Raw genomic sequence first — 55,819 nt, forward strand, 5'->3', positions numbered from 1 at the left:
CCAGCTAGACTACTGGGTTGATAGGCCAGATGTGGAAGCGCAGCAATGCGTGAAGCTGACTGGTACTAATAAGCCGATCACTTACACCACACTTATCAGTGTGCTCGGTGAGTTTCATTGGAACACTGCGTGTTCGCGTCCACTAGGCGGTTCTCTGCCAACAACCCCACAACACCTGTGGCGTCCTCTCTTTTTGGGAGGGGCTGGTGGTGGTGTGGGTCAGGTCAGACCCCCCAGTTTGCTGGTTCCTCGAGTGAGGGGGGCTGGTGTGGGGGGATAAGTGAAGAGTGTTGTTGTGAGTTTAGGTTTACAACACCGGTGAGTACCCCACCACAAGGGCCCCTGTTCTGGGGTGCGTGTGGTGGTGTGGGAAAACAGTGACGGTGTTGTTCTAGAGTTACGGCGGTCATAGCGTGGGGGAAACGCCCGGTCCCATCCCGAACCCGGAAGCTAAGGCCCACTGCGCCGATGGTACTGCACACTGGAGTGTGTGGGAGAGTAGGTCGCCGCCGGACACTATTTAGTAGAGAGGGTTCAAGCCCGGTCCCCTGCGGGGGTCCGGGCTTGACCTGTACCCGGGGTGGTATTCGCCGTTTTGCTCAGCGGATGCCTTCCTGGATAGGATGACAGTCTGCGCCCTTGGACCATGAGGTCCTCGGAGCGTAGAATCACGGGGTGTGGCGCAGCTTGGTAGCGCGCGTCGTTCGGGACGACGAGGTCGCAGGTTCAAATCCTGTCACCCCGACCACTGATGAGATGGGCCGTGGATCTGCCGCCAGGCAGGACCCCGGCCCATCTTTGGGTTAACCATCCGATGCGTTCTCCGGGCCAGGTCCGCCGCTGCTCTACCAGCCAGGGTTCTTGACCGCCCAGAGTCGGTGATCGCCCAGGGTCGGTGATCGCCCAGGGTCGGTGATCGCCCAGGGTCGGTGATCGCCCAGGGTCGGTGATCGCCCAGGGTCGGTGACCTCCCAGAGCCGGGCAAGCCTGGCTCGCACAGGCCCTCATCCGGACCCTGGTGCCTGCCGCCAGGTCCGCCTCATGCCTCGTCCAGAGTCTGTCCATCGGCGGGCTATATCCTTGAGTGATACCCAGCAGCAGTGAGCAGGAGGTTCCCATCGGCTCTGAACTCTCGCGCGGCGAACCGCAGGGCACCGAAGCCCAGCGCCGCACGCACATCGCCCTGCCTCTCCTGGCGTTCCTGCTCGGCTTCGGGCTGATGCTGCTGGTCATGCTGCCCAATCTCTGGGCGATCCTCGCCGGCGCCATGGTCGGAGGAGCCGCCGCCGCGGGGACCTACGGGATCGTCGTCGGCAGTGCGCAGAGTCGACTGCGGCGCACCGAACAGATCAACGACGACCAGCAGCGACTGCACTCGCAGCTCACGCAGATCAGCGACACTGTGCGAAACCGGTCCGCGCAGCTGCCCCCCTCGACCAAGGGTCAGCTCCGGATGATGCTGGTGGGACTCGAGGAGATCGTGGATCGCTGGGACACTCTCTCGCGTTACCCCGAACACCAGGATGCGGTGAATCGCACGATCCAACGTCACCTGCCACGCACACTGGAGCTCTTTCTGGCTCTGCCCGACAGCGAGAAGCCGCAGCACGCCGCGGAGTTCAAGGCGCAGATCGCGCTGTTGGCTGAAGGTGTGGCCAAGACCCGAGACACCCTGGTTTCCAAGAACCTCCAGGCGCTGCAGACCAACCGCTGGCTGATCGAGGAGTCCCTGACGGACCCGGACGAGAAGCTCTTCCGCGACAACGGCCTGTAGCTGCTCACTGCGCTGCGTGGCCCTGGGGGCGTCGCCTGTGTGCGGCTCCCGGCGCCGGCTGTTATGCACGGCGGGAGCCCGCCGCCCCAGCGTTTCACCCTCTGTCCCTGATCACGTGAGGAACCGACCCTCTTGGCACTCTCCCTGGAGCTGATCACCGCCACGGCGCGATCGTTGCTGAGCCAATACGGTCTCCAGGACGTCTCCATGCGTCGACTGGCCAGGGAGCTCGACGTCGCCCCCGGTGCGCTCTACTACCACGTGCCCAGCAAACAGGAGCTGCTGCGCACGGTGGCCCAGGAGATCCTGGACCCTCTCCTGGATGAGCCCGGGGACGCACTGGCGCTCATGCTTCGGTTCCGCCTGCTGGTGCTTCCGCTGCGCGATGCTGGTGATCTGCTGCTGCTTGCCTATGCGCTCGACACCACGCTGCCACCGGCGCAGCTGCTGCCGCAGCGGCTCAGGGAAGCAGGGTGGGCGCCGGCTGAGGCGGAGCAGACGACCGCAGTGGTGATGCGCTTCGCCCTGGGGGCCCTGGCCACCGAGCAGAATCAGGCGCTGCTGCAGCCGGCCCAGCCTGTGACCGGGCGGGCCCCCGGCGCGCCGCAGGCCATGGCCGCAGAACGTATCTACCGCCATGGCCTGCAGCGTCTGCTGGCACCGCCGCGCTGAGAACCGATTCTCAGTGCCTCCGCGGAGGCGCTGTGCAGCTGGTCAGGGCATGAGCTCGTAGGCCGGCAGGGTGAGGAAATCGATGTAGTCCTCATCCAGGACCAGGGAGCGCACGATCTCGGCGGCCGGCTCGAAGTACTTCGAGAACATCTCGGAGTCCCCGATCTCCGAGCGCAGGCGTTCGATCTCCTCGTCGAGCAGCCCCGAGACCAGCTGATTGGTCACAGGCACGCCGGTGTCGGCGGTCACGGTCCCATTGTGGATCTGCTGCCAGACCTGGGAGCGTGAGATCTCCGCGGTGGCAGCGTCTTCCATCAGGTTATGGATCGCCACGGCGCCGTTGCCGGAGAGCCAGATGGCGGTGTAGTAGACGGCCACGTACAGGTTCATCCGCACGCCGGCCTCGGTGACGTCACCCTCCGCCGCGGCGACGTCGAGCAGCTCTGCCGCGGAGACCGACACGTCTTCGCGCTGCCGGTGCAACTGGTTCGGCTGCTCCTGCAGCACGGCGGTGAACTCCTCGCTGCAGAGCTCGACCAGATCCGGGTGAGCCACCCAGGAGCCGTCGAACCCGTCGGCGGCTTCGCGAGACTTGTCATCCCGGACCTTCTCGATGGCCTTGGCCGTGACCTCGGGTTCGCGCCGGTTCGGGATGAACGCCGCCATCCCGCCCATGGCGAATGCGCCACGCTTGTGACAGGTCTGCACCAGCAGCTCGGTGTAGGCCCGCATAAAGGGCTGGGTCATGGAGACCTGCGCCCGGTCGGGCAGGACGAACTTCTCGCCCGCGGCGCGGAAGTACTTGATCAAGGAGAACAGGTAGTCCCAGCGTCCGGCGTTGAGCCCGGAGGCGTGATCGCGCAGCTCATAGAGGATCTCCTCCATGTGGAACGCCGCGGGCAGCGTCTCGATCAGGACGGTGGCGCGGACCGTGCCGTGAGGGATCCCGAGCTTCTCCTCCGCGAAGCTGAAGACCTCATCCCAGAGCCGCGCCTCCTTATAGTGCTCGAGCTTCGCAAGATAGTAGAAGGGGCCCCGGCCCTGTGCGGTGAGCGTCTTCGCGTTGTGGAAGAAGTGCAGTCCGAAGTCGACCAGAGCACCGATCATCGGAGTTCCGTCCAGCTGAAGGTGCTTCTCCGGCAGGTGCCAGCCGCGCGGGCGCACCACGACGGTGGGCGCCTGGACGTCGTCGCGCAGTCGATACTGCTTGCCCTCATCAGAGGTGAACTCCAAGGTCCCGGAGGCGGCACCGGCAAGATTGCGCTGGGCGTCGATGACGTTGAACCAGTTCGGGGCCAGCGCATCTTCCAAGCAGGCCAGCCAGACCTTCGCGCCGGAGTTCAGCGCGTTGATCGCCATCTTCGCAGGAGCGGCCGGGCCGGTGATCTCGACGCGGCGATCCTGCAGCGCGGCCGGGTGCTCGGCGACCTTCCAGTCGGAGTCTCGCACCTGCGCGGTCTCGGCGGGAAAGTCCACGGTCCCGGTGCTCGCCGCCTGCGCCTGCGCGGCGCGCCGGTCCTCGAGCAGCTCGTTGCGGGTGTCCGCGAACCTGGTGTGCAGCTCCTGCAGGAATGCCAGGGCCTCATCGGTGAGGATCTCCTCGGTGCCGGGAACCTCATAGGGGGCGTGGATGGTGATGCTCATGCGCTGCTCCTTTGCAGAGATGACGACGACGCGGATGCTCTCGCTTGCTCCATTCCTATGGCATAGAGTTCGCATCATGGAAGCCAATGTCCGCAATGCGGACTCACAGCGCGTACAGGTGGTGGAGCGCGCCTTTGCGCTGCTCGAGGTGCTCGCCGGTCTGGGCGGGTCCGCCACGGCCGGGGAGCTCAAGGCCGCCACCGGGCTCGCCGGGCCCACCGTGCACCGGCTGTTGCACACCCTGATGGGTGTGGGGGTGGTGCACCAGCTCAGCGACCGGCGCTATGCGCTCGGTGCGAATCTGGTGCCGCTGGGGGAGTCTGCCACCCGCCAGCTGGGCGGCCCCGCCGTGCCCCAGATGCAGGCCCTGGTGGCCGAACTGGGCGAGAGCGTGAACCTGGCGGCCATGGAGTCCGAGATGATCGTCTACATCGGGCAGGTCCCCTCGCCGCACTCGATGCGGATGTTCACCGAGGTGGGACGACGAGCACACCTGCACTCCACCGGGGTGGGCAAGGCGCTGCTGGCCGGAATGGACCCGGTGCGGGTGCGGGAGATCCTCGGCGCCACCGGGATGCCCTCGTTGACCGAGAAGACGCTGACCCGGCCGCAGGCGCTGCTGGACCAGCTGCCCCGGATCGCTGCCCAGGGCTACGCCCTGGATGACGAGGAGCAGGAGATGGGGGTGCGCTGCCTCGCCGTCGTGGTGCCGCACGGTCCCTCGCCGATGGGGCTCTCGGTCTCTGGCCCCACCGGCCGGATGCATGACGGGTTCGTCCGGCACGCGGTGCCGCTGATGCGCCGCACCGCAGTGGAGATCGGCCGCCGGATGAGCCGGCTCAGCCCTCGCCGCGGTTGAGCCGGTTCATCTGATCGATCACTTCTCCGGGCGGATCGATCATCAGGGTGGCCTCGTCACGCAGGCCCTTGAGCTCCTCGTCGATGAAGGAGGGCAGCGCCTGTTCGAGACTGATGTCCCGGTGCTCGCGCTCGGAGAGCCGCCAGCGGTGGTCGATGAGCTGGTGCATGATCTCCGCAGGTTCCAGCTTATTGCGCAGCTCTTTGGGGATCTGGGCGATCAGCGGCTGGAAGACCTGCTGGGTCCACATATGGGCGGCGACCGCCTCGTCCCCGTGCGGGTCGGACTCAGCCCGGTATGCGTCGATCGCGCCGAGCAGCCGCCGCGCCTGGTTCTCCTGCACGTCGAGTCCGGTGAGATTCATCAGGCGTCGCTGGTGGTGACCCGGGTCGACCACCTTGGGGCGCAGCAGCAGCTTGGAGTCCTCCCGCACGGTGCGGATGTCATATTCCTCCACGTCGAAGCCGAGCTCGTTGAGCCGCCGGATCCGTTCCTCGATGAGCCACCGCTGGTCCGGGTTGAACGCAGTGTCACCGGTGAGCTCCTGCCAGAGACCGCGGTAGGCGTCGATGAACTGGTGCGAGGTCGCGATCGGGTCCACCTCCTCGTCCACCATGCCGCCCTCCATCAGGTCCATCAGCTCCCCGGCGATGTTGACCTGGGCGACGTCGAGGTCATACTCGCGCTGACCGGTGGAGAGCTTCGGATGGATCTCGCCGGTCTCGGCGTCCACGAGGTAGGCGGCGAAGGCGCCGGCGTCGCGCCGGAAGAGCGTATTGGACAGCGAGACGTCGCCCCAGTAGAAGCCGATCAGGTGCAGCTCCACCATCAGCAGCGCCTGGGCGTGGATCAGCCGCAGCAGCGTCTCCTTGCGCATCATCTGGTTGAACACCGCGCGGTAGGGCAGGGAGAAGCGCAGATGCCGGGTGACCAGGGCGGGGGAGAGCTCCTCGCCCTCCGGGGTGGTGCGCCCGGTGACCTCGGCCACCGGCTTCACGCAGGGCGCGCCGAGCTTGCCCAGCTGGCGCAGCATCCGGTATTCATGCCGCGCGGCACGCTCCGAGGTCTCCTTGACCGCGATCACCGAACCGCCCAGATAGGCGAAGCGCACGATGTGCCGAGAGATGCCGCGCGGAAGTGCGGCGATGACCTCTTCGGGCCATTCCTCCAGCGGAAGCTGCCAGGGCAGATCCAGCAGCTCCTGGGGGATGGTTCCTGAGGCGGTGAGTCCGAGGCCGGGCAGCGTGGTCATGGGCGGTCCTTAGCGGGTCGGTCGGGCGTCCGGGTCGGTGCTGCGACGCTGCGCGATCAGGCGCAGCACGCCGGCGAGGTCCTTCGGCTCGGCGATCCGGTGACCGGCGGCGGTCTCACCCTCGCCGACCTTGATGCCGAGGTCCTCTCCCTCGAGGACCGCGAAGCCATGTTCATCGGTGACATCGTCCCCGGCGAAGAGCACCGCGTCCGCGCCGGTGTGCTGGCGCAGCTCGGTGATCCCCTCGCCCTTGGTCGCCAGCACGACCACGGATTCCAGGACCTTCTTGCCGTTCTTCAGGTACGCGCCGTCGACCAGGGACAGCGCGGCCCGTCCGTGTTCGAGGACCTGCTCGCCGAGCTGATCCCCGTTGACGTTGCGCACGTGCAGCGCCGCCCCGGCCGGCTTGTGCTCCACCCAGGCGCCTTCGGCATCTGCGGCGACCTCTTCGAGGGTGGAGATGATCTGTCCACGGGCCAGCGTCTCGTTGGTGCTCAGCTCCAGGCCCGGCGCGTCCTCGCCGAGATCCTTCTCCGCGCCGTGCGAGCCGATCAGCAGCACCCCCTCGGGTGGCTGCGCGAGCTCACGCAGGGACTCCAGGGAGCGCCCGGAGACATAGGCCACGTCCACCCCGTCCAGCTCTGCCAGGGCCGCGATGGCCTCGGCGTTCGCCGGGACCGGGCGGGCATCGGCGGCGTTGGAGACCAGCTCGGCCACACAGCCGTCGAAGTCCAGGGCGATCAGGATCCGGGGGTGATCGGCGAAGCGCTCTACAGCGCTGTGCAGCGTACGGTCGGTGTCCACGGAGGCCTCCATGTTCATCCCTTCACGCTCACGACGCCGGTCAGCTCGCCCAGGCGGTCCAGGAAGTCGGTGGCCCAGCGGCGGACGTCGTGATGGACCACCTGTCGGCGCAGGTTCTCCATCCGAGCGCTGGCGTCCTCACTGTCCATGGTGGTCGCGCGCAGGATCGCGGCCTTGAGCTCGTCGACGTCATGCGGGTTGATCAGCAGCGCCTGGCGCAGCTGATCGGCTGCGCCGGTGAACTCGGAGAGCACCAGGACGCCGTCGTCCCCGCGCCGGGCCGCCACGTACTCCTTGGCGACCAGGTTCATCCCGTCACGCAGCGCCGTGACCAACATGACGTCGGCCGCCATGTAGAGCGCCACCATCTCCTCGATCGGGTAGGAGTGGTGCAGGTACCGGATGGCCGGGTGGGAGAGCGTGTCGAACTCGCCGCTGATCCGGCCCACGGTCTGTTCGATCTCTTCCTTGAGCAGCCGGTAGCTCTCCACGCCTTCACGGGAAGGACTCGCCACCTGGACCATGCAGACCTGGCCCACCGTCAGCGAGCCGTTCTGCAGCAGCTCCTCATAGGCCTTCATCCGGTGACGGATGCCCTTGGTGTAGTCCAGCCGGTCCACCCCGAGGAGCACGGTCTCCGGGTTGCCCAGCTCTTCACGGATCTTCTGGGAGCGGGCGATGATGTCCTCCCGCTTGGCCAGAGCCGTGATGGTCGCGGTGTCGATGGAGATCGGGAACTCCTTGGCCTCCACCAGGCGTGCGGCGCCGGCCGGGGGAGCGCTGTTGACCCGGACCGCGGTGCCGCGGTCGGCGTCGGCGTTGAAGCCCGCCAGCGGGGAGCCGTGATCCGGGGCGTTGGTCTGCAGTGGCACGTGGATCATCTCGTCCTCCACGTAATAGCCCATCCGGTTGTGCACCGCACGGCGGAAGTTCGAGGCGTCAGAGGCGCGCTGGAAGCCGATCAGGTCCGCTCCGAGCAGCCCGCGCAGCACCGAGTGCCGCCAGGGCAGCTGCGAGAAGAGGCCCGGGGGAGGGAACGGGATGTGGTTGAAGAAGCCGATGGTCAGGTCCGGACGCAGGTCCCGCAGCATCGCGGGCACCAGCTGCAGCTGATAGTCCTGGACCCAGACGGTGGCGTTGGGTGCGGCGACCTGCGCGGTGTGCTCAGCGAAGCGCTGGTTCACCCGCCGGTAGGCCTCGAACCAGTGTCGGTGGAAATCCGGCCGGGCGATGACATCGTGATAGAGCGGCCACAGCGTGCCGTTGGAGAATCCCTCGTAATAGTCCTCGATGTCCTCGCTGCTCAGCGGGACCGGGACCAGGTGCATGTCGCCGTGGTCGAAGGGCTCGAGCACGTCGTCGGCGGCGCCGTGCCAGCCGACCCAGGCGCCCTCGGAGCTCTCCATCAGAGGAGCCAGTGCAGTCACCAGGCCGCCGGGGGAACGCTCCCAGCCGATGGTTCCATCCTCGTTCGTGACGTGGTTGACGGCCAGACGGTTGGCCACCACCACGAAGTCATAGCCGTTGCCGTTCTCGTTGCTCTCTGGCACGTGAGACACCTTCCGTGGATAGCTGCAGACACCCCCTGGCGACAGCGATGCCGTCGTCATGAGCCTATACCCTGGCATCCGCCCCGAGGCTGACCCTGTATCTTGAGCACTGCCGGATCCCGATCACGGCATTATCTCGACCCCAGCCACACCCCGATCATCATCCTGGGCACCAGGACAGAGATGATCCAGATAGTCACCGGAGAACATCATGGCTCGCAGTACAGAATCCCCGCGCAGCGGCAACGCGCGCGAACAGGCCCGCAAGCTCCAGCAGGAGCAGGAGCGCAAGCAGAAGCTCGGCTCCGTGCTGCTGCGTGTGGGCGTGGTGGTGGTGGCGCTCGCCGTCGTCGTGGGCCTGACCCTCTTCGTGCTCAACCGTGACGACTCCGGTGCCGCGCCCAGCGAGGGTCCGGCGCCGGCAGCGGCCAACGAGCAGGGCGGCTTCGTGCTGAGCTCCTCCACCGAGCTGGCCGAGGGTGATGACCTGGGCCAGATCGACGCCTCCGAGGTCGCAGACCCCGAGTCCGAGCTGCCGCCCGGGGTGGCCGAGCGCGAGACCGGAGAGGCTCCCCACATCATCATCTACACCGACGCCTACTGCATCCACTGCGCGAACTTCGAGGCCGAGCACTCAGCGCAGATGCAGGAATGGCTCGACGAGGGCCTGGTGACCGCGGAATACCGCTCGGTCTCCTACCTCTCCTCCTCCACGAACTACTCCGCACGTGCGGCCAACGCCTTCGCCTGCATGGCCGAGGAGTCCCCGGAGAACTACAGCGAGTACCTCGGGCAGGTCACCGCGAACCGGGTGAACAACGACGAGATGTCCAACGATCAGCTCACCCAGCTCGCCAGCGAGACCTTCAACGCGGACATCGGCGAGTGCATCGAGGACGGCACCTACCGGGCGTTCGCGAGCTACACCACCCGCCACGCGCAGGCCGCAGGCATCGAGGGCACCCCTAGCGTCTACGTGGACGAGGTCTCCTGGGCCGACTCCGAGCGCCCCTTCAGGGAACTCGTCGAAGAGCACATCGAGGAATACCAGTCGGAGAGCTGACGTTGACGAACTGATACCATCGGTGACTGGCGCCCCGCCTGGCGGGGCGCCTCGCCTCCTTAGCTCAGCTGGTAGAGCAGCTGTCTTGTAAACAGCAGGTCGTCGGTTCGAACCCGGCAGGGGGCTCCGAAAACCCCAGAGTGGTGTCACCCCAGCGGTGAACCGCTCTGGGGTTCTTTAGTGTTCTATGGAGGATCTGTGCCCGCTTCACCCCACACCGTCCGTTCGCAGGTGAACGCGCCCGACGGCGGCCGGTTGCCCTCGGCCGACAAGCTCACCATCGGCGCGCTGCTGGTCTCCACCTTCGTGATGATCCTCAACGAGACCCTGATGAACGTGGCGCTGCAGCCGCTGATGGAGGAGTTCCAGGTCAGCGAGCCGACCATCCAGTGGCTCACCACCGCGTTCATGCTCACCCTGGCCACGGTGATCCCGATCACCGGCTTCCTGATGCAGCGCTACAGCCTGCGCGCGGTCTTCACCGCCGCCATGGGCCTGTTCATCGCCGGCACCGCCCTGGCCGCCGCAGCCCCCGGCTTCGAGGTCCTGCTGGCAGGTCGCGTGGTCCAGGCCAGCGGCACCGCCATCATGCTGCCGCTGATGATGACCACCGTGCTGACCCTGGTGCCGCTGCACCGCCGGGGCGTGGTCATGGGCAACATCTCGATCGTGATCTCGGTGGCTCCGGCCACCGGGCCGGCGCTCTCGGGTCTGATCCTGCACCTGGCCGACTGGCGCTGGCTGTTCCTGATGATCCTGCCGATTGCGGTGATCGCGCTGTTCCTGGGCCGCCCCCGGCTGAACAAGGATCCCGGCACCGCCGGGAAGCGACTCTCCATCCCCTCGCTGCTGCTGGCGGTCCCCGGCTTCGGCGGCGTGGTCTACGGCATCAGCCAGATCGGCGGCGGGCACGGCACCCAGGAGGTCTCCGCGGACGCGGCCCCCGGCGTGGACCCGGTGGCCATCGCCGTCCTCGTGGCAGGTGTGCTGTGCCTGATCGGCTTCGGACTGCTGCAGGTGAAGCTGCAGAAGACCGACTCCGCGCTGCTGAACCTGAAGCCCTTCGCGTACACGATGTACACCCGCGCCCTGGCCATGATGCTGCTGATGATGATCGCGCTCTTCGGAGCGCTGATCCTGCTGCCGCTGTTCCTGCAGACCATCCGAGGCCTGGACACGCTGCAGACCGGGCTGATCCTGCTCCCCGGCGGGCTGCTGATGGCGCTGATGGCACCCTACGTCGGCCGCCTCTACGACCGGGTGGGACCCAAGCCGCTGGTCATCCCAGGCGCCTCGATCCTGATCGTGGCACTGTTCTGCATGAGCCTGCTCTCGCCGACCACCCCGGTGGGCATGGTGCTGGGCCTGCACCTGCTGCTCTCCTCAGGCCTGGCGCTGCTGTTCACCCCGGCCTTCACCACGGCGCTGAACCCGCTGCCCAAGGCGCTGTACTCCCACGGCACCGCGGCGCTGAACACGCTGCAGCAGCTGGCCGCCGCGATCGGCACCGCCGCCCTGGTGGCCGCCGTCGGCCTGGGCACCGCCGCCGCGGTGAACTCCGGGATGAACCCGGACGACGCCGCCGTGGAGGGCTTCCGCGTGGCGTTCCGGCTCGCTGCCGGTCTGAGCGTCGGCACCCTGATCCTGGCCACCACGCTGCGCGCCACCCCCGCGGCCGAGACGGAGAGCACTGAGGCCGCGGAGTCTGAGATTGCAGATCCCGGGGTCGCGGATTCTGAGATTGCAGATCCTGAGGTCGCGGATTCCGTGGTCGCAGATCCCGAGCTCACGGGCGCCGCTGCCGATACCGACATCGAGGACCGCGCACAGGCAGGCCCCAGCCCCCGAGGCTGATGCCTCACCCGGCGCCGGTCACCCGGCCCGGTCCCGCGATCGCCCTCACCCGGGGTCGGTCGCGGGGCCCGGGTCCCACGGCACCAGCTGGGCTGCGCCGTGGGAGATCGGCCCGCCGGAGTGCCCGCAGGAATAGTGCGGGCGCTGTGACGTTGTGGGGAGAGAGCCGTCGGGAACATCCATCCCGGCGGGCCTGCATTCTAGAAGGCACCCTGACCCGAAGGAGCACCCCATGGCTGAATCTCAGCGCGTCGTCATCGTTGGCGGCCACGGCAAGATCGCACTCCTGGCAGCACCGAAGCTCACCGCCGCCGGTTTCAGCGTCGAGTCCCTGATCCGAGATCCCGATCAGGCCCAGGACATCACCGAGGCCGGAGCCACCCCGCGGGTCCTGGACATCGAGTCCGCCGGCACCGCCGAGCTGGCCGAGGCGTTCACCGGCGCGCATGCCGTCGTCTTCGCCGCCGGGGCTGGGGGAGGGAACCCCGCCCGCACCAAGGCTGTGGACCACGAGGCCGCGGTGCGCAGCATGGATGCCGCCGCCGAGGCGGGTGTGTCGCGCTACGTGATGGTCTCCTACGCGCGCAGCGAGACCGACATCAACACGGTGGACCCCAAGAGCTCGTTCTACCCCTACGCGCTGGCCAAGCACCAGGCGGATAACCACCTGCGCAGCACCTCCCTGGACTACACCATCCTGGGCCCGGGCGCGCTGACCCTGGAGCCTGCCAGCGGAAAGATCACCGTGCTCGACCCGGCCACCGCCGGGGAGACCATGTCCAGCGAGGAGACCTCGGCGGACACCTCGCGGGAGAACGTCGCCGAGGTCATCACCGAGACCCTGCGCAGCGGCGCAGCGGTGCGCGCCACCGTGAACTTCCTCGACGGCAAGACCCCGATCCCGGAGGCACTGGCATCGGTTTCGTCTTGAGCCTGAACGGGTGATAACCTTCTGAGGCACGTGAACGCGGGATTCCGCGCTCAGGTGCCTCAGGATCTGTAGCTCAGTTGGTTAGAGCGCTCGCCTCACACGCGAGAGGTCGATGGTTCGAGTCCATTCAGATCCACTTTCTTGGCCTGTGATCCAGGCACCACCACTCACACACCCCGCAAGGCCCCGGCATCTGCCAGGGTCCTTTTGTGGTTCAGTTGCCTGCGAGGAGGGTTCGTGGCATCCGAGTACGTTGACCGGCATCCCACGGGAGGCTACGTCGCCGAAGCGATCGACCCGCTGCGCACCGAGCCCACCGACGATGTCACGCACATCCCCGTGGTGCACTCCACCCAGGAGGTGCTGGAGGAAGCCACACCCACCGGGTTCGTGCAGACGCTGCGCAGCTCCTTCGCCTCATCCTGGCACGCCTCTGCAGAGGCCGAGGCCGCGCTGGAATGGGAGGAGTACGACGCCGAGGCGGTGGCCCGCGCCGCAGAACAGGACGAGAACGACGCGGCCCGCCACGAATACGTCGCGGATCCCAGCTTCGAGCAGTCCTACACCACCGCCCCCGGCGCGAGCGAGCCCACGGACCACTACGCCTTTCCTGCCACCGGGGACTGGCATCAGACCGATCCGCTGGGTCCGCAGATCCCGACCGGACCGCAGGAGACCACGACCTCCTGGACGCAGCGGACCGAGCAGCCCGCCTCACCGACCTCCTCGGGTCTGATCAGCCTGCCGCACAGCGCCCCCGGCGCTCCGCTGCGCCAGTCCCCGCTGAGCCATTCCCCACGCCGGGGAACCGCGCTTCGTCCGACCTGGCTCAAGGCCAAGCTGAGCGGCTCGGCTCGGCGCGACCCCGATTTCGACCCCAGCGTCTTCGATCGCAGGCCGCGCTCGCCCCAGGTGCTGCGCCGGATCATGCAGGCCGAGCGCGCGGCCACCGGCACCGTGCCGATCCTGGACCGGCTCGCCGGGACGCCCTTCGAGAACCCCTACCAGGCTGAGGCGCACGTCGAGACCGATGAGCTGGCCACGATCGCCTTCGTGCTGGACCTCGGGGAGGCGCTCTTCCGCTACGGGGCCGGTGCGCTGGAGGTCGAGACCTCGATCATCGCTGTCACCGCCGCCTTCGGGATGAAGAACACCGACGCAGACATCACCAACCAGTCGATCAGCCTGAACTGGGCCCCGGACGGGAAGATCCCGTACTCCCGGGTGCGGGTGGTGCGGTCCTGGTCGAACAACTTCCGGGCGCTGGCCTCGGTGCATCAGCTGGTCACCGACATCATCGCCGGCCGGCTCACCCGCGGCGATGCGGAGGACCGGCTGCGGGAGATCACTCGCGAGCCCAAGCCGTATCCACGCTGGATGGTCACCATCTGCGGTGCGATCTTCGCAAGCTTCTTCGCCGCATTCCTCGGAGCCCCGCTGCTGGACGCCTCAATGGGCTTCCTCGCCACGATCCTGGTGCTCTGGACCACCCGGCAGCTCGCCACCTGGCGGGTGCCGGAGTACTTCGGGCTGGCCGCCGGAGGGTTCATGGCGACCTCGTTCGCGATGGGGGCCTTCGCGATGGACATGCCGATCCGCCCGTCCATGGTGGTCGCCGGTGGGCTGATGATCCTGCTGCCCTCAGCCCGGATCGTCTCAGCGATCCAGGACGGGATCAACGGGTTCCCGATCACCGCTGCCGGTCGTCTGATGTCCTCGATGATCGCCTTCGCCGGGATGACCTCCGGCATCATGGCCGCGGTGGTGATCGCCAACATGCTCGGCGCCCCGGAGATCGAGGTGGCGGTGGGCCTGACCCGGCTCTACCACCCGGCGGTCCTGGTGGCGCTGGTGTTCCTGGCAGCCGTGGCAGCCGCCGTGGTCGAGCAGGCGAGCTGGCGGATGCTGCTGCCGATCGGTGCTGTCTCGGCGCTGGGCTTCTGCGCCTACTACGCCGCCGAGGTCATCGGCCTGGGCGAACGCATCACCCCGGTCTTCGGAGCCGTGGTGGTGGGGGCGCTGGGACGGGTGCTGGCGCTGCGCATGGGCTCGCCCCAGCTGGTGGTCGCGGTCCCCGCGATGATGTTCATGCTGCCCGGGCTGATGGTGTTCCGCGGGATGTATCAGATCGCCATGGACGCCTCCACCGTGGGCATGATGGGCGGACTGACCGAGCTGTTCAACGCGCTGATCATCATCATGGCGATCGCCGCCGGGATCGTGCTCGGAGATGTGCTGATGCGCCCGTTCACCGCGGGGCTGCAGTCCCACGAACGCTCCCGCACCCGACGTCGCTGAGGGCTTCTCCGAAGCCGCGAGCCTCCCGGTCCGGCCCGCTCGGCCTACCCGGCCTACCCGGCCTGCTCGGCCTGCTCGGCGGGATTCAGCCGCCAGTCCACCGGCTCCGCACCGAGTCGGCTGAGCGCCTCGTTGGCCTGTGAGAACGGGCGCGAGCCGAAGAACCCGCGCCGAGCCGAGAGCGGTGAGGGGTGCGGGCTGGTGAGCACCGCGGTGTGCTCGCCCCGATCCAGCAGCGGCGCCAGCTTCCGGGCGTCGGCTCCCCAGAGGATCGAGACCAGCGGGGTTCCGCGGTGCACCAGGGCGCTCAGCGCGGCCTCGGTGATCTGCTCCCATCCGATGCCCCGGTGCGAGGCCGGTGCGCCGGCGGTGACCGTGAGCACCCGGTTGAGCAGCAGCACGCCCTGCGCGGCCCAGTCGCTGAGATCTCCATGCGGGCTCCGGGGGATCCCCAGATCAGACTCCAGCTCGGTGAAGATGTTGCCCAGGCTGCGCGGCAGCGGGCGCACCTCCGGGTCCACCGCGAAGGACATCCCGATGGCATGGCCCGGTGTCGGGTAGGGGTCCTGCCCGAGGATCAGCACCTTCACCGCCTCAAACGGCTGGCGGAACCCGCGCAGCACCAGCTCCGGGGCGGGCAGCACCTGCTCCCCGGCGTCGCGGCGTCGGGTCAGCTCATCCCGGACATTCTGGAAGTGAGCGGACTCCCCGGCCAGGGCGCGCTGCCAGCCGGATTCCAGCGGAGCGATCAGTTCAGTCTGTGATGTCATCTCCACCACCATAGACAGCGTGCTCCCAGGAACACACCGCCGGGTTCATCTGCACCGATATTCCGGCAATGCTCGTCGGCCCGCCGTAAGATGACGGTGAGATGATCACCGAACCGGAGAAGAAGATGCTCGACCTGGAGCGCCAGTGGTGGAAGTACGCCGGCGCGAAGGACGAGGCCATCAGTGACGCGCTGCAGATGTCAGCCGTGGCGTACTACCAGGCGCTGAATCGACTGATCGACACAGAGGTGGCACTCGCCCACGACCCGATGCTGGTCAAACGCCTGCGCCGACAGCGCGACGCCCGGCACCGGGCCCGCGCGACCCGCCGCTGACCTGGTCGGGCCCCGCAGCGCCGAGCATCGACCACGCACCTTTGAGGACAGGACCTATGAGCCAGCACCCGCACGACGAGTTAGACGACGTCCCGCCCTACCAGGCAGGAGAGGCCGGCAAGCACCGGGCGCCGGGGGCCTCCGGGACCGGGGGCGCCGGTGGCAGCGGGCTGCGCTGGATCGGGCTGCTGGCAGGGTTCGTGCTGCTGGTCGGGGCGTTCGCCTATTTCATCGTGCCGATGCTCTCAGACTCCGACGCCGACACCACGGCGGAGGAGCAGGACGCCGCGGTGACCGAGGAGGACGCGGCGGAAGACGGCGCCGCCGAGGAAGGTGAGACGGCGGAAGCTGAGGAGCCCGCAGGGCCGCAGCCGGCCAGTGACACCGAGACCCCGGTCCAGGTCGCGAACTACCAGGGCGTCGAAGGCGGGGAGACCGCGATGAGCGCCGAGCTCGAGGAGCTCGACTACAACGTGGTCTGGAAGGGCAGCTGGAACTTCGAAGAGCGCGCCGAGACCCCGGCCGTGGTCTACCCCGCCGGTTCAGGTGAGGCCGAGCAGGCGCTCGCCGAGGAGCTCGCCGAGAGCTTCGGGGCGGAGACCGTGGAGTCCCATGACCAGGCCAGCTACATCACCCTGATCATCGGGGACGAATACCAGGGCTGAGTCTGCTCAGCTCTGAACCTGGGACTGCGCCGCCGCAACGCTGACGCCCGCGCCTCCGGGCCTGCGGTGCGGCGCAAAGGCGGAGACTCCGGTGAGTTCCCGGCCGACGATCAGCAGGTTGATGCCCTGGGACCCCTCGTAGGTGTAGATCGCCTCAATGTCTCCGGCGATCTTGGCGGCCTCATGGTCACTCAGGATGCCGTTGCCGCCGAAGATCTCCCGCGCGGCAGCGGCCGAGTCCCGCGCCAGTCGGGTCAGCGTCGCCTTGCCCAGGGATGCGTGCATCATGGTCAGTCCACGCTCGGCCTGCAGCCTGGTCAGTTCGGCCATGAAGGAGGTGGAGACCGCCAGGTTCCCTGCCACCTTGCCCAGCGCAGCCTGGATGAGCTGGAAGGATGCCAGCGGAACTCCGAACTGGTCGCGCCGCGATGCATAGTCTCGCGCGATGTCAAGCAGGGCCTGCTGGGCGCCGACCGCCTGCCATCCCACCCAGGCCCGGGAGCTGCGCAGGCCGGTGTTCGTGGCGGCGAATGAGGTCGCCCCTGGCAGCAGTGCGTCCTGGGGCACGGTGACATCGAGTTCGATGTCCGCGTTGGGCATGATGCGCAGCCCGGTCTTATGGGTGATCTCTCGAGCCTGATACCCGGCACTCGAGGTGGGGACGAGAAATCCCTTGACCTGCCCATCGGCGGTGTCTCGAGCCCAGACCAGGGCGACGTCGGCCGCCGTGCCCATCCCGATCCAGCGTTTGGATCCCTGGATGCGCCACTGCCCGCCGCGCAGCGTCGCCGAGGTGGCCAGTCCTCCGGCCACGTCGGAGCCATGGTCGGGCTCGGTGAGGCAGAACGCGCCGAAGGTGCGCAGCCGGCGCAGATCCGGAAGCCACTCCTCGCGCTGACGCTGGGATCCCAGGGCATGGATCATGCCCACGATGAGCTCGTTGTGGATCCCGATCACCGCCGAGATCGAGACATCGGCGCGCGCCAGTGCGGCGTGGACGAGTCCGCGCAGCAGCGGCGAGGAGCCGTCCAGGTGCAGCTGCCCCAGTCCGATGTCTCCCAGTCCGGAGAGCATGTCGAGCGGAAGGCGAGCCTCATTCCAGGCCTCGAGGGACTGGTGCCGAACGGTGCGCTGGGCGTGATCCTCGATGAAGCGCACCCGCTCACGTTCTTCGGGGCTGAGGTGGCGGGCCAGCTGCATCAGGTCCGGATCCTCGGAGATGGAGGCAGTGGCACCGTGGGTGTCCTGAGTGGTCATCGGAGTCTCCTTCTCAGCCGGTCGTCCCGGGCCTCTCTGGCGAAGACGGCATGTCGATGCACGTGAAACAGCATCTTTACCGACTATATGACTTCCAAGTATATTCGAAAGTGACCTGCATCACGCATTTCGCGAGGGAGACCACCATGACAGTGACCGAAGAGTTCCGCGCGGCCCGGGATCAGCTCGTGAGCGCTCAGCAGGACTGGGCGCGCGCCCGCCGGGACTTCGTCTGGCCCCGATTCAGTCACTTCAACTTCGGCTTCGACTGGTTCGACCAGGTCGCCAAGCGTCCCGAACGCTCCGGTCAGGACGCATTGGTGATCGTGGAGGAGGACGGATCCCGGCTCACCCGCACCTTTGCCCAGCTGCGGGATGACTCCAATCGGGTGGCGAACTGGCTGAGCAGCATCGGGGTCCGTCGGGGTGACCGGATCCTCCTGATCCTGGGCAACCAGGTCGAGCTGTGGGAGACGATGCTCGCGGCGATCAAGCTCGGCGCGGTGCTGGTCCCCACCACGACCCAGATGGGCCCAGGCGATCTGCAGGACCGGGTCGAGCGGGCCGAGGCGAGCTGGGTGGTCGGGGACTCCGCGACGCTGAAGAAGTTCACGCAGGTCCAGGGGGACTACGCGCTGATCCACGTGCCCGGGGTGTATGCCGACCGGGAGGCAGCGGTCGTGCCGCAGGTGTCGGGGCGCACCGTGTACTCCTACTGCGAGGCCTACGCGGCATCAGCGGAGCTCGAGCAGGTCGTGCTGACCTCCGCCGAGGAGACGATGCTGCTCTACTTCACCTCCGGCACGACGTCGAAGCCGAAGCTGGTCGAGCACACCCATACCTCCTATCCGGTGGGCCACCTCTCCACGCTGTACTGGATCGGGCTCGAGCCCGGCGATGTGCATCTGAACGTCTCCTCACCGGGCTGGGCCAAACATGCCTGGTCGAACTTCTTCGCACCGTGGATCGCGGAGGCCACGATCTTCTTGTACAACTTCAGCAGGTTCGACGCCGAAGCCCTGATGCATGCGATGGACGACGCCGGGGTGAGCAGCTTCTGCGCTCCGCCCACGGTCTGGCGGATGCTCATCAAGGCGGACCTCGCACAGCTGCGAACACCGCCGCGGGTCACCGTCTCCGCCGGCGAGCCGCTGAACCCGGAGGTCATCGAACAGGTTCAGCGGGCCTGGGGGAGGACCATCCGGGATGGCTTCGGGCAGACCGAGTCCTCGCTGCAGATCGCGAACACCCCGGGTCGGCCGGTGAAGTTCGGCGCGATGGGCCTCCCGCTGCCGGGGTTCGACGTCGTTTTGATCGACCCGGTCACCGGCGCGCAGGCGGATGAGGGGGAGATCTGCCTGGCTCTGGACCCGCGCCCGGTGGGTCTGATGAAGGGGTACTACGGCGACGCTGAGAAGAACGCGGAGGTCTTCCGTGAGGGGCATTACCACACCGGAGACATCGCCTCACGGGACAGCAGCGGCGTGATCACCTATGTGGGACGCGCCGATGACGTCTTCAAGTCCAGCGACTATAAGGTCTCGCCCTTCGAGCTGGAGTCGGTGCTCATCGAGCATCCGGCGGTGGTGGAGGCAGCGATCGTGCCGGCCCCGGACGAGCTGCGGCTCTCCGTTCCCAAGGCATATGTGACGCTGGCTTCCGGGTGGGAGCCGAATGAGGCGACCGCGGCGGAGATCCTCCAGTTCACGCTGGGCAGGCTGGCGCCCTACCAGCGGATCAGGCGGATCGAGTTCTCCGAGCCGCCCAAGACGATCTCGGGGAAGATCCGGCGGGTCCAGCTGCGCCAGTCCGAGGAGCAGCGAGCCGAGGCAGCTCCGGGCCCGGCAGGATTCGGTGTGGAGTACCGCGATGTCGATCTGGGACTGAAGCGCCCGTGAGACGGTCCGGTTCAGTGAGGAGTCGGTGCGACGGCGCTGCCTCGGCTCTTCCGGCAGGTCCGAGCCTGCGGAGATTCCCCGATAAACTCCGGTGCATCCGCACACTGGTCTGACCGAGCACGGAAGAGGAGACGCCCCACATGCACCCCCCGCTTGCGAAGGACCCCATCGCTGAGATCCAGAAGAACTGGGAGCGGCAGGGATGGACGTCCGCGGCTGCCCCGGCGGCGGCGGTGACCGCCATCATGCGGACCCAGCAGATCCTCCTGGGGCGAGCACGGGACATCCTGAAACCGTTCAAGCTGACCTTCGCCCGTTATGAGGTGCTCGCGCTGCTGGGATTCTCCCGGGAGGAGCGGCTGCCGATGAACAAGGCCAGCCAGCTGCTGCAGGTCCATCCGACATCGATCACCAACGCCGTGGACCGGTTGGAGTCAGCCGACCTGGTGCGCCGGGAGCCGCATGACTCCGACCGGCGCGCGATGCTCCTGGTCCTCACCCCAGAGGGCAAGCAGGTGGCCGAACAGGCGACCCGGGCGCTGAATGAGCAGCTCTTCGAGCACACCGGGTTCGAAGAACAGGAGATCGATCAGCTGAACACCATCCTGGCGAAGTTCCGCCAGCGAGCGGGGGACTTCCCCTCCTGAGCCGTTGCTCAGCGATGCCTCCACTGCGGTTCCCGCTTCTCGCGGAACGCGCGCATGCCCTCGGACTGATCCTCCAGGGAGAACAGCGAATGGAACATCCGCCGCTCGAAGCTGAGGCCCTGATGCAGCGTGGAGTCGAAGGCCGCGCCCACAGCCTCCTTCGCCATCTGCGCCGCGGGTTTGGACTTCGAGGCGATCAGCTCGGCGACCCTGGTCGCCTCGGTGAGCGTGTCGGCATCGGCCACGACTCGTGAGACCAGGCCGATGCGCTCGGCCTCCTCGGCGTGGATGCGTCGCCCGGTGAGGATCATGTCCATCGCCTTGGCCTTGCCCACCGATCGGGTGAGGCGCTGCGAGCCGCCCATCCCGGGAATGACGCCGAGGTTGATCTCGGGCTGACCGAAGCTCGCGCCTTCTCCGGCCACGATCACATCGGCCATCATCGCCAGCTCGCAGCCGCCGCCCAGGGCGTAGCCGTTGACCGCGGCCACGATCGGGGTGCGCAGCCGGGTGAGGTCGTCCCAGCGGCGGAACCAGTCGGCGGCGTACATCCCGGGGTGGTCCTGCTCCGCCATCTCGGTGATATCGGCTCCGGCCGCGAACACCTTCTCCGAGCCGGTGATCAGGATCGCACCGATCTCGGTGCTGGCGTCGAACTCGCCGGCGGCACGCACCACCTCCTCCATCAGCACGGTGTTCAGGGCGTTCAGGGATTCCGGCCGGTTCAGCGTGATCCGGCCCACCCGCGCCTCGGCGGAGACCAGGATCGTGGAATAGTCGGTCATGCCTCAGGCTCCTGGGTGTGTGGAGTTGTCTCGGATGGTGTTGATGATGCCGGAGAAGTCCTGCCGTGCCCCGGGGCCCTGCGCGAACTCGGCGAAGATGGCGGCGGCGAGTCGACCCAGCTGCGCGTCCACGCCGTGATCCTGCAGCGCGTTGTTCGCGAGGGTGAGGTCCTTGGCCATCAGCGCGCCGGCGAAGCCTGGGGTGAAGTCTCGGTTGGCCGGGGAGCTCGGCACGGGTCCAGGGACCGGGCAGTTGGTGGTCAGCGCCCAGCACTGACCCGAGGCGTTGGAGACCACGTCGTAGAGCGCCTGGTGGTCCAGTCCCAGCCGTTCGCCCAGGACGAAGGCCTCTCCCACGGCGATCTGGCTGATGCCCAAGATCATGTTGTTGCACAGCTTGGCTGCCTGGCCCAGGCCGCTGCCGCCACAGTGGACCACGCGGGCGCCCATGATCTCCAGGAGTGGGCGGATCTCTTCGAAGACCTCGACTCGGCCCCCGGCCATGAACGCCAGGCTTCCGGCCTCCGCGCCCACCACGCCCCCGGACACCGGGGCATCGGCGGCCCGGAATCCGGCGCGCTCGGCCAGCTCTGCGGCCTGCTGCGCCTCGGAGATGTTGATCGTCGAACAGTCCAGGAAGATCGTCCCGGGCCTGGCCGCCGAGAGCAGTCCCGGTGCGTCCTGGTAGGCCGAGAGCACGTGCTGGCCAGAGGGGAGCATGGTGAGCACCACTTCGGCGGTGGCGACGGCTTCGAGCGGGTCGGTGACGGTCTCGACGCCCTTGGCCCGGGCGGTCTCCAGGGCCTCGGCGCTGAGGTCGAAGCCGGAGACCGGCACGCCCGCCTGGGCGAGATTGGCAGCCATGGGCCCGCCCATGTTGCCGAGTCCGATGAACGCCACCCTCGGGTGCGAGGGTGTCTGGCTGCTGGTGCTGCTCAAGGACGTTCCTTCTGAATCGACCGCCATGGTTCAGCTCCCTTCGGGCATGGTGAAGCTGGCGCCCTCTTTGGTGCCCGAGGGCCAGCGTGTGCTCACCGTCTTGGTCTTGGAGTAGAACTTCAGCCCGTCGACGCCGTGCTGATTGAGGTCGCCGAATCCTGAGGCCTTCCACCCGCCGAAGGTGTAGTAGGCGATCGGCACCGGGATCGGCACATTCACCCCGACCATCCCCACCTCCACTCGGGAGGCGAAGTCTCGCGCGGTGTCCCCGTCGCGGGTGAAGATCGCGACGCCGTTGCCGAACTGGTGTTCGGTGGGCAGCCGGAGCGCCTCCTCGTAGTCCCGGGCCCGCGCGATGCACAGCACCGGACCGAAGATCTCCTCCTGGTAGATCCGCATCACCGGCGTGACGTGGTCGAAGAGGGTGGCCCCGATCCAGTACCCGTCGGGGTGGCCCTCGACGACGACGCCGCGCCCATCCACCACCAGCTCGGCACCTTCCTCGACGCCGAGCCCGATGTAGCCCTCGATCCGGGACTTGGCGTCCGTGCCGACCACCGGACCGAAATCGCTGGAGGGGTCCAGCGAGGGTCCCACCACCAGCTTCTCGATGCGCTCCAGGAGTTTGGCCCGCAATGCCTCGGCGGTGGCCTCACCCACCGGGACGGCCACGGAGATCGCCATGCACCGCTCACCGGCGGAGCCATAACCGGCGCCGATCAGGGCATCGGCGGCCTGGTCGAGGTCCGCGTCGGGCATGATCACCATGTGGTTCTTCGCCCCGCCGAAGCACTGGGCGCGTTTCCCCGCGGCCGCGGCGGCGGTGTAGATGGCCTGGGCGATCGGAGTCGAACCCACGAAGCCGATGGCCTTGACCCTGGGGTCCTCGATGAGCGCGTCCACCGCTTCCTTGTCCCCGTTGACCACGTTCAGCGTGCCCGGCGGCATGCCGGCCTCAAGCGCGAGCTCGGCCAGGCGCAGCGGCACGGAGGGATTGCGCTCGGAGGGCTTGAGCACGAAGGTGTTGCCCGCGGCCAGGGCGGTCCCGGCCTTCCAGAGCGGAATCATGGCGGGGAAGTTGAAGGGGGTGATGCCGGCGACCACGCCCAAGGGCTGGCGCAGGCTGTGGACATCCATCCCGGCGGCGGCATCGTGGGAGAACTCGCCCTTGAGTAGGTGCGGGGCTCCGGCGCCGAACTCCACCACCTCCACGCCGCGCTGGATGTCACCTTTGGCATCCTCGAAGGTCTTGCCGTGTTCATTGGAGAGCGTCTCCGCGAGCTCATCGCGATGAGTGTTGATCGCCTCCGCCCACTTCAGCAGGATGCGCCCGCGCCGCTGCGGGTTCATGCCCGACCAGGCGCCGAAGGCCTCCTGAGCGGATTCGATGGCGTGAGCCACCTCCGCGGAGTTCGCGAGGGGGACCCGTGCGGTGAGCTCGCCCCGGACCGGGTTGAAGATCTCTCGGCTCCTGCCAGAGGCGCCCTGCACGTGCTCGCCATGGATGAAGTGGCTCAGCTCTGTCATGGACGAACTCCTTCGCGTTGAGATCGGCCGCAGCGCGCCTGTGCCGGAGCTGATCCGCTCGGCGGCACCTGTGATGCAGCTCTCACTGTGTTAGCGTAGGCTCGAGTTATTGGATGTGCAACTATCGCGCGTGCGATCGGTATCTGAACCGTCGCGGCCGGCTCGACTGAAGGAACAGGGAGACCAGCATGGAGCTGTCGGGAGCCAGTGCGGTTGTCAGTGGAGGCGCCTCAGGCCTCGGTCATGCCACCGCCCAGGCCCTGATAGGGGCCGGCGCGCAGGTGGTGGTGGTGGACCTGCCCGACGCCGAGGGCAGCACCGAGCGCGCCGAGGCCGTCGCCTCGCTCGGTGAGCGCGCCGCCTTCTGCGCCGGTGACATCACCGACCCTGCCACCTCCCGCGACGCCGTGGAGATGGCAGTCGTCCGGGGGCCGCTGCGGGTGGCCGTGAGCTGCGCCGGGGTCGCGACCCCGGGAAAGCTGCTCGGTCGGGATGGCCTGCTCTCGGCGGAGCAGTTCATGGGAGTGCTTGGCATCAACGTCGGTGGCACGGTGAATCTGATGAGCCAGGCTGCCGATGCGATGCAGCACAACGATCCCATCGAGGGTGAGCGCGGGGTGCTGATCAACACCGCCTCAGTAGCGGCTTTCGAAGGTCAGATCGGTCAGATCGCCTATGCCGCCTCCAAGGGTGCGGTGGCCTCGCTGACGCTGCCTGCCGCCCGCGAGCTCGCCCGTCACGCCGTCCGGGTGATGACCATCGCCCCGGGACTCTTTGAGACCCCGATGATGGCGGGACTGCCCGAGGAGGCCAGGGAATCGCTGCGGGCCAAGACGCTGCACCCGGCCCGACTTGGTCAGCCGGCGGATTACGCCCGGCTGGTGATGCATATCGTGGGCAACCCGATGCTCAACGGCGAGACCATCCGGCTCGACGGGGCGATCCGACTGGAGCCCAGGTAGCCGAGGCGCTCGCGGTCCCCGACCCGACCGCAGACCGGGCTGGTCCGCAGGCCGGGCTGGGCCGGAGACCTGCCGGACCAGAGGCCTGCCGGACCAGACCCGAGGCCTCAGTCGCTCCACCCGGTGTAGGAATCCGCAAAGTATGCCTGCCCGTACACCGAGCCGGTGATCGCCTCGAACTCGCCTCGGCGGCGCTGATGGGTGAACGGGTTCTCCTCGGGCTGGCGGTGCAGCAGGTTCGTCGCCCAATAGGAGAAGTTCTGCGCCTTCCACACCCGGTCCAGGGCGGTGCGCGAGTAGCGGCGCAGCGCCTCCGGAGTCTCGACGGCTGCTCCAGGCTCCTTTGATTCAGGCCCCTCGGACCCCTTCGCGGGATCTGCGGTGCGGTTCTCACGCAGCTCGGTGATGAACTCCTCCACGCGCGGGATAAGGGCTCGCACATCCGCGAAGGCCAGGTTCAACCCCTTGGCCCCGGTGGGCGGCACGGTGTGCCCGGCGTCGCCGGCGAGGACCAGCCGGCCGTGGCTCAGCGGGTCACAGACGTAGGACCGGAAGGGCAGCACGGTCTTCTCGATGATCGGTCCGCGCTTGAGCTGCACGCCGCCTTCGGTGCCCAGCACCGCTTGGATGTGGTCGAAGATCGCGTCCTCGGACCAGCTCTGGACATCGGTGTCCGGGTCGCACTGGAAGTACATCCGCTGGACGGTCTCATTGCGCTGGGAGATCAGCGCGAAGCCGAGCTCGGAGTTCGCGTAGATCAGCTCCGGCGCGGTGGGTGGGGCCTCGCAGAGGATGCCGAACCAGGCGAAGGGATAGGAGATGAAGTGATCGGTGCGCACCGCCTCGGGAATCAGCTTGCGGCACATGGACCTGGACCCGTCGGTGCCGATGATCAGATCGGCCTCGATGCTGCGCTGCGCAGCGTGCGCGTCGGTGAAGCTGATCCGCGGGGAGGCGGTCTCGACCCCGTGGACCTCGGTGTCCGTGACGGCCCAGTGGATCTCCCCGCCCTCGCGCTCCCAGGCGTTGGCCAGGTCGAAGAACACCTCGTTCTGTGGGTACAGCCAGACCGAGCGGCCGACCAGTGCCTGGAAGTCGATGCGGTGCGCTTCCCCGTCGAAGCTGAGCACGGTGCCCTCGTGCTCATGGCCTGCTGTGAGTACCCGCGATCCGACCTCCGCGTCCACCAGCATGTCCACGGTGGCGGCCTCCAGGATCCCCGCGCGCTGGGTGTGGTGGATGGTGTCCTTCGTGCGGGTCTCGATCACCGCGGCGGAGATGCCCCGGCGCTTCAGCAGCAGCGCGGTCATCAGTCCGGCCGGGCCGCCGCCCACGATGCCCACGTCGAATCGGGTGGTGTGCTCGGTCATGTCTCTCCCTCTCGAAGCAGCCTGCAGCCCGGTCCTCCGAGTGGCCGGCCACGTCTGTCTCTGTGCCTCAGTCTGCGCACCCGGTGTGTGTGGCGCCACAGTCATCTCATTGAATGCGAAGGTGCACGGGTTGGCTTCAGCTTCTGCCGCTGATCTCGCGCTGGATGCCCCGGGCGGCGATCTGGAGCATCTGCACCCAGGGTGCGGGGCGGCGAGCGACGTCGTCGTCGTCGGTGACCACGCCCAGGGCCGCCACCACCGCGCGGCCGCGCTGCCGGATCGGCACCGCGACCCCGGTCACCTCGCGCTCGACTCCAGCCAGCCCAGCTCCGCCATGTCCCGGCAGAGTCGGTGTGCGGTGGCCGGGGGAAGTCCCGTGCGACGAGCGATCTCCGCGGCGCTGAGCAGGCTCTCCGCCGCAGAGAAGGTGGAGAGCACCCGGTCCAGCCGGGTCAGCACCGAGTCACCGGTGGGGGAGTTCGCCATGGCTCACATGCTAGCTTCCGGTGTCGGGCGGGATCCCCGCTGCCGCGTGTTGCCCACGTCTCAGTCCCGGGCCGCGACCGGATTCGCGCGCAGCTCGCTCGCTGTGCGCTGGTGCAGCGAGATCCGCAGCACCACGACCGCGGCCATGGCCACGATGATTCCGGCGCCGATGTAGAGCACCGTGGGGGTGGCCCCGAGGTCCAGCAGTGCACCGACGGCGATCGGGGCGATGATCGCGCCGGTGCGTCCGACGCCGAGGGCGACACCCACCCCGGTGGAGCGCAGTCTGGGTGCGTAGGTCATCGGGGCGATCGTGTAGATCCCGGAGATGCAGCCGTTGATGATCATGCCCAGCAGCACTCCGGCCACCAGCGCCGCGGGCAGCCAGGCGGTGGCGCTGATGAAGACGATGAACATCACGCCAGAGCAGATGGCGAAGACCGCCTGGACCCGGCGGACGTCCCAGCGGGAGGCGAACACGCCGAAGAGCACCGCGCCGATGGTGCCTCCGATCATCAGCATGATCCCGCCCATGATGCCCTCGTCGGTGGAGAAGCCCACCTCGGTAAGCAGCTGCGGGGTCCAGGTGTTGGCGAAGTAGAAGCCGAACATCACGATGAAGAACATCGCCCACAGCAGCAGCGTGCGACTCCGATTCTCCGGGCTGAACAAGGCTGCATAGGAGTTCTTCGAGCGGCCCGGGGTCCCCGTGTCGCTGGGATCCTCGCGCTCCAGCGTCACCGGGCCGGTGATGCCCATCCGCGCGGCGATCTCCTCGGCGCGGCGCTGTTCGGAGCCGTCGCTGCTCGCCTGCGGGCCGCTGGCGCGCGCGCCGAGGAAGTCCAGGGATTCCGGCATCTTGAGCCAGACGAAGATCACGGCCAGTACGGTCACGGCGCCACCGAGCAGGAAGACCGCCTGCCAGCCGAAGTTCCCGATGAGTGGGATCGCGGCCAGTCCGCCCAGGGTGGCGCCCACCGGGTAGCCGGCGGCGTAGATGCTCATGCACAGGCCGCGGTACTTTGCGTTGGAGTACTCCGAGACCAGCACGGTGCCGGAGGTCAGGATCCCACCCACGCCGAGCCCGGTGATGACTCGCCAGGCCATCAGCTCCGGCATCGAGGATGCGGTGGCGGAGAGGAAGAGCCCGGCGGCGTTGATGATCATCGCGATCACCAGCATCCGGCGCCGTCCGAAGCGGTCTGCGAAGGGTCCCACCCAGATCGCGCCCAGGGCCATGCCGATCAGCCCTCCGCTGAGCAGCAGGCCGAGTTCGGTGCCGGTGAGGCCCAGGTCGGCAGAGACCGGGTTGGCGGTGAACGCCATGGCCTGCACGTCATAGCCGTCTAATCCCATCAGGGCAGTGGCCAGCGCCACGACGAACCATTGGTAGCGGCTCATCGGGCGGGAGTCGATCGATTCCCGGAGGCTGGTCTGGGTCATGAGGATCTCCTTGGACGGTGGTGACGTGCCGTGGCTCAGGTCACAGAACTCACCGGACGTTAGCCCTTCGTGACCCGAGACACAATTGCACGGCTCGAAAAGCGTCCACCGGCTCATTCAACGGGCGAAGCCTTGACGCCGCCGGCTTGGCTAGGCTGGAGTCATGGCCAACTCGTCCAGCGGTGACGCGGTGCTCGACCGTGCGATGCGGATCCTCGCCGTCCTTGAGGTTCACCCCAGCCTGCCTGCCGGTGAGCTCATCGACGCCGCGGGGCTGCCTCGAACCACCGGATACCGGCTGTTGCGGACCATGCGCGCTCACGGCCTGCTCGCCGCCTCGGACTCCGGGGAGCTGGTGCTGGGGCAGCGGCTCTGGGAGATCGCCCAGGGCGCCCCGATCAGCCGGACCCTGCGGGCCGCGGCCCTTCCCTTCATGCAGGACGTCAATGCCGTGGTCCGGCAGACCACCCAGCTTGCGGTCCTTGATGACCAGGGGGTGCTGATCGTCGAGCGACTCTCCCGCCATGGGGCCGTGATCAATCCGGCGGAGGTGGCCACCACGATGCCGGCGCATCTGACCTCGATGGGGCATGTGCTGCTCGCCCATTCCCCGGTCCACGTGGTCCAGCGATGGTGGGCTCCCCGGGCAGCGCAGATCCAGGAGGCTCGGCCGCAGCTGCACCGGGAGCTGGCGGAGGCGCGCACCCGGGGGCATGCCCAGCTCAGCGGGGTGATCAACGCGGAGACCACCGGCGTCTCGGTGCCGGTGCTGGGCGGTGGCGGCCACGCCGTCGCAGCGCTGACCGTGGTGGTCCCGCGCGACTCTGCCGAGATCCCACAGTTCCTGATGGCGCTGCAGACCGCGGGGCGCGGCATCACCCGTGCGCTGGAGGGCATGAGCCACTGAGCCCAGCCAGCGCGGCCGGGCCAGCTCAGCCAGCCCATCCAGCCCAGCCGGCCCAGCCAGCAAGCTCAATCGGTCCAGCCAGTTCAGCCAGCTGAGCCATTGAATGGCAATGGTGTGGCGGGTGCGGGCGTCCCCCGAGCAGACTGAGTGAGAACCACGTCACACCCTGGCGACGCACGTCGCCGATCCCCTTCAAGGAGCCTGAACCCCATGGCTGAGACGAACACGAACCCGGATGCCGCCGCGCTCTCTCAGGCGGAGATCGACGCCGAGATCGCCGCCATCCACGGCGAGTATCGCGCTCAGCGCGACGCCGGCGGCCAGGTCGAGACCAACGCCCGGCTGAACTTCCCGCCGTATCGCAGCTCGCTGCTGCGACACCCGACGAAGTCCCTGCATCACGCGGACCCCGAGGACATCGAGCTCTACAGCCCGGCCTTCGGTCACCGCGACGTCTCCCCGCTGGAGGCGGACCTGACGATCCAGCACAACGGCGAGCCGATCGGGGAGCGGATCATCGTGACCGGCCGGGTGATCGACGGGGACGGCCGCGCCGTGGCCGGCCAGCTGGTGGAGATGTGGCAGGCCAACGCCGCCGGACGCTATATGCACAAGCGTGACCAGCACCCCGCGCCGCTGGATCCCAACTTCACCGGGGTGGGGCGCACCCTGACCGGTCCCAACGGTGAGTACAGCTTCACCACCATCAAACCAGCGCCGTATCCATGGAAGAACCACAACAACGCCTGGCGCTCGGCGCACATCCACTTCTCGCTCTTCGGCACCGACTTCACCCAGCGGATCGTGACCCAGATGTATTTCCCCGGGGACCCGATCTTCGCCCTGGACCCGATCTACCAGTCCATCACCGACCAGGCCGCCCGGGATCGCCTGGTCGCCACCTACGACCACTCGGTCTCCCAGCACGAATGGAACACCGGCTACCGTTGGGACATCGTCCTTTCCGGAAGCAACCGCACCTGGGCCGAGCAGGAGGAGGAGCACTGATATGAGACTCACCCCGACCCCCGCCCAGACCGTGGGGCCCTTCTTCGGCTACGCGCTGCCCTACGCCGGAGGCGAGGCCCTGGTGGACCGTTCGCACCCCGGCGCGGTGCGGCTGCACGGCACCGTCTACGACGGCGACGGCGTGCCGGTGCCCGACGCGCTGTTGGAGATCTGGCAGCCCGATGAGCACGGCGTGATCTCCCAGCAGCCGGGATCCCTGCACCGCGACGGCTACACCTTCACCGGATGGGGCCGCGCCGCCGTCGACGGGGTGGGGCACTACTCGTTCACCACCGTGGAACCGGGCAGCACCGGCGACGGCGTGGCACCGTACTTCCTGGTCACGGTCTTCGCCCGCGGGCTCATGGATCGACTCTTCACCCGGGCCTATCTGCCTGCCGACCCGGCCACTCTCGAGCAGGACCCCCTGTTGAGCTCGGTGCCGGCGGATCGCCGCCAGACGCTGATCGCCACCCGGGAGCCCGACGGGAGTCTGGGCTTCGACATCCACTTCCAAGGTGCCCAGGAGACCGTGTTCCTCACCTATCCCAACACCCCGCAGTTCACCGGCCCGGTGGAGTGATCGACAGGAGCGTGCCCCGACCATGACCGGACCCTTCGGAATCCTGAGCCCGGCATGGGCCGGCACCTCGACGGCGCGGCTGATGTCCGAGGAATCCATCCTGCGGGCGATGCTGCGCGTGGAGGCCGCCTGGGCCCAGGCGCTCGCCGATGCCGACCAGGCACCTGCCGAGAGTGCCGCGGCCATCAAGGCGATCAGCGAGGACCCCGCGGGTACCGGGGTCGAGGTCGAGGCGATCGCGGCGCAGGGCCCTGGCGGGGGCAACCCGGTGATCCCGATGCTCGCCGCCGTCCGTCACGCCCTGGCCCAGTCCGGGGAGTCCGACGCCGCGCTGCACCGCGGCGCCACCAGCCAGGACATCTTGGACACCGCGCTGATGCTTCTCTGCCGCGACGCTGCAGCCGAGGTCCTGGACGAGGCGCGCCGGGCAGGGGCGGCGCTGAGCAGCCTGAGCCAGGAGCATCGGGAGACCATCTGCGTGGCCCGGTCCCTGACCCAGCACGCGCTGCCGACCAGCTTCGGACTGCGCTGCGCGGGTTGGCTCGACGGGTTGACCCAGGCGATGAAGCGGCTGGAGCTGGCAGCGGCAGCGCTCCCGCTGCAGTGGGGCGGGGCCGTGGGCACCCAGGCCTCGCTGAGTGACTCGCTCGGCGCCCAGCGCACCGGCGCGCTCACGGCTGACCTCGCGGACCGTCTTGATCTGCGCCCGATGACCCGCCCCTGGCACACCCAGCGCCAGGTGATCCTGGATCTAGGCTCAGGGCTGGCAGGCCTGCTCGCGGCGCTGGGGAAGGCCGCAGGAGACGTGCTCACGCTGCAGCGCCCCGAGATCGCGGAGCTGCGCGAACCTGCTGCGCCGGGTCGCGGCGGATCCTCCGCCATGCCGCAGAAGCAGAACCCGGTGCTCTCCACGCTGATCCGCTCTGCGGCGCTGAGCGCCCCGGGGCAGCTGAGCACGCTCTACCTGGCGGCGGCCACCGCCGAGGATGAGCGGCCGGCGGGAGCCTGGCACGCGGAATGGCCCAGCCTGGTCGAGCTGAGTCGGCTCGCCGGTGGCGCCGCCACTCGTGCCGCTGAGCTGTTCGAGGGCCTGGTGGTGCGCCCCGACGCGATGCGCGCCAACCTGAGACTCAGCGGCGACGCCGTGCTCAGCGAACGACTGATGGCGCGTCTGCGGGGATCCTTTCCCGGCGGAGGCAAGGCGCTGCAGGATCTGGTGCGGTGCAGCGTCGTCGAAGCGGTGCCGCTGCGAGGCCTGATCGAGGACCAGCTCGGGGATCGGATCACTGCGGCGGAGCTCGATGAGCTGCTGGATCCGCTGCAGTATCTGGGCCGGGCGCAGGAGTTCATCGACGCTGCCGTGGAGGAGTTCGCGCAGCACAACGCCACCCAGCACAACGCCACCCAGCACAGCGCCACCCAGCACAGCGCCGCCCAGCCCGACATCCACCCACAGCACCCCGACCAGACCCTCGTGCAGCCGGAAGGATCCACCGATCATGTCTGAATCACACCTGCCCCACCCGGATGCGTCACGGTCAGCGGCCACGCTGACCCTGACCCCGCAGCTGCTCTCCGGGTCTGTCGAGGATCTGCGCACCGGCGCCCGGCCGGTGCTGGTGCTGGGTCCCTCGCTGGGGACCAGCGTCGCCGTCCTGTGGCAGGGTGCCCTGGCGCACCTGCAGGAGAGCTTCACGCTGATCGGCTGGGACCTGCCCGGCCACGGCGATGCGGAGCCCTTCACCGAGTCCTTCGAGATCAGCGACCTCGCCGACGCGCTGGAGGAGCTCGTCGCCGAGCTCGCCGACAACCACGGACTGCCCGCCGATCTTCCGGTCTACGCCGCCGGGGTCTCGATCGCAGGGACCGTCAGTCTGACCCTCGCGCTGCGCGGGAACACGCGGTTCACCCGGTTGGCGGCGCTGTGCACCGCGGCGAAGATCGGTGACCCCCAGATGTGGAACGAACGCGCGGAGCTCGTCGCGCAGGCGGGGACCCCCACCATGATCGAGGGCTCGGCGCAGCGCTGGTTCGCCCCGGGGTTCATGGCCCGTCAGCTAGAGGTGGTCACCGGGCTGCTGCGCTGCCTGCAGCACACCGACCGGTATTCCTACGCCGCCGCCTGCCGGGCACTGGGTCGCTATGACCTCACGGCCGAGCTCGCCGGCGTCGCCCGACCGCTGCTGGTGATCAGCGGGGCGGAGGATCCGGTGTGTCCGCCCTCGGCGGTGCAGGACTTCGCCGCAGCCCCGCACACCCAGACCGCGGTGCTCGACGGCGTCGCCCATCAGGCCCCGGCCGAAGCCCCGGAGGCCACCGCCCGACTGCTCAAGGAGTTCCTCAATGACTGATCCTCACTACCAGGAGGGGATGAAGGTCCGCCGCGAGGTGCTCTCCGATGCCCACGTAGACCGCGCCGAGGCCAAGAAGGACGACTTCACCGAGGACTTCCAGGAACTGATCACCAACTACGCCTGGGGCTCGATCTGGACCCGCCCCGGGCTGGACCGGTCCACCCGTTCGGTGATCACGCTGACCGCCCTGATCGCCGGCGGGTACTGGGAGGAGCTGGAGATGCATATCCGCGCGGCGCTGCGCAACGGGCTCACCGAGGATCAGATCAAAGAGGTCTTCCTGCAATGCGCCATCTACTGCTCGGTCCCCGCGGCGAACACGGCGTTCAGCATCGGGCGTCGGGTGCTGCAGGAGGAGCGCACCAGCCAGGGCTGACCGGTGCGCCGTGAGATCTTGCGGCTCTGCACCTAGGTCGCGGGTGCCTCGATGAGCGGCCAGCCGATCTCCGTGGTGCCGACACCGGACGGGGCGTCGCCGGTATAGGTCTCTCGGATCGGGCCTGCTGCGCTGTCGCCCCGGCCTGCGACATGCGCTCCCAGCGCGGCGTAGGCGCGAGTGATCGTGTGGTCGGATCCCTGGTGGACCGCCACCGCCATCCGGGTGGCGGGGAGGGTCTCGAAGGCCGCCCGTCCGCCGAGCGCCGCGCGGGGTGCGGATTCCACTGGAAGGAAGAGGGTGCAGTCGCCCGCTTCGTGGAGGAACAGCTCGGTGGAGAACAGCCCGCCCAGGGGCCCGACGGCGTCGACCCCGGCCGCCTCGAGCCCAGCGCGCAGGTCCCGCCGGGCTGATGTGAACCAGGCTCCGAGCTGGGGCAGCTCGATGGAGTCTCTGATGATCACCACGTCCAGGGCTGGAACCCGTCGGATCTCCAGGGGTGTCTCTGGCTCCGTGAGCATCTCGCGCAGCGCAGCGATGGCGTCTCGGGTCTCGCTCAGACGCTGCTCCATCCGGTGCAGATGATGCGCGATCGCCTGCGCTCCGGCAGCCGGGTCCGTCGAGCCCAGGATCCGCCGGATCTCGTCGACCGGCATGTCCAGGGAGCGCAGCCGCTGGACCATCCGGGCCTCGGGGATCTGCGCCGATTCGTAGAGGCGATAGTGGTTCACCGGATCGATCACCGCCGGTTCCAGCAGGCCGACCCGATGGTAGAAGCGCAACGCCTTGGCGCTCAGCCTCGTCGCCCGGCTGAAGTCTCCGATGGTCATATAGGCAGCCATGGACACATCCTCACCCCTGACACTCAGCCAGCGCCAATGCCGACTCGCGGATCGAGCGCAGCGCTTGACCTTGCCCCAAGGGGAAGGGGCAGCGTGGCCAGAGCGGGACGTGGGCGCGAGAACTCGCCCAGCGGACTGCGCCGAACCCCACCACAGTCGAACCACCGCATGGACAGGAGCCACCTCATGACAGAGCGCACCACACACCCGACCGCGCTGCCCGCCGTGGTGACGGCCTTTCTCGACGCCGAGGCGTCGAGCTCACCGCGGGCCATCGCCGAGCTGTTCAACGAACACGCGGTCGTCGTCGACGACGGCAGACGGCACCACGGGCGAGAGGAGATCGCCAGGTGGCGCAGCGAGGTCGCGCAGGCCTTCAGCTACACCAAGACCATGGTGTCCGCTGAGCAGGCGCAGGACGTCGTGGAGATCACCGAACGCGTGGAGGGCGACTTCCCCGGCGGCCGGGTCGATCTCCGAAGCAGCTTCGTTATGGACGAGGCCGGCTTGATCGCGTCGTTGACCATCGCGGTCCCGGAGTAGCCGGGCTCAGCGCCGCGACATGTAGAGGTTGAACGCCTTCGCCAGCAGCGGGTTGACCTCGTAGTCCCACTCACCGAGGGTCTGCACCACATCGGCGCCCATCGTGGTCTTGAACCGGGTCAGCCCGGCCAGCGGGTACTCCGGGTCCAGTGACGGGCTGAGCCCACCGAGGTCATAGAACTGGCAGCCCGCGGCGAGGGAGTCCTCGATCTGGCGCAGCTGCAGCGCCCGCGGCGCGTAGCGCTTGCGCTCCTGAGCGGAGGAGGCCCCATAGACGTACCAGGCGAACTCGCCCTGCCGGACATAGATCGCCGCGGCGAGCAGCTGATCCTCGAAGTGCGCCAGGTAGAGCGTGCACTCGCTCAACGGGGAGGCGTTGAGCTCCCGGTACATGTCCTGGAAGTAGCTCAGCGGCCGACCGGTGAAGTCATCCCGCTCGGCGGTCTCCGAGTAGAGCGTGTGCCAGGCCTGAAGGTCAGATTCGGCACCGACGCTCACCGTCAGCTCCGAGCGGGTGGACTTCTTGGTCTGCCGGCGTGAGGACTGATCCATCCGGGCCAGCACCTCATCGATCGGCAGCTGAGCGCCTGAGGGATCGGTGAGCGGGATCCGAGCCTGGAACTGCGGCTGTCCGGCTTCGAAGTCGGTGCTCGGCGCGGGGGCCTTGAATCCCAGGCTGCGCAGCTGCTCCTGCCACTGGCGGGCCTGGGCGGCGCCGGCCGGGTCGACCTCGAGCTCTTCGAGCTCCTCGATGCTGGTGTTCTCCCCGGCGGCGAGTGCCCGGCGGACCTCCTTGGCCTCCCAGCGGCGCAGCACCGAGGGCAGACCCATGCGGATCAGGAACGCACCGGAGGACTTCAGATGATCGATCAGCGGCGGCAGGAGCTGTTCCAGATCTGCGGCCGCCGGGTCCATCACCGGGCCCTCGGCCATATAGGCGAGCTTCCTTCCTCCGAGCAGCGGCACCGCTGCGGGGATGGGGAGTCGCCGGAAGAGCACCAGCGCCGCGGCCACCGGCGAGGCGTCGGAGCCCGATCCGGACTCGAAGACTCCGAGGCTCTGCGCCTGCCACTCCTTCTTCACCGCGGGCCAGCGCGGGTTCTGCAGGAAGGATGCGGTCTTGTGATCAGCGAGGAAGCGGGTGTGCTCCTGGGTGCTAATCGGGCGGACCTGGTACGCGGCGGCGACGCCTGAATCTCTATGCTCCATCACGCCTCAAGGGTACCGTCTGCGTGCCCGGCGACTGGGAGATCAGCTGCGCAGGCCGGTCCCGCACTCGGGGAGCGGACCGCAGTTGCCGGTGGTGGTTCCGGCGGTGGCCTGCGGTCCGCCGGGGGAGGCCGGATCCGCCCTCGGCGCAGAGGTTTGCACTCGATAGGTCAGAGTGCTAAAAATTGGTTTAGCACTCTCGTGTCGAGACTGCTAGAGGAACCTGAGCAGGTGAGGCCATACAGATGTTCCCGGTGACGCGGGAACGGCCGTCCGTCGCGGGCACCTGGAATGGTTCGACCCAGCAGACGCGAACACGTCTGACAGTCACACACCACGGCTTGAGACAAGCCGAGTCCAGGAAGGACACGCGCCACTATGGCAAAGACTATTGCATTCGATGAAGAGGCCCGCCGCGGCCTCGAGCGGGGACTGAACGTCCTCGCCGATGCCGTGAAGGTCACCTTGGGCCCCCGCGGCCGCAACGTCGTGCTGGAGAAGTCCTGGGGTGCCCCCACGATCACCAACGACGGTGTCTCCATCGCCAAGGAGATCACGCTGGAGGACCCCTACGAGAAGATCGGCGCCGAGCTGGTCAAGGAGGTCGCCAAGAAGACCGACGACGTCGCCGGCGACGGCACCACCACTGCCACCGTCCTCGCCCAGGCCCTGGTCAAAGAGGGTCTGCGCAACGTCGCGGCCGGTGCCGATCCGATGGCGCTCAAGCGCGGCATCGACAAGGCCGTGGAGGCCGTCACCGCCGAGCTGTTCAAGTCGGCCAAGGAGATCGAGACCACCGAGCAGATCGCCGCCACCGCCTCCATCTCCGCCGCAGACCCCCAGATCGGCGCACTGATCGCGCAGGCACTGGACAAGGTCGGCAAGGAAGGCGTCATCACCGTCGAGGAGTCCAACACCTTCGGTCTGGAGCTCGAGCTCACCGAGGGCATGCGCTTCGACAAGGGCTACCTCTCCGGGTACTTCGTCACCGACGCCGAGCGCCAGGAAGCCGTCCTGGAGGACCCCTACATCCTGATCGCGAACTCCAAGATCTCCTCGGTCAAGGACGTCATCGGCGTCCTCGAGCAGGTCATGCAGTCCGGCAAGCCGCTGCTGGTCATCGCCGAAGACGTCGAGGGCGAGGCCCTGGCAGCGCTGGTCGTCAACAAGCTCAAGGGCACCTTCAAGTCCGTGGCCGTGAAGGCCCCCGGATTCGGTGACCGCCGCAAGGCCATGCTGGCTGACATCGCCATCCTCACCGGTGGACAGGTCATCGCCGAAGAGGTCGGCCTGAAGCTGGAGAACACCACCCTGGAGCTGCTGGGCACCGCCCGCAAGGTCGTTGTCACCAAGGACGAGACCACCATCGTCGAAGGTGCCGGCGAGGCCGACGAGATCTCCGGTCGCGTGGCCCAGATCAAGGCCGAGATCGAGAACTCCGACTCGGACTACGACCGCGAGAAGCTGCAGGAGCGCCTGGCCAAGCTGGCCGGCGGCGTGGCCGTCATCAAGGCCGGTGCCGCCACCGAGGTCGAGCTCAAGGAGCGCAAGCACCGCATCGAAGATGCCGTACGCAACGCCAAGGCCGCTGTGGATGAGGGAATCGTCGCCGGCGGCGGCGTGGCCCTGATCCAGGCCGGCGCCCGCGCCTTCGCGGCCCTGGAGCTCAGCGGAGACGAGGCGACCGGCGCGAACATCGTGAAGTTCGCCGTGGAGGCCCCGCTGAAGCAGATCGCCATCAACGCCGGCATGGAGGCCGGAGTGGTGGCCGAGAAGGTCCGCGGCCTGCCCGACGGCCACGGCCTCAACGCCGCCACCGGTGTCTACGAGGACCTCCTGGAAGCAGGCGTCAACGATCCGGTGAAGGTGACCCGCTCTGCGCTGCAGAACGCCGCCTCCATCGCCTCGCTGTTCCTGACCACCGAGGCCGTCGTCGCCGACAAGCCGGAGAAGCACGCTGCCGGCGCCGGCGCCGAGGGCATGGACCCGATGGGCGGCATGGGCGGCATGATGTGATCAGCTGAGCAGCTGATCCCTCGCGCACCGTCGCTAGCTGAGAACCCCGCCACAGACCTGGTCTGTGGCGGGGTTCTTCGTCTGCCCCGCCAGGTTGCCCTGACAGGTTGCCCAGCGAGGGTGCCCGGTGACCTTGCCCAGTGACCTTGCCCCGTAACGTTGCTCAGTGGCCGAACATCCGGGTGTTCGCCGATTCGGTCTCCTCGTACTGGCTGGAGGCCGAGGCCATCGCCTGGCGCACGCTGGCCAGGGACTGCTCCACCTGAACCTGGGTGGCGCGCCACTGCGTGAGCACTTCTTGGAAGGCCGTGGACGCCGAGCCCTTCCAGGAGTCCTGCAGCTGACGCAGCTGAGACTCCATCGAGCTGACATCGCTCTGGATGCGGCCCAGCGTGGCCTCCACGGTCTGGCTCTTGGCGAGCAGCTCGGCGGTGTCGATCTGTAGCAGTGCCATAGTTCTCTCCTCGGGTGACCGGTCCAGCCGGTGCGTAGCAGGGATCAGGCGGGACCCGCTGCCCCGCCGATGGCACAGGACGCTACCGAGGGCTGAACACGCATCGGGCGCTGCAGCTTCCGCTGTGGAACCACGGCCTGGGGCGCCAGGCGCAGAACGGGCTGGGGCAGACCGTGATGGAGCAGCACAGCAGACCAGCCGAGGCAGACCGAGCCGGGGCAGACCGGCCGGAGGCGCGCTGGCTCAGTCGGGGGTGTGGTGTTCCCTGGCGGCGGCGCGGAGCTGGTCCAGCTCCTCCTCGTCGATGTCGGTCTCGTGGTCGCTCTGGTCGTCGAGGGCCACCATGGGCAGCCGCAGCGTCATCGTGGCGCCGCCGCCCGGAGTGGGACTGTGCCGGACGGTGCCCTGGTGCTGGGCCGCGATCGCGGCACAGATCGCCAGACCCAGGCCGGTGCCGCCGGTTCCCCGCTGACGTGAGTTGTCTGCCCGGTAGAAGCGCTCGAAGATCTTCGTGGCGTCCTCCTCGGAGATGCCGTCGCCGTGGTCGCGGACCTCCAGGACGGCGTCGATCTGTGAGTCGGTGCGCTCTTGGGTGCCCACTGCGATCTCCAGCTGAGTCCCCGGCGGCGTGTAGCGCAGCGCGTTGGTGACCAGGTTCGTCACGATCTGGCGGATCTTGCCCTCGTCGCCCACGGCCGGGGCCGGGGCCGGGGCGCCGCCGTCGAGCCCGGTGACCCGGGTCTCGCGGTCCGGGGCGTTGACCGCCAGGTCCATGATCGCGTCGTGAGCGATCAGGTTCAGGTCCAGCGGAGCCTTCTGCAGCGGACGCTGCTCATCGAGCCGGGCCAGGGTGAGCATGTCTTCGACCAGCTGTCCCATCCGTTTGGCCTCGGACTCGATCCGGCCCATGGCCATCCCCACCGCCTCGGGGTTGTCACTGACCCCGCCCTGCCGGTAGAGCTCGGAGAAGCCGCGGATGGTGACCAAGGGGGTGCGTAGCTCATGGGAGGCGTCCTGGATGAAGCGCCGCATGTTCTCCTCCGAGGCGCTCTTGGCCTGGAAGGAGGTCTCGATCTGTTCCAGCATCACGTTCAGCGAACGGGAGAGCCTGCCGATCTCGGTGTCCGCGGGTGCGGTGGTCTCGACACGTTTGGAGAAGTCCCCGCCGGCGATCTCCGCGGCGGTCTTCTCCACATGGAACAGCGAGCGGAAGGCTCGGGTGACCAGGGCGTAGGCGATGGTGGAGGCCCCGAGCGTGGCCATCAGCCCGATGGTCGCCACCAGGAAGGTGGCGCGCTCCACCGAGGTCTCCACCTGTTCCAGCGGCAGCGCCACCGCCAGGCTGTTCTCGCCGTTCTCCAGCGGCATCACGTGCACGCGCCAGCCCCGGGAGCCCTCCTGGGTGCCGGCGACGTCGAGGTGCTCACCGTTCTGCCAGAGCTCGAAGACCTCGTCGAAGGTCATGCTGGGGATCTCCGGGATGTCCCCGCCCCAGTCGGCCGGGTGGGTGGAGTTGGACTGCAGCAGCTCGCCGTCGGAATCCATCAGGATCCCGTAGAACCGCAGGATGGACTGAGTGTCCCCGATCTCCGGGTCGCTGCGCCGGGTGAGGAACATCGAGACGTTGTTCGCGTTGGCGTAGATGTCCTCGTCGAGGTTGCGCAGCAGCTCCTGGCGGAACAGCGAGGCCGAGACGAAGGTGGTCACGAACAGGGTCAGCACCAGCAGCCCGGACATGATCAGCACCAGCTGGGTCCGCAGCGACGCCTTGCGCCAGGTCTGGGTGGCGGAGCTCATCGGGCGCATACTCAGACCTTACGCGCAGCGGCGTATCGGGGTGGAGGCCGCGACGGGTCCGGGCAGTCTGTTACAGCCCCTGCGAGCGCTGACGGCGCTCCCAGGTCTGGAGCACATAGCCGACCCCGCGCTTGGTCTGGATCATCGGAGCTCCCTCGGAGCCGGAGTCGATCTTCCGGCGCAGGTAGGAGATATAGGACTCCACGATGGAGGCGTCGCCGTTGAAGTTGTACTCCCAGACATGATCCAGGATCTGCTGCTTGGAGAGCACCCGGTTGGGGTTCATCATCAGGTAGCGCAGCAGCTTGAACTCGGTGGGGGAGAGCTCCACCATCTCGCCTCCGCGACGGACCTCGTGGGCGTCGTCGTCGAGCTCGAGGTTGTCGACCATGATCACGGCGTCCTCGTCCTCGAAGGGAGCGGTCCGGCGCAGCACTGCCCGGATCCGGGCGACGACCTCATCCAGGGAGAAGGGCTTGGTGACGTAGTCGTCTCCGCCCACGGTGAGGCCGGTGATCTTGTCATCGGTGTCGTCGCGAGCGGTGAGGAAGAGCACCGGGAAGTGTTTGCCCGCGGCGCGCAGCCGACGGGTGACGGTGAAGCCGTCCATGTCCGGGAGCATCACGTCCAGGACGGCGAGGTCGGGCTGGAACTCTTCGGCGATCTCCAGCGCCTCTCGACCGTTGCCGGCCGCGGCGACCTCGAATCCGGCGAACCGCAGCGAGGTGGCCAACAGCTCGCGGATGTTGGGCTCGTCGTCGACGACGAGCAGCTTGGCTTCAGGGGTTTTCTCACTCACCCGTCCAGGATGCTCCTCACTCCTGGAAACTCGCTGGACGTTACCTGGCTGCGCGGTGACGTAGTGGTCCATGCCTGCGGTGGGGACGCGCCACGGCTGCCCGGGGTGCTCAGACGATGTCTTCGGCGTCCAGGATGGAGTACCCGTAACCCTGCTCGGAGAGGAACCGTTGGCGCTTGGCCGCGTACTCCATGTCCACGGTGTCGCGGGTGACCACGGAGTAGAAGTGCGCGCGCTTGGGGTCCTCGCCGTCGGCGGACTCACCGGGGCGCAGCAGCCGACCCAGGCGCTGTGCCTCCTCCTGCCGGGACCCGAAGGTTCCCGAGACCTGGATCGCCACTGAGGCCTGGGGCAGGTCGATGGAGAAGTTCGCGATCTTTGAGACCACGAGCACCTCGAGCTCGCCGGCGCGGAAGGCGTCGAACTGCTTCTGGCGTGCGGCGACGGAGGCGGAGCCGGTGAGCACCGGGGCACCGAGCTGTTCTCCCAGGCGTTGCAGCTGGTCCACGAACTGGCCGATCACCAGGACCTGCTCACCGCGGTACCGGTGCCGGGCCACCAGCCGGGCGACGACGGCGTCCTTGACCTCGGCGCCGGCGGCGAGCCGGTGGCGCTCCTTGTCCGCGGCAGAGGCGTACTCCATCCGCAGGCTGCGCGGCATGTCGGTGCGCACCTCGATGCAGGTCGCCGGGGCGATCCAGCCCTGAGCCTCCATCTGCTTCCAGGGCGTGTCATAGCGTTTCGGTCCGATCAGGGAGAACACCTCACGCTCCCGGCCGTCCTCGCGGACCAGGGTCGCGGTCAGTCCGAGCCTGCGGCGGGCCTGCAGGTCTGCGGTCATCCGGAAGATCGGGGCGGGCAGCAGGTGGACCTCGTCGTAGATGATCAGTCCCCAGTCGTGGCCGTTGAGCAGCTCCAGGTGGGTGAACAGCTCATGCCGCCGGGAGGCCAGCACCTGGTAGGTGGCGATGGTCACCGGGCGGACCTGCTTCCTGGCCCCGGAGTACTCGCCGATCTCCTCCTTGGTCAGCGAGGTGCGCCTGAGCAGCTCGTCCTTCCACTGCCGCGCCGAGACCGTGGAGTTCACCAGGATCAAGGTGATGGTCCCCGAGGTGGCCATCGCGGCCGCGCCCACCAGCGTCTTGCCCGCGCCACAGGGCAGCACGACGACGCCGGAGCCCGCCTGCCAGAAGTTGTCCACCGCCTCCTGCTGGTACCCGCGCAGCGCCCAGCCGTCCTGACGCAGCGCGATCGGATGAGCGGTGCCGTCGACGAAACCGGCGAGATCCTCTGCCGGCCAGCCCAGCCGCAGCAGCTGCTGCTTCAGCTCGCCGCGGGCCTGGCCGTGCACCGCCACGGTGGTCTCATCGATCTCGGGACCGAGCAGGGAGGTCAGCGTCTTGGCGTGGAGCACCTCGCTGAGGATCTCCGGCTCCTGGCTGCGCAGCACCAACCCATGCACCGGGTCCTTCTCCAGGCGCAGCCGCCCGTAGCGACTCATGGTCTCTGCGATGTCCACCAGCAGCGAGTGTGGCACCGGGAACCGGGAATGGTTCAGCAGGGTGTCCACCACGTACTCGGCGTCGAAGCCGGCGGCGCGGGCGTTCCAGAGCCCCAGCGGGGTGATCCGGTAGGTGTGGATATGCTCCGGCGCGCGCTCCAGGTCGGCGAAGGCGGCCACCGCCCGGCGAGCAGAGTCGGCCTGCGGGTGATCGACCTCCAGCAGCACGGTCTTGTCCGACTGCACGATCAGCGGTCCATCAGCCATTGCTCTCCTCGCTAGTGCTCCTGTGCTCCGCCGCAGTCGCCGCAGAGGTCTCCTCGACGGCGGCGATCCGGTGCAGCATCACCGTAGCCTCGCCGTCGTCCTCGCGCACCCTGATCCGGACCCTGCCGGCGTTCATCCCGGTGGGAACCCCGGTGAGTCGGTGCGTGCTGCCCTGCGGAGAGACCCTGGTCAGCCGCACCTCGCGCCGCGCGGCCAGCGCCGAGCGCAGGACCCCGATGACGTCCTGGGCGGCGGCTGAGGCGGAGGAGGAGGGCGCGGCGCGTCCGGCCTTGAGCAGCGCGGCGGCGGTGGAGTGCACCAGCGACTCGTCCACCTGGCCGGGTTCTGCACTGCTGCTGTGCACCGGGGAGTGCTCCCAGGGGGAGGCCTCCAGCGACCAGGAGGCGGTGTGCTGCGCAGAGGCCGCGGGGGATCCGCCTCGGGTCGGGCCGGGGTCGGTCGGGGTCTCGCGTGCGGTGTTGAATCCCGCCTCCTGCAGGGCCTTGTGAAGTGCGGCCGGGGAGGCGCGGCAGATCATGGTGTCCTCGCTGATCACGCGCAGTCCGAGGTCGCGCAGCACCGGGTCCTCGAGCAGGGCTTCGCGCTGCGCGGGATCCGAGACGCGCAGCCAGGCGCCGGCCTCACCGATCAGGACCCCGCGCCAGGTGCGGGCGGCGTCCTGGATCTGGGTCCGCAGCGGGGCGGGCACATCGGTGAGGCTGTGCGTCTGAAGCCAGTCAAGGATCTCCGCTTCGGTCCACCCTCTGCCGAGCCCGCGGTGCAGCGAATCGGGGCTGAACCGGAAGGTCGGCACCGAGCCGTGTCCCTCACGTTCACCGAAGTCCGCCAGCGCCGCGGCACTGGCGGGGGAGAGCGCACCGGTGGCGATCGCGGTGAGATCCGATTGCAGCAGGATCGTGTCCACCTGGGCCGGCATGGCAGAGGCCAGCTGCTCGGCGAGGCTGCTCAGCCCCGCTCGCCAGTCTGATCCGGTCATCGGTGGTCGTGGCGCGGGTGCCTCCGGCGCCGCACCCTCTGCAGAGCCATCCGCTGCGGCGCCCTTGAGCAGCGCGGCTCCTGCGAGGCTGAGGGCGCCTACGGCGAAGAGGCCCAGGCGTTCGGCCTCGCGCACCAGCCACGGCATCAAGTGGGCCACGCGCGCGCTCATCAGCGGGCGCTCCCACTGGAGTCGTTGCGGCAGCGCGCCGCTGAGCGCATCGGGCCCGGGGAGATCATCCTCGGGCAGGTTCAGCGCGTAGAGGACCGCCCCCGGATCGGCGGCCTCTGCGCTGAGCGTCCCGGCGGTGCTCAGCAGCGTCCGGCGCAGCCGTTCGGCATCTCCGCGCTGCCGGTCCAACCCCAGGGTCGGGGCGATCCGGCTCGTGGGGTGCGGTCCGCGCAGCAGCATCGGCGCGCGCGGCGCCAGCAGCCACCCGGAGACCAGCAGCTGGTGCTGATGGTGCCGCGCCGCGGCGCTGAACTGCTCAGCCAGCCGGGTCGGGGACCAGGCCTGAGCGTCGGTGAGCTCGATGAGTCCGGATGCGGCCAGGAGCTCCAAGAGCCATCCGATCTCACCGACGCCGGCATCGCTTCCTGCACCGGCTCCGAGGCTGGAGCTGGGGCGTCCGCGCTGCCCAGAGCTGGGAGCCCCCCAGCGGGCAGACGCCGCGGCGATCCTCCGCAGCTCACGCATGCCCACCCCGCCGGTGCGCAGGGTCGCGGCGGGGGAGTCGGCGAGCAGCGAGAGCAGCTCCGCCACGTCGTCGAGCAGCTCCGAGATCGCTGCCAGGGAGGCGTTCTCAAGCACGGCGGCGGAGACCCCGGTCGAGCTTCCGGCCGGGGTCGGTGCGGCGGGGCTCTGCGCGACGAGGCTGTCGGTGAGCTGCGGCAGGTGCGCCAGCAGGGAGTCGATGATGTGTGGCACCCGCGCCGGGGTCGCCACCTCTGCCGACTCAGAGGCATGAGGGACGGAGTGCCCGGCGGATTCGCCTGCACCCTCGGACGCTGCGGGCTCGTCGAAGAACAGTCCTGCGGCGTCCAGTGCGGCGCGCTCGGCCGGGTCCACCTCGGCCTCAGGCCCTGACTGCGTCGCCGCGCGCGAGAGTTCGGTGGCCGCGCGCAGCGTCGGTGCGTCCAGGCGCTGCAGGTGCTGGCGGATGCTGGACTCGGAGCCGGCCCGGACAGACAGGGTGGTCAGATCCCCGGGACTGGGCTGCAGCAGGTCCGGGCGCAGTCGCAGCAGTGCGGCCAGTCGATCCTGGTCCCAGGTCTCGAGGCGCTCCAGCAGAGCTTCCAGGCTGAGCAGCGACACTTCAGCCGATGCCGGTGCCGCGGCGGCGCCGATTCACCGAGAGCAGCAGGAAGCCGACCAGCAGCGCGAATCCCAGCGGGAAGCCCCACAGGGCGAGGCCGTAGAACACAGGATGTGGATCGGCCTGCATGAAGTACAGGCTCAGGATCACCAGCAGCGCGATCCCGGAGAGTGCGGTGATCACCACTCCGGACCACAGCAGCGCCTGACCGGGGCGGGAAGTGCGGCGCCGATCCGAGCCGTGAACGGCGGTCGTGGTTGGAGACATGCCCCGATTCTAGCGCGCGGGCCTGTGAGTCCGGGGCCGAAGTTCGGGCTCAGGCGTGGACGGCGGTACTCTAGAGGCCTTGATCATCAGCATCCGTCTACAGCGATTCATGAGGTAAGAACACCGTGCCAACCGGGAAAGTGAAGTGGTTCGACGCCGAGAAGGGCTTCGGATTCCTGACTTCAGATGACGGCCAGGAAGTGTTCCTGCACTCTTCTGCCCTGCCGGCGGGAGTGCCCAGCGTCAAAGCAGGCGCTCGCATGGAATACGGGATCGCCGACGGCAGGCGGGGCAAGCAGGCGCTTTCCGTGCGCCTGCTCGAGGAGGCCCCTTCCGTGGCCCGTGCCACGCGCAAGCCCGCCGATGAGATGGCGGAGCTGGTCCAGGACCTGGTGAACGTCTTGGACAACTCCACCGGAGCGCTGCGCAACGGGCACTACCCGCAGACCGCGCAGTCGAAGAAGATCGCCGCCATGCTGCGCCGCGTGGCCGACGAGTTTGATGCCTGATGAGTGAACAGTCCAGCCCTGAGCAGTCCGACTCGGAGCAGTCGAGCCCTGAGCAGTCCGGCTCGGGGTCGACCGATGCGCCCGCCACGCCTGCACCCGCAGAGCCGGTGGCGCGCAAGCGGCGCCCCGGGAAGCCGAAGGTGGACCCGGTGCTCTCCGCGGCCGTGGAGCTTGCCCATGAGGCGCTCCACGAGATCGCCGCCCCCGAACAGGTGGGGGACCACCTCGGGGTCAGCGCAGAGGAGGATCGGCTGCTCACGCACCGCTTCGCCGCGGACAAGCCCGGATACCGGGGCTGGGAATGGTTCGTCACCGTGGCCCGAGCGCCTCGCGCCAAGAAGGTCACGGTCTGCGAGATCGGTCTGCTGCCTGGGGATCAGGCGCTGATCGCGCCCCCATGGGTCCCGTGGCTGGAGCGGATGAACGACGAGGAGAAGCAGGCCCACCAGGCTGAGCAGGCCGACTCCGAACGGAGCTGATCCGGCCTCAACCGGGCGCGGACCCGCTCCGGCCTCAACCGGGCGCGGACCCGCTCCGGCCTCAACCGGGCGCGGAGCTGATCCAGTCCGGCCCTGGGCTGCTCGAGCCCGATCCGGTCCTGGAGCAGCCCGGGCGCCCGGCCCCGTTGGCTCAGTGCCTCAGCACGTGGTCGATGCAGTTCAGCAGGGCGGTGATGTCCTCGGGCTCGATGGCCGTGAAGGTCGCGATGCGCAGCTGATTGCGCCCGAGCTTGCGGTACGGCTCGACGTCGACGATCCCGTTGGCGCGCAGCGTCTGAGCCAGCTCTGCGGCATCGACCTCCTCGGCGAAGTCCACCGTGGTGATCACGTTCGAGCGCTCCGCCGGATCGGTCACGAAGGGTTGGGCCAGGTCATGGGCTTCGGCCCAGGCGTAGACCCGACCCGCAGAGTCTGCGGTGCGCGCCGCGGCGAAGTCCATGCCGCCGTTGCCGTTGAGCCAGCGGACCTGTTCGTTCAGCGTGATCAAGGTGGCCAGCGCCGGAGTGTTGTAGGTCTGGTTCTTGCGTGAGTTCTCGATGGCCGTGGTCAGCTGCAGGAAGTCCGGCACCCAGCGCTGCGCGGCGAGCTTCTCCGCCCGCTGAAGGGCCGCCGGTGACATCATGGCCAGCCACAGTCCGCCGTCCGAGGCGAAGTTCTTCTGCGGGCCGAAGTAATAGGCATCGGTCTCGGTGACGTCCACCGCAAGGCCTCCGGCGGCAGAGGTCCCGTCGACGAGCAGCAGCGCGCCGTCGTCGGCTCCGGCGACTCGCCTGACCGGCGCCGCCACTCCGGTGGAGGTCTCGTTATGCGGCCAGGCGTAGGCGTCCACACCCGCCTCGGCCGAGGGCGCGGGCAGGGTGCCGGCCTCGGAGGTCAGGATGCTGGAGGCCTCGAGGAAGGGAGCCTTGTCGGTGGCCTTGGCGAACTTGGAGCCGAACTCGCCGAAGGAGAGGTGCTGGGCCTTGCGCTCGACCAGGCAGAAGGACGCGATGTCCCAGAAGGCGGTGGATCCTCCCACGCCGAGGATCAGCTCGTAGCCCTCCGGGGCGCCGAAGAAGCTGTGCAGGCCCTCGCGCAGCTCGCCGACCAGGTTCTTCACCGGGGCCTGACGGTGCGAGGTGCCCAGCAGCTCACGGCCTGCGGCGGAGAGCGCCTCGACCTGTGCCGAGCGCACCTTGGAGGGCCCGGCGCCGAAGCGACCGTCCTGGGGCAGCAGCTCGCGGGGGATGGTGACGCGCTGGGACATGGTGACTCCTCGATCGGGTGAGGCGGTGCGCTCACGGGGTTCTTGGACAGTCGCATCGGTCAGCGTCGTTGCCGAGGGGTTCCGGTGCGGAACTATGCTGTACAGCAGCTGCTTCCACCAGGACGAACAGCGCCGAAGCTCACGTTATCAAGTGCGCGGCGCAGGAGAGTGAGTCATACGTGACCGATCTGATCGACACCACTGAGATGTACCTGCGCACCATCCTCGACCTCGAGGAAGAGGGCATCGTGCCGCTGCGCGCCCGCATCGCTGAACGTCTCGAGCATTCCGGTCCGACGGTGTCCCAGACCGTGGCTCGTATGGAGCGCGACGGCCTGCTGGTGCTCACCTCGGACCGCCGGCTGGAGTTCACCGATTCCGGGCGCGAGCTGGCCGTGCAGGTGATGCGCAAGCATCGTCTCGCGGAGCGGCTGCTCTCAGATGTGATCGGGCTGGAGTGGCAGTACATCCACGAGGAGGCCTGCCGCTGGGAGCATGTGATGAGCGAGCGGGTGGAGCGCCGGCTGGTGGAGATCCTGCAGTCCCCGGTGGAATCCCCCTACGGCAACCCGATCCCGGGTCTGGACCAGCTCGGAGTGGTCTTCGACGAGGAGCCCCCGGTGCCGACCAAGATCACGCTCCGCCAGGCCGCCGAAGCGGACCCGGCGGGCAGCAGCTCCCAGCTCTGGATCCTCAAGCGGCTCGCGGAGTCCATCCAGATGGAGCCTGAAGTCCTGGAGCAGCTGCTCGAGGCCGGCCTGCGCCCCGGCGGCGCAGTGCGGCTGCGTGGCGTGAACCAGGCCTACGTGATGCTCCAAGTCCTCCTCGGATCCGAGGAGGACGTGGAGGTGGAGCTGCCGCTGGAGGTCGCTCAGCACCTCTTCGTGGAGCACGCCGCCGCCTCCTGAGGCGACTCCGGGGGCGCCCGCACCGGGCAATGTCACGGTGAGATGACGCACATGGTCACAGATCTCGGAGTATCCGTGATCCGTTCGATACCTTGCGTGATCTGCCTAGAAATCGCTCTGACCTGCGGTTTTAGTCTGTCTAACAGTGTCTGCTGGCTGCTGACGGGCACCATGGAGCAGGAGAATCGCGGAGATTTCTGCACAGACCGTGACCTGAGCGTGACAATTTTATCGATCTGTTATAACGTCTTACTCGTGCTCGCGGCCGATGTCCGAAGTCGCAGCCCCTCTGGTCAGATCTTCTCCTGCCGCTGACCGGAGCCGTTCCACGAAAACTACCGCAAGGCAGGGTGCGGGGCACCGCGGTCGATCGAGACCTGAAGAACGTGAGCTACCCGGCTCACACTTCACACCAGGCGGTCCCGCAACTACAGGGAGAGGTTTCCAGAGAAGTGACAGACATGACTTTCGTCTCACGCCGTGACCGGCGCCGCCAGGCCAAGCCCTCATTGGCAAAGGCCGTGGCATCCAACGCCGGCACCGTCGGACGAGGCGCGGCAGTCGCCGTCGCCGCCTCCGGCCTCGTGATCTCCTCGGGAGTTGCCGCGAACGCCGGCACCGACATCGAGACCCCCAAGGTCACCACCCTGGACGTGACCGCGTCCGGTCTCAGCGTGGAGCGCGCCAGCACCACCTCCTCGGTGGCAGTGACCGCCGCGCAGGACGTGCAGCTCTCCTTCGACCGTCCCGTGGTGACCTCCACCCCGGCTCCCGAGCCGGAGCCCGCACCGGAGCCCGCTCCCGTGGTGGAAGAGGTCCAGACCGCTCCCGCCGCACCGCAGGCAGAGCCGGAAGCTCCCGTGCAGCAGGCCGCAGAGGCGCCCCAGCAGGAGGCCGTGCAGGCCAGCGCCCCCGCGCAGCCCCAGCAGCAGAGCGCCAGCCAGCAGTCCCAGGGCACCGGTCAGCAGCAGAACACCGGCCAGCAGACTCAGCAGGCCGAGACCGGCCAGCAGTCGCAGGGCAACACCCAGGTCGCCTCAACCTCCCCCGCACAGGAAGAGGCCCCGGCCGCTTCCAGCGGCGGCAACGGCTCGATCGTGGGCGCCGCCTATGCAGGTCTCGGCAACCCCTACGTCCTCGGTGGCACTTCACCGTCTTCGGGTTGGGACTGCTCCGGCTTCATCAACTGGGCCTACAACCAGGCCGGCGAATCGCTGCCGCGCACCACTTACGGCATGATGGCCTCAATGCGCCAGGTCTCCTCGCCCTCCCCGGGCGACATCGTCATCCAGAACGGTGGCAGCCACGCCGCCATCTACGTCGGCAACGGCCAGCTCATCGGTGCCAACAACCCCCGCGTGGGCACCATCCAGTACCCGCTGAACTCTCCGTACTGGTCCAACACCATGTACCTCAGCGTCAACTGATGCTTCTTCCGCCTCGGCGGTAAGAGACACCTCGGCCGCAGGGCGCGATCCATCACCGGGATCGTGCCCTGCGGCTTTTGTGTCGCCAGATGCGATGTCATCAAGTGGGCATCATCGAGCGCACCGTCTATATTGAGCCTGTACAGGCAGAGACGAACGCTGTGGAACCCTGTGAGGACCGCGCCGAGAAGCGCCCTGAGGCGCATGCATCGGCAGCTCGACGAGCAGGGGTGAACGCACGGGAGCCCCGATATGCGCACACTGGTGCTCAACGCAGGCTATGAGCCGCTGAGCGTGGTCACCTCACGCCGCGCCGCCGTGCTGGTGATGCACGGCAAGGCCAGCGTGCTCGCTGAGGACCTCACTCCGATCGCCACGCCCACGGCGATGGTCCCCCGCCCGGCGGTGATCCTGCTCCATCACTACGTCAGGGTCGCACGACGGCGCCCGGCCGCCCCCTCGCGACGCAGCATCCTGCGCCGCGACGGCCGCACGTGCACCTATTGCCAGCGCCCCGCCGCCACCGTGGACCATGTGATTCCGCGGGCCCGCGGAGGCGACTCCAGCTGGGAGAACCTGGTGGCCTGCTGCGGAGCCTGCAATGCGCGCAAAGGCAGCAAGACCCTCGACGAGCTCGGCTGGATGTTGAGCATCACGCCTGCGGCGCCGCCGCACCATGTCTGGATGCCGGTGGAGCTCGAGGCCCCGCGGGAGGTCTGGATGCCCTTCCTGGCTCATCGTGCAACGCACTGACCCCCCGTCCGGAACCGGGCGCCCCCGCGCGTCCTCGGTCTCTGCGATCCTGCTCGCCGGCGGGAGGGGAAGCCGCCTGGGAGGAGTGGAGAAGTCGCTGCTGCGCAGCGACGGGCAGCCTCAGATCCAGCGCTGGCTCCAGGCGTTGGAGGGTCGCGGCATCGGCACCGTCGTGGTGGGCCCGGCGTCGCTGCGAGGGGAGATCGGCGCCGCGGTCCCGCTGGTCCAAGAGCAGCCCGCCTACTCCGGACCAGCTGCCGGCGTCGTCTCCGGTGCTGATGAGCTGCGACGCAGCGGCCTCGCTCCCGGCCCCGACGACGACCTTGCCGACCCTGCCGACCTGCCCGGCTGGACCCTGCTGCTCGCCGTGGACCTCACCGAACCCACCGCGCTGCTGGACTGGCTGCTGCACCAGCTCCCGCCGGTCCCGCAGGCGCCCGATGCCGATCCGGGTCCAGAGTCGGTCGCGGTGCTCCCCTGTGACGCCACCGGACGCCGGCAGTATCTCAGCGCGGCGGTCCCCACAGGCTGGCTGCTGCGCCGGGTGGAGCAGCTGACTCCGGCTCAGGTCGAGAACCGGCCGCTGCGCTGGCTGCTCCAGGGGCTTCAGGAGGCAGCCCTGCTGCGGCAGCCCGTGGTCCCGGACGGACTCTGTGCTGATGTGGACACCCTTGCGGACGCCCACCGACTCGGCATCCGGCTGCCTGACCAATCCGGCTGCCCTGACCAACCCGACTGTGAGACTCTTGAGCCAGTCAATGAAGGAGCCGAGATGACCGCTGAATCGACCGACCCGCACGAGCCCATCGAGCTCTGGGTCAAGGAACTCGCCCATCATCTTGAGGTGGACGGGATCGAGATCGACATCGATGCGGTCCTGGCACTCGCCGGACAGGCCGCGCACACCGTGGTCCGCCCGGCGGCGCCGGTGACCACCTACCTCATCGGCTACGTCGCCGGGCTTGCCGAGGCCACTGGGCAGGCTGACTTCCAGACGGCTTCGCGCGCCGCCTCCCGGGTGGCCGCAGAGCTGCTTGAGCGCCGGTCCGGAGCCGTGGGCTGATCGATGCCTGCCCTGTGATGCTGACCCTGACTCAGGCCCGGGACCGGGCCGCTGCCGCCGAATCCCTGTCTCCGGTGCGCGTGAGCCTCCAGGACGGGATCGGCGGTGTGCTGCACAGCCCGGTCCGGGCCCTGCAGGACATCCCGCATGTCTCGACCTCCGCGATGGACGGCTGGGCGCTGACCGCCGAGCCCCTGGCGCGCACCGAAGCAGACCGGGGCTGGGAGCTGCGAGCCGGCAGCGCGCACAGCCCTGCCGTCCGGCAGTCCCCGCTGCACCCCGGAGAGGCCACGGCGGTGCTCACCGGTTCCCCGCTGCCCCAGGGCACACATTCGGTGCTGCGTGCCGAGCACGGCATCACCGAGGGGCAACAGCTGCACGCCCTGAGCACCAGCCCCGACACCGCGCCCGGGCGCAACGTGCGCCTGGCGGGGGAGGAGTGCCGTGCCCAGGACCTGCTGGTCCCGGCCGGCGCGATGCTGACCCCGGCGCGCGCCGCCGTCGCCGCGGTGGCCGGCCACGATCACGTCACGGTGATCCCGCGACCAGAGGTGCAGCTGGTGCTCACCGGTGAGGAGGTGACCACCACCGGGATCCCCGCCCCCGGACAGGTGCGCGACGTCTTCGGCCTGGCGCTGCCGCAGATGCTCACCCAGATGGGCGCCGCCTCGGTGGACGCGCAGCGGCTGGGCGATGACCCCCAGGTGCTGGCAGCCACGCTGGGCGAGGTTGCGCAGGCCGGGCGCGCCGACCTGATCATCACCAGCGGCGGCACCGCCCATTCCCGCGCCGACGCGCTGCGACCAGCCCTGGAGATGCTCGGCGCGAGCCTGGTGGTGGACTCGGTGGACATGCGCCCGGGTCATCCGGTGCTGCTGGCACAGCTCCCGCGCCGGAAGGGACCGTTGTATCTGCTGGGGCTGCCCGGGAATCCGCTGGCAGGATTCTCAGGCTTGACCGCGCTGGGTGTGCCGCTGCTGCGCGCGCTGCGCGGGATGGATCCTCAAGCACGCACCCGGGTGCTCTCCGCCACCGCGGCCGAACCGCTGCCCGGTGCGCGCCGCGGGGTCCGGCTGCTGCCGGTGCGGCGCGGCTCGGAAGGGATGCGCCCGGCCGGTCACAGTCGGCCACATATGATGCGCGGCCTCGCGGACGCCGATGCGCTGGCGATCGTCCCTCCCCGCGGGGTGGCCGAAGGGGACCCGGTGGAGTGTCTCCCGGTCCCCGGGCAGCAGGCCCAGGAGTCGATATGGGACGCCTGACCCAACGTCGCCGGGTGCTGACCCTGCGAGCCGACGGGACCCGCAGCAAGGGTGATCTGCTCGCCGTGGAAGAGCCCTTGGAGCTGCGCCTGGCGGGGGAGTCCTTCACCGTGACCATGCGCACCCCGGGTCACGACTTCGAGCTCGTCGCCGGTTTCCTGGTGGCCGAGGGCATCATCAGCGCCCAGGAGCATCTGCGCAGCCTGCGCTACTGCGCCGGGACCGACGAGCAGGGCAATCAGACCTATAACGTGATCGACGCCGAGCTGGATCCGGCGCTGCCGCCGACCTCGCTGCTGCGCACTCGCAACGTGCTGACCACCTCGGCCTGCGGGATCTGCGGAACCACCTCCATCGACGCGGTGGAGAAGACCCTGCCCGCGCACCCCACGGACACGCTGCGGATGCATCCGCAGACGCTGCTGCAGCTTCCGGAGCGGATGCGCGAGTCCCAGGCGCTGTTCTCCAAGACCGGCGGTGTCCACGCCGCCGGTCTCTTCGACGCCGCCGGCGAGCTGCTGTGCCTGCGCGAAGACGTGGGACGGCACAACGCGGTGGACAAGGTGGTCGGCTGGGCGCTGACCCAGGGGCGGCTCCCGCTGGCCGGAACGGTGCTCCAGGTCTCGGGAAGGGCCTCCTTCGAGCTGGTGCAGAAGGCCGCTCTGGCGGGGATCGAGATGCTCAGCGCGGTGGGGGCGCCGTCGTCGTTGGCGGTGGACCTCGCCGAACGCTCCGGACTGAGCCTTGCCGGATTCTCCCGCGGCCGATCCATCAATCTCTACACCCACTTCCAGCGCATCAAGAGGGAGGACGAGGACTCATGACCAAGGTGCGTGATGAATCAGTCCGCGGCCACGCCGCGCAGTTCGAGGACATCGACGAGGACTCGCTGCAGGTGAGCGGGCCCAAGACCCACGCGGCCGGACTCAAGGCGGTGGAGGTCTCCTTCGCCCGCGGCATGGCCCAGGGCGGGCTCTCCCGCACCGTGCGGTCGATGTACCGGGTCAATCAGTCCCAGGGTGTGGACTGCCCCGGGTGCGCCTGGCCCGAGCCCACTGAGACCAAGCGCAAGCCGGTGGAGTTCTGTGAGAACGGTGCGAAGGCGCTCGCGGAGGAGTCCACCACCCGGGTCGTGACACCGCAGTGGTGGGCCGAACATCCCATCGCCGAGCTGGAGACCAAGACCGAGTACTGGCTGGGCCAGTCCGGGAGGATCACCCACCCCATGATGATCCGGGCCGGGGAGACCCACTACCGGCCGATCAGCTGGACCGAGGCCTTCGAGACCATCGGCGAACACGTCCGGGCCACGACGCCGGAGCGGTGCATGTTCTACACCTCCGGGCGCACGGCCAATGAGACCGCGTTCCTCTACCAGCTGCTGGCGCGCTCGCTGGGCACCAACAACCTGCCGGACTGTTCGAACATGTGCCACGAGTCCTCCGGGACCGCGCTGAACCCGACCATCGGCATCGGCAAGGGCACCGTCTCGCTGAAGGACATCGAGCACTCCGAGCTGATCTTCGTGGTCGGTCAGAACCCCGGCACCAACCACCCCCGGATGCTCGGGTCCCTGGCCGAGGCCAGGAAGAACGGCGGCAAGGTGGTCTCGGTCAACCCGCTGCCCGAGGCGGGGCTGCTGCGGTTCAAGGACCCGCAGACCGCCAAGGGCATGCTCGGGGACGGGGAACGGATCAGCGACGAGTTCCTCCAGATCAAGGTCGGCGGAGATCAGGCCCTGTTCCAGGCACTGGGCCACCTGTTGCTGCGCAAGGAGCAGGAGTGCCCCGGCTCCGTGGTCGACCGGGAGTTCGTGGAGTCCAAGACCAAGGGATTCGCCGAGTACGCCCAGGCCCGCGCCACCCTGGACTGGAACGAGATCGAGCGGGCCACCGGCTTGCAGCGTGAAGAGATCGAACACATCGCCGATCTGATGGCGGCTTCGAAGGCGACGATCTTCTGCTGGGCGCTGGGACTGACCCAGCAGCCGCACTCGGTGGACACCATCAAGGAGATCGTCAACCTGCTGCTGCTCCAGGGCAACTTCGGCAAGCCAGGGGCCGGAGCCTGTCCGGTGCGCGGGCACTCCAACGTCCAGGGGGACCGGACCTTCGGGATCTGGGAGAAGCCCACGGAGCCCTTCCTGGCCAGGCTCGACGCCGAGTTCGGCATCCGCTCCCCGCGCGCCCACGGCTACGACTCCACCCACGGGATGTCCGCCATGGACGCCGGGGACGTCGACGTCTTCGTCTCCATGGGTGGAAACCTCGCGGCGGCGAACTCCGACACCGCGGTGATGGAGGCCGGGCTGAAGCGCACCGGCCTGACGGTGCACATCTCCACCAAGCCCAACCGCTCGCACGTGGTCCACGGGGAGACCTCCATCATCCTGCCCACGCTGGGACGCTCCGACCGCGACGACAAGCACCCCGGCGGCGCGCAGTTCCTCTCCGTGGAGAACTCGATGTCGGTGGTCAGCTCCACGCGGGGGCGCCTGGAGCCGGTCTCGGACCACCTGCTCGCGGAGCCGGTCATCATCGCCCGCATGGCGCAGGCGATCTTCGGGCCTGACCACGTGGTGGACTGGCAGTCGATGGCGGAGGACTATGACGTCATCCGTGACCACGCCTCCCGCGTGGTGGAGGGCACCGAGGACTTCAACCGTCGGATCCGCGGCAAGCTGGGATTCGTGCTGCCGAACCCGCCCCGGGATCACCGCTCCTTCGCCACCGCGGACGGCCGAGCCGGGTTCACGGTGCGTGCCCTGGAGTACCTCACCCCGCCCCCGGGGCACCTGGTGCTGCAGACCATGCGCTCCCACGATCAGTACAACACCACCTTCTACGGGCTCGATGACCGTTACCGGGGGATCTCAGGGGGCCGCCGGGTGATCCTGATCCATCCTGAGGACCTGGCCGAGACCGGCTTCGAGGACCGGGCGCTGGTCGACGTGATCTCGGTGTTCCAGGGCGAGGAGCGCCTCGCGCAGCGCTTCCATCTGGTGGCCTACCCCACGGCGCGCGGCTGCGTGGCGGCCTACTATCCGGAGGCCAACGCGCTGACGCACCGGAATCTGATCGCTCGGGAATCCAACACCCCGGGGTTCAAGGCGATGATGGTCCGGTTCCAGG

51 protein-coding genes, 3 tRNA genes and 2 rRNA genes (2 of these 56 running past the window's edge) are annotated in these 55,819 nt (G+C 68.5%); 34 read left to right on the forward strand and 22 right to left on the reverse strand.

Going from position 1 to position 55,819, the window contains the following annotated elements; translation table 11 throughout:
* From HNR24_RS11915 to HNR24_RS11935, 5 genes are all read left to right on the forward strand, one after another.
* A 23S ribosomal RNA gene (locus HNR24_RS11915) occupies window positions 1-89 on the forward strand; it begins 3,022 nt to the left of the window's first position.
* 309 nt (window positions 90-398) lie between these two features.
* Window positions 399-515: ribosomal RNA gene (rrf, locus tag HNR24_RS11920) — 5S ribosomal RNA — on the forward strand.
* Between the two features lie 156 nt (window positions 516-671).
* A tRNA-Pro gene (locus HNR24_RS11925) sits at window positions 672-748 on the forward strand.
* A 336-nt stretch (window positions 749-1,084) separates the two neighbouring features.
* The gene (locus HNR24_RS11930; protein WP_058887665.1) at window positions 1,085-1,774 is read left to right on the forward strand and encodes a hypothetical protein; all 690 of its coding nucleotides are present in this window, start codon (window positions 1,085-1,087) and stop codon (window positions 1,772-1,774) included.
* A gap of 132 nt (window positions 1,775-1,906) precedes the next feature.
* Window positions 1,907-2,446, forward strand: coding sequence for a TetR/AcrR family transcriptional regulator (locus HNR24_RS11935; protein ID WP_058887664.1), 540 nt, complete (start codon window positions 1,907-1,909; stop codon window positions 2,444-2,446).
* A gap of 42 nt (window positions 2,447-2,488) precedes the next feature.
* On the opposite strand, the gene aceB is transcribed toward HNR24_RS11935, so the two are convergent.
* Window positions 2,489-4,090: a malate synthase A gene (aceB, locus tag HNR24_RS11940; RefSeq protein ID WP_058887663.1), complete on the reverse strand. Its 1,602-nt coding sequence runs from the start codon at window positions 4,088-4,090 to the stop codon at window positions 2,489-2,491.
* A 76-nt stretch (window positions 4,091-4,166) separates the two neighbouring features.
* Here aceB and HNR24_RS11945 point away from each other — a divergent pair, with 76 nt between their 5' ends.
* Complete coding sequence (locus tag HNR24_RS11945) at window positions 4,167-4,949, forward strand: IclR family transcriptional regulator (RefSeq protein WP_058887662.1); 783 nt, start codon at window positions 4,167-4,169, stop codon at window positions 4,947-4,949.
* On the opposite strand, the gene HNR24_RS11950 is transcribed toward HNR24_RS11945, so the two are convergent.
* Genes HNR24_RS11950 through HNR24_RS11960 form a run of 3 tightly spaced genes read right to left on the reverse strand, consistent with a single transcriptional unit; the run spans window position 4,930 to window position 8,615 of the window.
* Window positions 4,930-6,201: a DUF4032 domain-containing protein gene (locus HNR24_RS11950; protein WP_058887661.1), complete on the reverse strand. Its 1,272-nt coding sequence runs from the start codon at window positions 6,199-6,201 to the stop codon at window positions 4,930-4,932. The genes HNR24_RS11945 and HNR24_RS11950 overlap by 20 nt on opposite strands.
* A gap of 9 nt (window positions 6,202-6,210) precedes the next feature.
* Window positions 6,211-7,005, reverse strand: coding sequence for a trehalose-phosphatase (otsB, locus tag HNR24_RS11955; protein ID WP_182495888.1), 795 nt, complete (start codon window positions 7,003-7,005; stop codon window positions 6,211-6,213).
* A gap of 14 nt (window positions 7,006-7,019) precedes the next feature.
* On the reverse strand, window positions 7,020-8,615 hold the full coding sequence (locus HNR24_RS11960; RefSeq protein ID WP_182495889.1) for an alpha,alpha-trehalose-phosphate synthase (UDP-forming): 1,596 nt from the start codon (window positions 8,613-8,615) through the stop codon (window positions 7,020-7,022).
* A gap of 151 nt (window positions 8,616-8,766) precedes the next feature.
* Here HNR24_RS11960 and HNR24_RS11965 point away from each other — a divergent pair, with 151 nt between their 5' ends.
* The 6 genes from HNR24_RS11965 to HNR24_RS11990 all read left to right on the forward strand — a co-directional run bounded on the left by HNR24_RS11965 (window position 8,767) and on the right by HNR24_RS11990 (window position 14,701).
* Window positions 8,767-9,618: a DsbA family protein gene (locus tag HNR24_RS11965; protein ID WP_058887659.1), complete on the forward strand. Its 852-nt coding sequence runs from the start codon at window positions 8,767-8,769 to the stop codon at window positions 9,616-9,618.
* Window positions 9,619-9,671: 53 nt separating this feature from the next.
* Window positions 9,672-9,744: transfer RNA gene (locus HNR24_RS11970), tRNA-Thr, on the forward strand.
* Window positions 9,745-9,816: 72 nt separating this feature from the next.
* Window positions 9,817-11,472, forward strand: a complete 1,656-nt coding sequence (locus HNR24_RS11975; protein ID WP_310735441.1) for a DHA2 family efflux MFS transporter permease subunit — start codon at window positions 9,817-9,819, stop codon at window positions 11,470-11,472.
* 232 nt (window positions 11,473-11,704) lie between these two features.
* Window positions 11,705-12,403, forward strand: a complete 699-nt coding sequence (locus tag HNR24_RS11980) for an NAD(P)H-binding protein (RefSeq protein ID WP_182495891.1) — start codon at window positions 11,705-11,707, stop codon at window positions 12,401-12,403.
* A 62-nt stretch (window positions 12,404-12,465) separates the two neighbouring features.
* Window positions 12,466-12,539: transfer RNA gene (locus tag HNR24_RS11985), tRNA-Val, on the forward strand.
* A gap of 101 nt (window positions 12,540-12,640) precedes the next feature.
* Window positions 12,641-14,701, forward strand: coding sequence for a threonine/serine exporter family protein (locus tag HNR24_RS11990; RefSeq protein ID WP_182495892.1), 2,061 nt, complete (start codon window positions 12,641-12,643; stop codon window positions 14,699-14,701).
* 53 nt (window positions 14,702-14,754) lie between these two features.
* Here HNR24_RS11990 and HNR24_RS11995 read toward each other — a convergent pair whose 3' ends face one another.
* On the reverse strand, window positions 14,755-15,471 hold the full coding sequence (locus tag HNR24_RS11995; protein ID WP_182495893.1) for a uracil-DNA glycosylase: 717 nt from the start codon (window positions 15,469-15,471) through the stop codon (window positions 14,755-14,757).
* A gap of 101 nt (window positions 15,472-15,572) precedes the next feature.
* Here HNR24_RS11995 and HNR24_RS12000 point away from each other — a divergent pair, with 101 nt between their 5' ends.
* A complete protein-coding gene (locus HNR24_RS12000; protein WP_083504597.1) occupies window positions 15,573-15,806 on the forward strand; it encodes a DUF3263 domain-containing protein in 234 nt (77 codons plus the stop codon).
* 56 nt (window positions 15,807-15,862) lie between these two features.
* Complete coding sequence (locus HNR24_RS12005; RefSeq protein ID WP_058887656.1) at window positions 15,863-16,471, forward strand: LytR C-terminal domain-containing protein; 609 nt, start codon at window positions 15,863-15,865, stop codon at window positions 16,469-16,471.
* Between the two features lie 6 nt (window positions 16,472-16,477).
* Here the strand turns inward: HNR24_RS12005 and HNR24_RS12010 are convergent, their stop codons facing one another.
* The gene (locus HNR24_RS12010; protein WP_083504596.1) at window positions 16,478-17,728 is read right to left on the reverse strand and encodes an acyl-CoA dehydrogenase family protein; all 1,251 of its coding nucleotides are present in this window, start codon (window positions 17,726-17,728) and stop codon (window positions 16,478-16,480) included.
* A 146-nt stretch (window positions 17,729-17,874) separates the two neighbouring features.
* Between HNR24_RS12010 and HNR24_RS12015 the strand changes: the two genes are divergently transcribed.
* Complete coding sequence (locus HNR24_RS12015; protein ID WP_182495894.1) at window positions 17,875-19,626, forward strand: AMP-binding protein; 1,752 nt, start codon at window positions 17,875-17,877, stop codon at window positions 19,624-19,626.
* A 140-nt stretch (window positions 19,627-19,766) separates the two neighbouring features.
* Window positions 19,767-20,273, forward strand: a complete 507-nt coding sequence (locus HNR24_RS12020) for a MarR family winged helix-turn-helix transcriptional regulator (protein WP_182495895.1) — start codon at window positions 19,767-19,769, stop codon at window positions 20,271-20,273.
* Window positions 20,274-20,281: 8 nt separating this feature from the next.
* Here the strand turns inward: HNR24_RS12020 and HNR24_RS12025 are convergent, their stop codons facing one another.
* From HNR24_RS12025 to HNR24_RS12035, 3 genes are read right to left on the reverse strand one after another with little or no spacing between them, the layout of a single operon-like run.
* Entirely contained in the window at window positions 20,282-21,058 is a 777-nt protein-coding gene (locus HNR24_RS12025) for an enoyl-CoA hydratase-related protein (protein ID WP_058887653.1), read from the reverse strand.
* Window positions 21,059-21,061: 3 nt separating this feature from the next.
* Window positions 21,062-21,997, reverse strand: coding sequence for a 3-hydroxyisobutyrate dehydrogenase (mmsB, locus tag HNR24_RS12030; protein WP_259392453.1), 936 nt, complete (start codon window positions 21,995-21,997; stop codon window positions 21,062-21,064).
* 30 nt (window positions 21,998-22,027) lie between these two features.
* The gene (locus HNR24_RS12035) at window positions 22,028-23,524 is read right to left on the reverse strand and encodes a CoA-acylating methylmalonate-semialdehyde dehydrogenase (RefSeq protein ID WP_058887652.1); all 1,497 of its coding nucleotides are present in this window, start codon (window positions 23,522-23,524) and stop codon (window positions 22,028-22,030) included.
* A 188-nt stretch (window positions 23,525-23,712) separates the two neighbouring features.
* Between HNR24_RS12035 and HNR24_RS12040 the strand changes: the two genes are divergently transcribed.
* A complete protein-coding gene (locus tag HNR24_RS12040) occupies window positions 23,713-24,486 on the forward strand; it encodes an SDR family NAD(P)-dependent oxidoreductase (protein ID WP_058887651.1) in 774 nt (257 codons plus the stop codon).
* A gap of 107 nt (window positions 24,487-24,593) precedes the next feature.
* Here the strand turns inward: HNR24_RS12040 and HNR24_RS12045 are convergent, their stop codons facing one another.
* The 4 genes from HNR24_RS12045 to HNR24_RS12060 all read right to left on the reverse strand — a co-directional run bounded on the left by HNR24_RS12045 (window position 24,594) and on the right by HNR24_RS12060 (window position 27,785).
* Entirely contained in the window at window positions 24,594-25,856 is a 1,263-nt protein-coding gene (locus tag HNR24_RS12045) for a 4-hydroxybenzoate 3-monooxygenase (RefSeq protein WP_182495896.1), read from the reverse strand.
* A gap of 136 nt (window positions 25,857-25,992) precedes the next feature.
* On the reverse strand, window positions 25,993-26,157 hold the full coding sequence (locus HNR24_RS12050) for an IclR family transcriptional regulator (protein ID WP_157075328.1): 165 nt from the start codon (window positions 26,155-26,157) through the stop codon (window positions 25,993-25,995).
* Entirely contained in the window at window positions 26,154-26,342 is a 189-nt protein-coding gene (locus tag HNR24_RS12055; RefSeq protein WP_058887649.1) for a helix-turn-helix domain-containing protein, read from the reverse strand. The genes HNR24_RS12050 and HNR24_RS12055 overlap by 4 nt, the downstream gene beginning before the upstream one ends.
* A gap of 60 nt (window positions 26,343-26,402) precedes the next feature.
* Window positions 26,403-27,785, reverse strand: coding sequence for an MFS transporter (locus HNR24_RS12060; RefSeq protein WP_182495897.1), 1,383 nt, complete (start codon window positions 27,783-27,785; stop codon window positions 26,403-26,405).
* Window positions 27,786-27,948: 163 nt separating this feature from the next.
* Between HNR24_RS12060 and HNR24_RS12065 the strand changes: the two genes are divergently transcribed.
* The 6 genes from HNR24_RS12065 to pcaC all read left to right on the forward strand — a co-directional run bounded on the left by HNR24_RS12065 (window position 27,949) and on the right by pcaC (window position 33,013).
* Window positions 27,949-28,692 (forward strand): IclR family transcriptional regulator, encoded by a 744-nt coding sequence (locus tag HNR24_RS12065; RefSeq protein ID WP_058887647.1) that lies wholly within the window; start codon window positions 27,949-27,951, stop codon window positions 28,690-28,692.
* Window positions 28,693-28,902: 210 nt separating this feature from the next.
* Window positions 28,903-29,700: a protocatechuate 3,4-dioxygenase subunit beta gene (gene pcaH / locus HNR24_RS12070; protein WP_058887646.1), complete on the forward strand. Its 798-nt coding sequence runs from the start codon at window positions 28,903-28,905 to the stop codon at window positions 29,698-29,700.
* A gap of 1 nt (window position 29,701) precedes the next feature.
* A complete protein-coding gene (gene pcaG / locus HNR24_RS12075; protein ID WP_058887645.1) occupies window positions 29,702-30,283 on the forward strand; it encodes a protocatechuate 3,4-dioxygenase subunit alpha in 582 nt (193 codons plus the stop codon).
* Window positions 30,284-30,305: 22 nt separating this feature from the next.
* Window positions 30,306-31,790, forward strand: coding sequence for a lyase family protein (locus HNR24_RS12080; protein WP_058887644.1), 1,485 nt, complete (start codon window positions 30,306-30,308; stop codon window positions 31,788-31,790).
* Window positions 31,783-32,634 (forward strand): alpha/beta fold hydrolase, encoded by an 852-nt coding sequence (locus HNR24_RS12085; RefSeq protein WP_182495898.1) that lies wholly within the window; start codon window positions 31,783-31,785, stop codon window positions 32,632-32,634. The genes HNR24_RS12080 and HNR24_RS12085 overlap by 8 nt, the downstream gene beginning before the upstream one ends.
* The gene (gene pcaC / locus HNR24_RS12090; RefSeq protein ID WP_058887643.1) at window positions 32,627-33,013 is read left to right on the forward strand and encodes a 4-carboxymuconolactone decarboxylase; all 387 of its coding nucleotides are present in this window, start codon (window positions 32,627-32,629) and stop codon (window positions 33,011-33,013) included. The genes HNR24_RS12085 and pcaC overlap by 8 nt, the downstream gene beginning before the upstream one ends.
* A gap of 32 nt (window positions 33,014-33,045) precedes the next feature.
* Here pcaC and HNR24_RS12095 read toward each other — a convergent pair whose 3' ends face one another.
* The gene (locus HNR24_RS12095) at window positions 33,046-33,855 is read right to left on the reverse strand and encodes a MerR family transcriptional regulator (RefSeq protein ID WP_058887642.1); all 810 of its coding nucleotides are present in this window, start codon (window positions 33,853-33,855) and stop codon (window positions 33,046-33,048) included.
* Between the two features lie 186 nt (window positions 33,856-34,041).
* Between HNR24_RS12095 and HNR24_RS12100 the strand changes: the two genes are divergently transcribed.
* Window positions 34,042-34,398 carry a nuclear transport factor 2 family protein gene (locus tag HNR24_RS12100; protein ID WP_058887641.1) on the forward strand — a complete coding sequence of 119 codons (357 nt, stop codon included), beginning with the start codon at window positions 34,042-34,044 and terminating at the stop codon, window positions 34,396-34,398.
* Window positions 34,399-34,404: 6 nt separating this feature from the next.
* Here HNR24_RS12100 and HNR24_RS12105 read toward each other — a convergent pair whose 3' ends face one another.
* Entirely contained in the window at window positions 34,405-35,607 is a 1,203-nt protein-coding gene (locus HNR24_RS12105; RefSeq protein WP_058887640.1) for a lipid II:glycine glycyltransferase FemX, read from the reverse strand.
* Window positions 35,608-35,985: 378 nt separating this feature from the next.
* Here HNR24_RS12105 and groL point away from each other — a divergent pair, with 378 nt between their 5' ends.
* On the forward strand, window positions 35,986-37,623 hold the full coding sequence (gene groL / locus HNR24_RS12110; protein ID WP_058887639.1) for a chaperonin GroEL: 1,638 nt from the start codon (window positions 35,986-35,988) through the stop codon (window positions 37,621-37,623).
* A gap of 163 nt (window positions 37,624-37,786) precedes the next feature.
* Here groL and HNR24_RS12115 read toward each other — a convergent pair whose 3' ends face one another.
* The 6 genes from HNR24_RS12115 to HNR24_RS12140 all read right to left on the reverse strand — a co-directional run bounded on the left by HNR24_RS12115 (window position 37,787) and on the right by HNR24_RS12140 (window position 45,020).
* Window positions 37,787-38,077: a WXG100 family type VII secretion target gene (locus tag HNR24_RS12115; RefSeq protein ID WP_058887638.1), complete on the reverse strand. Its 291-nt coding sequence runs from the start codon at window positions 38,075-38,077 to the stop codon at window positions 37,787-37,789.
* A gap of 243 nt (window positions 38,078-38,320) precedes the next feature.
* A complete protein-coding gene (locus tag HNR24_RS12120) occupies window positions 38,321-39,874 on the reverse strand; it encodes a sensor histidine kinase (protein WP_182495899.1) in 1,554 nt (517 codons plus the stop codon).
* Between the two features lie 70 nt (window positions 39,875-39,944).
* The gene (locus HNR24_RS12125) at window positions 39,945-40,673 is read right to left on the reverse strand and encodes a response regulator transcription factor (RefSeq protein WP_058887637.1); all 729 of its coding nucleotides are present in this window, start codon (window positions 40,671-40,673) and stop codon (window positions 39,945-39,947) included.
* Window positions 40,674-40,782: 109 nt separating this feature from the next.
* Window positions 40,783-42,441, reverse strand: coding sequence for a DNA repair helicase XPB (locus tag HNR24_RS12130; RefSeq protein ID WP_058887636.1), 1,659 nt, complete (start codon window positions 42,439-42,441; stop codon window positions 40,783-40,785).
* The gene (locus HNR24_RS12135) at window positions 42,434-44,752 is read right to left on the reverse strand and encodes a helicase-associated domain-containing protein (RefSeq protein ID WP_058887635.1); all 2,319 of its coding nucleotides are present in this window, start codon (window positions 44,750-44,752) and stop codon (window positions 42,434-42,436) included. Before HNR24_RS12135 ends, HNR24_RS12130 begins: the two co-directional genes overlap by 8 nt.
* A gap of 1 nt (window position 44,753) precedes the next feature.
* Complete coding sequence (locus HNR24_RS12140) at window positions 44,754-45,020, reverse strand: hypothetical protein (protein WP_058887634.1); 267 nt, start codon at window positions 45,018-45,020, stop codon at window positions 44,754-44,756.
* A 125-nt stretch (window positions 45,021-45,145) separates the two neighbouring features.
* Between HNR24_RS12140 and HNR24_RS12145 the strand changes: the two genes are divergently transcribed.
* Together HNR24_RS12145 and HNR24_RS12150 are read left to right on the forward strand one after the other, a co-directional pair.
* Window positions 45,146-45,529, forward strand: coding sequence for a cold-shock protein (locus HNR24_RS12145; RefSeq protein ID WP_058887633.1), 384 nt, complete (start codon window positions 45,146-45,148; stop codon window positions 45,527-45,529).
* Window positions 45,529-46,008, forward strand: coding sequence for a DUF3027 domain-containing protein (locus tag HNR24_RS12150; protein WP_058887632.1), 480 nt, complete (start codon window positions 45,529-45,531; stop codon window positions 46,006-46,008). The genes HNR24_RS12145 and HNR24_RS12150 overlap by 1 nt, the downstream gene beginning before the upstream one ends.
* Before the next feature lie 151 nt (window positions 46,009-46,159).
* On the opposite strand, the gene serC is transcribed toward HNR24_RS12150, so the two are convergent.
* Window positions 46,160-47,275, reverse strand: a complete 1,116-nt coding sequence (gene serC, locus HNR24_RS12155) for a phosphoserine transaminase (RefSeq protein WP_058887631.1) — start codon at window positions 47,273-47,275, stop codon at window positions 46,160-46,162.
* 179 nt (window positions 47,276-47,454) lie between these two features.
* On the opposite strand from serC, the gene HNR24_RS12160 reads away from it, so the two are divergent.
* The 7 genes from HNR24_RS12160 to HNR24_RS12190 form a co-directional block, all read left to right on the forward strand.
* A complete protein-coding gene (locus HNR24_RS12160) occupies window positions 47,455-48,183 on the forward strand; it encodes an iron-dependent transcriptional repressor DtxR (RefSeq protein WP_058887630.1) in 729 nt (242 codons plus the stop codon).
* A 461-nt stretch (window positions 48,184-48,644) separates the two neighbouring features.
* On the forward strand, window positions 48,645-49,610 hold the full coding sequence (locus HNR24_RS14165; protein WP_259392455.1) for a C40 family peptidase: 966 nt from the start codon (window positions 48,645-48,647) through the stop codon (window positions 49,608-49,610).
* Between the two features lie 252 nt (window positions 49,611-49,862).
* A complete protein-coding gene (locus tag HNR24_RS12170; RefSeq protein ID WP_058887628.1) occupies window positions 49,863-50,363 on the forward strand; it encodes an HNH endonuclease in 501 nt (166 codons plus the stop codon).
* Window positions 50,350-51,426, forward strand: coding sequence for a DUF6457 domain-containing protein (locus HNR24_RS12175; RefSeq protein WP_182495900.1), 1,077 nt, complete (start codon window positions 50,350-50,352; stop codon window positions 51,424-51,426). The genes HNR24_RS12170 and HNR24_RS12175 overlap by 14 nt, the downstream gene beginning before the upstream one ends.
* A gap of 17 nt (window positions 51,427-51,443) precedes the next feature.
* Entirely contained in the window at window positions 51,444-52,688 is a 1,245-nt protein-coding gene (locus tag HNR24_RS12180; protein WP_182495901.1) for a molybdopterin molybdotransferase MoeA, read from the forward strand.
* A complete protein-coding gene (gene fdhD, locus HNR24_RS12185) occupies window positions 52,676-53,512 on the forward strand; it encodes a formate dehydrogenase accessory sulfurtransferase FdhD (RefSeq protein ID WP_182495902.1) in 837 nt (278 codons plus the stop codon). Before HNR24_RS12180 ends, fdhD begins: the two co-directional genes overlap by 13 nt.
* Window positions 53,509-55,819, forward strand: partial view of an FdhF/YdeP family oxidoreductase gene (locus HNR24_RS12190; protein ID WP_182495903.1) — the 5' portion only. Its footprint extends 32 nt past the window's final position; only the first 2,311 of its 2,343 coding nucleotides appear in the window; the start codon lies at window positions 53,509-53,511; its stop codon lies beyond the right edge, outside the window. The genes fdhD and HNR24_RS12190 overlap by 4 nt, the downstream gene beginning before the upstream one ends.

The organism is Nesterenkonia sandarakina, assembly GCF_014138825.1.
GTDB classification, from domain to species: domain Bacteria; phylum Actinomycetota; class Actinomycetes; order Actinomycetales; family Micrococcaceae; genus Nesterenkonia; species Nesterenkonia sandarakina.

What these genes read in the sequence shown, in the direction of transcription:
- aceB (WP_058887663.1), bottom strand. Translation starts at nt 4,090, where the DNA reads ATGAGCATCACCATCCACGCCCCCTATGAGGTTCCCGGCACCGAGGAG.
- HNR24_RS11945 (WP_058887662.1), top strand. Translation starts at nt 4,167, where the DNA reads ATGGAAGCCAATGTCCGCAATGCGGACTCACAGCGCGTACAGGTGGTG.
- HNR24_RS11950 (WP_058887661.1), bottom strand. Translation starts at nt 6,201, where the DNA reads ATGACCACGCTGCCCGGCCTCGGACTCACCGCCTCAGGAACCATCCCC.
- HNR24_RS11960 (WP_182495889.1), bottom strand. Translation starts at nt 8,615, where the DNA reads ATGACGACGGCATCGCTGTCGCCAGGGGGTGTCTGCAGCTATCCACGG.
- HNR24_RS11965 (WP_058887659.1), top strand. Translation starts at nt 8,767, where the DNA reads ATGGCTCGCAGTACAGAATCCCCGCGCAGCGGCAACGCGCGCGAACAG.
- HNR24_RS11980 (WP_182495891.1), top strand. Translation starts at nt 11,705, where the DNA reads ATGGCTGAATCTCAGCGCGTCGTCATCGTTGGCGGCCACGGCAAGATC.
- HNR24_RS11995 (WP_182495893.1), bottom strand. Translation starts at nt 15,471, where the DNA reads ATGACATCACAGACTGAACTGATCGCTCCGCTGGAATCCGGCTGGCAG.
- HNR24_RS12000 (WP_083504597.1), top strand. Translation starts at nt 15,573, where the DNA reads ATGATCACCGAACCGGAGAAGAAGATGCTCGACCTGGAGCGCCAGTGG.
- HNR24_RS12005 (WP_058887656.1), top strand. Translation starts at nt 15,863, where the DNA reads ATGAGCCAGCACCCGCACGACGAGTTAGACGACGTCCCGCCCTACCAG.
- HNR24_RS12010 (WP_083504596.1), bottom strand. Translation starts at nt 17,728, where the DNA reads ATGACCACTCAGGACACCCACGGTGCCACTGCCTCCATCTCCGAGGAT.
- HNR24_RS12015 (WP_182495894.1), top strand. Translation starts at nt 17,875, where the DNA reads ATGACAGTGACCGAAGAGTTCCGCGCGGCCCGGGATCAGCTCGTGAGC.
- HNR24_RS12020 (WP_182495895.1), top strand. Translation starts at nt 19,767, where the DNA reads ATGCACCCCCCGCTTGCGAAGGACCCCATCGCTGAGATCCAGAAGAAC.
- HNR24_RS12025 (WP_058887653.1), bottom strand. Translation starts at nt 21,058, where the DNA reads ATGACCGACTATTCCACGATCCTGGTCTCCGCCGAGGCGCGGGTGGGC.
- HNR24_RS12035 (WP_058887652.1), bottom strand. Translation starts at nt 23,524, where the DNA reads ATGACAGAGCTGAGCCACTTCATCCATGGCGAGCACGTGCAGGGCGCC.
- HNR24_RS12040 (WP_058887651.1), top strand. Translation starts at nt 23,713, where the DNA reads ATGGAGCTGTCGGGAGCCAGTGCGGTTGTCAGTGGAGGCGCCTCAGGC.
- HNR24_RS12045 (WP_182495896.1), bottom strand. Translation starts at nt 25,856, where the DNA reads ATGACCGAGCACACCACCCGATTCGACGTGGGCATCGTGGGCGGCGGC.
- HNR24_RS12055 (WP_058887649.1), bottom strand. Translation starts at nt 26,342, where the DNA reads ATGGCGAACTCCCCCACCGGTGACTCGGTGCTGACCCGGCTGGACCGG.
- HNR24_RS12060 (WP_182495897.1), bottom strand. Translation starts at nt 27,785, where the DNA reads ATGACCCAGACCAGCCTCCGGGAATCGATCGACTCCCGCCCGATGAGC.
- HNR24_RS12065 (WP_058887647.1), top strand. Translation starts at nt 27,949, where the DNA reads ATGGCCAACTCGTCCAGCGGTGACGCGGTGCTCGACCGTGCGATGCGG.
- pcaH (WP_058887646.1), top strand. Translation starts at nt 28,903, where the DNA reads ATGGCTGAGACGAACACGAACCCGGATGCCGCCGCGCTCTCTCAGGCG.
- pcaG (WP_058887645.1), top strand. Translation starts at nt 29,702, where the DNA reads ATGAGACTCACCCCGACCCCCGCCCAGACCGTGGGGCCCTTCTTCGGC.
- HNR24_RS12080 (WP_058887644.1), top strand. Translation starts at nt 30,306, where the DNA reads ATGACCGGACCCTTCGGAATCCTGAGCCCGGCATGGGCCGGCACCTCG.
- HNR24_RS12085 (WP_182495898.1), top strand. Translation starts at nt 31,783, where the DNA reads ATGTCTGAATCACACCTGCCCCACCCGGATGCGTCACGGTCAGCGGCC.
- pcaC (WP_058887643.1), top strand. Translation starts at nt 32,627, where the DNA reads ATGACTGATCCTCACTACCAGGAGGGGATGAAGGTCCGCCGCGAGGTG.
- HNR24_RS12095 (WP_058887642.1), bottom strand. Translation starts at nt 33,855, where the DNA reads ATGGCTGCCTATATGACCATCGGAGACTTCAGCCGGGCGACGAGGCTG.
- HNR24_RS12100 (WP_058887641.1), top strand. Translation starts at nt 34,042, where the DNA reads ATGACAGAGCGCACCACACACCCGACCGCGCTGCCCGCCGTGGTGACG.
- HNR24_RS12105 (WP_058887640.1), bottom strand. Translation starts at nt 35,607, where the DNA reads ATGGAGCATAGAGATTCAGGCGTCGCCGCCGCGTACCAGGTCCGCCCG.
- groL (WP_058887639.1), top strand. Translation starts at nt 35,986, where the DNA reads ATGGCAAAGACTATTGCATTCGATGAAGAGGCCCGCCGCGGCCTCGAG.
- HNR24_RS12115 (WP_058887638.1), bottom strand. Translation starts at nt 38,077, where the DNA reads ATGGCACTGCTACAGATCGACACCGCCGAGCTGCTCGCCAAGAGCCAG.
- HNR24_RS12120 (WP_182495899.1), bottom strand. Translation starts at nt 39,874, where the DNA reads ATGAGCTCCGCCACCCAGACCTGGCGCAAGGCGTCGCTGCGGACCCAG.
- HNR24_RS12130 (WP_058887636.1), bottom strand. Translation starts at nt 42,441, where the DNA reads ATGGCTGATGGACCGCTGATCGTGCAGTCGGACAAGACCGTGCTGCTG.
- HNR24_RS12140 (WP_058887634.1), bottom strand. Translation starts at nt 45,020, where the DNA reads ATGTCTCCAACCACGACCGCCGTTCACGGCTCGGATCGGCGCCGCACT.
- HNR24_RS12150 (WP_058887632.1), top strand. Translation starts at nt 45,529, where the DNA reads ATGAGTGAACAGTCCAGCCCTGAGCAGTCCGACTCGGAGCAGTCGAGC.
- serC (WP_058887631.1), bottom strand. Translation starts at nt 47,275, where the DNA reads ATGTCCCAGCGCGTCACCATCCCCCGCGAGCTGCTGCCCCAGGACGGT.
- HNR24_RS14165 (WP_259392455.1), top strand. Translation starts at nt 48,645, where the DNA reads ATGACTTTCGTCTCACGCCGTGACCGGCGCCGCCAGGCCAAGCCCTCA.
- HNR24_RS12170 (WP_058887628.1), top strand. Translation starts at nt 49,863, where the DNA reads ATGCGCACACTGGTGCTCAACGCAGGCTATGAGCCGCTGAGCGTGGTC.
- HNR24_RS12180 (WP_182495901.1), top strand. Translation starts at nt 51,444, where the DNA reads ATGCTGACCCTGACTCAGGCCCGGGACCGGGCCGCTGCCGCCGAATCC.
- fdhD (WP_182495902.1), top strand. Translation starts at nt 52,676, where the DNA reads ATGGGACGCCTGACCCAACGTCGCCGGGTGCTGACCCTGCGAGCCGAC.